The 55,950-nt window shown below is 63.4% G+C and carries 56 protein-coding genes and 2 pseudogenes (1 of these 58 only partly in view); 33 read left to right on the top strand and 25 right to left on the bottom strand.

Annotated features, from left to right (window positions below):
* Together AB7F49_RS04065 and AB7F49_RS04060 are read right to left on the bottom strand one after the other, a co-directional pair.
* Nucleotides 1-805, bottom strand: a pseudogene (locus tag AB7F49_RS04065) (phage portal protein) (it extends 366 nt beyond the left edge of the window).
* 282 nt (nucleotides 806-1,087) lie between these two features.
* Complete coding sequence (locus tag AB7F49_RS04060) at nucleotides 1,088-1,699, bottom strand: cupin domain-containing protein (RefSeq protein ID WP_428520551.1); 612 nt, start codon at nucleotides 1,697-1,699, stop codon at nucleotides 1,088-1,090.
* Nucleotides 1,700-1,819: 120 nt separating this feature from the next.
* On the opposite strand from AB7F49_RS04060, the gene AB7F49_RS04055 reads away from it, so the two are divergent.
* Nucleotides 1,820-2,101, top strand: a complete 282-nt coding sequence (locus AB7F49_RS04055) for a GIY-YIG nuclease family protein (protein WP_428520550.1) — start codon at nucleotides 1,820-1,822, stop codon at nucleotides 2,099-2,101.
* Between the two features lie 209 nt (nucleotides 2,102-2,310).
* Here the strand turns inward: AB7F49_RS04055 and AB7F49_RS04050 are convergent, their stop codons facing one another.
* Nucleotides 2,311-3,576, bottom strand: a complete 1,266-nt coding sequence (locus tag AB7F49_RS04050) for a DNA-packaging protein (RefSeq protein WP_428520549.1) — start codon at nucleotides 3,574-3,576, stop codon at nucleotides 2,311-2,313.
* Nucleotides 3,548-4,126 carry a hypothetical protein gene (locus tag AB7F49_RS04045; protein WP_428520548.1) on the bottom strand — a complete coding sequence of 193 codons (579 nt, stop codon included), beginning with the start codon at nucleotides 4,124-4,126 and terminating at the stop codon, nucleotides 3,548-3,550. The genes AB7F49_RS04050 and AB7F49_RS04045 overlap by 29 nt, the downstream gene beginning before the upstream one ends.
* A gap of 288 nt (nucleotides 4,127-4,414) precedes the next feature.
* Here AB7F49_RS04045 and AB7F49_RS04040 point away from each other — a divergent pair, with 288 nt between their 5' ends.
* Together AB7F49_RS04040 and AB7F49_RS04035 are read left to right on the top strand one after the other, a co-directional pair.
* Nucleotides 4,415-4,756, top strand: coding sequence for a hypothetical protein (locus AB7F49_RS04040; RefSeq protein WP_428520547.1), 342 nt, complete (start codon nucleotides 4,415-4,417; stop codon nucleotides 4,754-4,756).
* A 346-nt stretch (nucleotides 4,757-5,102) separates the two neighbouring features.
* Nucleotides 5,103-5,354: a hypothetical protein gene (locus AB7F49_RS04035; RefSeq protein ID WP_428520546.1), complete on the top strand. Its 252-nt coding sequence runs from the start codon at nucleotides 5,103-5,105 to the stop codon at nucleotides 5,352-5,354.
* A gap of 5 nt (nucleotides 5,355-5,359) precedes the next feature.
* Here AB7F49_RS04035 and AB7F49_RS04030 read toward each other — a convergent pair whose 3' ends face one another.
* The 6 genes and pseudogenes from AB7F49_RS04030 to AB7F49_RS04005 all read right to left on the bottom strand — a co-directional run.
* Complete coding sequence (locus AB7F49_RS04030; protein WP_428520545.1) at nucleotides 5,360-6,943, bottom strand: MDR family MFS transporter; 1,584 nt, start codon at nucleotides 6,941-6,943, stop codon at nucleotides 5,360-5,362.
* Between the two features lie 70 nt (nucleotides 6,944-7,013).
* The gene (locus AB7F49_RS04025; protein ID WP_428520544.1) at nucleotides 7,014-7,583 is read right to left on the bottom strand and encodes a hypothetical protein; all 570 of its coding nucleotides are present in this window, start codon (nucleotides 7,581-7,583) and stop codon (nucleotides 7,014-7,016) included.
* 173 nt (nucleotides 7,584-7,756) lie between these two features.
* Nucleotides 7,757-10,078 carry an EcoAI/FtnUII family type I restriction enzme subunit R gene (gene hsdR, locus AB7F49_RS04020; RefSeq protein WP_428520543.1) on the bottom strand — a complete coding sequence of 774 codons (2,322 nt, stop codon included), beginning with the start codon at nucleotides 10,076-10,078 and terminating at the stop codon, nucleotides 7,757-7,759.
* Nucleotides 10,075-11,334, bottom strand: a complete 1,260-nt coding sequence (locus AB7F49_RS04015; RefSeq protein ID WP_428520542.1) for a restriction endonuclease subunit S — start codon at nucleotides 11,332-11,334, stop codon at nucleotides 10,075-10,077. Before AB7F49_RS04015 ends, hsdR begins: the two co-directional genes overlap by 4 nt.
* Nucleotides 11,331-12,782 carry an N-6 DNA methylase gene (locus tag AB7F49_RS04010; RefSeq protein WP_428520541.1) on the bottom strand — a complete coding sequence of 484 codons (1,452 nt, stop codon included), beginning with the start codon at nucleotides 12,780-12,782 and terminating at the stop codon, nucleotides 11,331-11,333. The genes AB7F49_RS04015 and AB7F49_RS04010 overlap by 4 nt, the downstream gene beginning before the upstream one ends.
* 177 nt (nucleotides 12,783-12,959) lie before the next feature.
* Nucleotides 12,960-13,424: pseudogene (locus AB7F49_RS04005) on the bottom strand (YcgN family cysteine cluster protein); the annotation flags it as partial.
* Nucleotides 13,425-13,671: 247 nt separating this feature from the next.
* Here AB7F49_RS04005 and AB7F49_RS04000 point away from each other — a divergent pair.
* The 3 genes from AB7F49_RS04000 to AB7F49_RS03990 are packed head-to-tail and all read left to right on the top strand — an operon-like array spanning nucleotide 13,672 to nucleotide 17,123.
* Nucleotides 13,672-15,927 carry a transglycosylase domain-containing protein gene (locus AB7F49_RS04000; protein ID WP_428520540.1) on the top strand — a complete coding sequence of 752 codons (2,256 nt, stop codon included), beginning with the start codon at nucleotides 13,672-13,674 and terminating at the stop codon, nucleotides 15,925-15,927.
* A 58-nt stretch (nucleotides 15,928-15,985) separates the two neighbouring features.
* On the top strand, nucleotides 15,986-16,564 hold the full coding sequence (locus tag AB7F49_RS03995; RefSeq protein ID WP_428520539.1) for a DUF1214 domain-containing protein: 579 nt from the start codon (nucleotides 15,986-15,988) through the stop codon (nucleotides 16,562-16,564).
* A gap of 10 nt (nucleotides 16,565-16,574) precedes the next feature.
* Nucleotides 16,575-17,123: a DUF1254 domain-containing protein gene (locus AB7F49_RS03990; protein ID WP_428520538.1), complete on the top strand. Its 549-nt coding sequence runs from the start codon at nucleotides 16,575-16,577 to the stop codon at nucleotides 17,121-17,123.
* Between the two features lie 9 nt (nucleotides 17,124-17,132).
* Here the strand turns inward: AB7F49_RS03990 and AB7F49_RS03985 are convergent, their stop codons facing one another.
* Nucleotides 17,133-17,882: a hypothetical protein gene (locus tag AB7F49_RS03985; protein WP_428520537.1), complete on the bottom strand. Its 750-nt coding sequence runs from the start codon at nucleotides 17,880-17,882 to the stop codon at nucleotides 17,133-17,135.
* Nucleotides 17,879-18,067: a hypothetical protein gene (locus AB7F49_RS03980; protein WP_428520536.1), complete on the bottom strand. Its 189-nt coding sequence runs from the start codon at nucleotides 18,065-18,067 to the stop codon at nucleotides 17,879-17,881. Before AB7F49_RS03980 ends, AB7F49_RS03985 begins: the two co-directional genes overlap by 4 nt.
* A gap of 131 nt (nucleotides 18,068-18,198) precedes the next feature.
* On the opposite strand from AB7F49_RS03980, the gene AB7F49_RS03975 reads away from it, so the two are divergent.
* A complete protein-coding gene (locus AB7F49_RS03975) occupies nucleotides 18,199-19,209 on the top strand; it encodes a hypothetical protein (protein WP_428520535.1) in 1,011 nt (336 codons plus the stop codon).
* Between the two features lie 3 nt (nucleotides 19,210-19,212).
* Here AB7F49_RS03975 and AB7F49_RS03970 read toward each other — a convergent pair whose 3' ends face one another.
* The 3 genes from AB7F49_RS03970 to AB7F49_RS03960 all read right to left on the bottom strand — a co-directional run bounded on the left by AB7F49_RS03970 (nucleotide 19,213) and on the right by AB7F49_RS03960 (nucleotide 22,241).
* Nucleotides 19,213-19,560, bottom strand: coding sequence for a DUF1491 family protein (locus AB7F49_RS03970; RefSeq protein WP_428520534.1), 348 nt, complete (start codon nucleotides 19,558-19,560; stop codon nucleotides 19,213-19,215).
* 64 nt (nucleotides 19,561-19,624) lie between these two features.
* A complete protein-coding gene (locus tag AB7F49_RS03965) occupies nucleotides 19,625-20,443 on the bottom strand; it encodes a peptidoglycan-binding domain-containing protein (protein ID WP_428520533.1) in 819 nt (272 codons plus the stop codon).
* Nucleotides 20,436-22,241, bottom strand: a complete 1,806-nt coding sequence (locus AB7F49_RS03960; protein WP_428520532.1) for a PAS domain-containing sensor histidine kinase — start codon at nucleotides 22,239-22,241, stop codon at nucleotides 20,436-20,438. The genes AB7F49_RS03965 and AB7F49_RS03960 overlap by 8 nt, the downstream gene beginning before the upstream one ends.
* Nucleotides 22,242-22,625: 384 nt before the next feature.
* Between AB7F49_RS03960 and AB7F49_RS03955 the strand changes: the two genes are divergently transcribed.
* Entirely contained in the window at nucleotides 22,626-23,018 is a 393-nt protein-coding gene (locus AB7F49_RS03955; RefSeq protein WP_428520531.1) for a DUF5330 domain-containing protein, read from the top strand.
* Nucleotides 23,019-23,090: 72 nt separating this feature from the next.
* A complete protein-coding gene (locus AB7F49_RS03950; protein WP_428520530.1) occupies nucleotides 23,091-23,513 on the top strand; it encodes a SufE family protein in 423 nt (140 codons plus the stop codon).
* Here AB7F49_RS03950 and AB7F49_RS03945 read toward each other — a convergent pair.
* From AB7F49_RS03945 to AB7F49_RS03935, 3 genes are all read right to left on the bottom strand, one after another.
* Nucleotides 23,503-24,132, bottom strand: a complete 630-nt coding sequence (locus tag AB7F49_RS03945; RefSeq protein ID WP_428520529.1) for a DUF6456 domain-containing protein — start codon at nucleotides 24,130-24,132, stop codon at nucleotides 23,503-23,505. The genes AB7F49_RS03950 and AB7F49_RS03945 overlap by 11 nt on opposite strands.
* Nucleotides 24,129-24,425, bottom strand: coding sequence for a helix-turn-helix domain-containing protein (locus tag AB7F49_RS03940; protein ID WP_428520528.1), 297 nt, complete (start codon nucleotides 24,423-24,425; stop codon nucleotides 24,129-24,131). The genes AB7F49_RS03945 and AB7F49_RS03940 overlap by 4 nt, the downstream gene beginning before the upstream one ends.
* 228 nt (nucleotides 24,426-24,653) lie before the next feature.
* Nucleotides 24,654-25,409, bottom strand: a complete 756-nt coding sequence (locus AB7F49_RS03935) for a hypothetical protein (RefSeq protein ID WP_428520527.1) — start codon at nucleotides 25,407-25,409, stop codon at nucleotides 24,654-24,656.
* 311 nt (nucleotides 25,410-25,720) lie between these two features.
* Here AB7F49_RS03935 and AB7F49_RS03930 point away from each other — a divergent pair, with 311 nt between their 5' ends.
* A complete protein-coding gene (locus AB7F49_RS03930) occupies nucleotides 25,721-26,323 on the top strand; it encodes a superoxide dismutase (protein WP_428520526.1) in 603 nt (200 codons plus the stop codon).
* 120 nt (nucleotides 26,324-26,443) lie between these two features.
* Nucleotides 26,444-28,048 carry a glycosyltransferase family 39 protein gene (locus AB7F49_RS03925; RefSeq protein WP_428520614.1) on the top strand — a complete coding sequence of 535 codons (1,605 nt, stop codon included), beginning with the start codon at nucleotides 26,444-26,446 and terminating at the stop codon, nucleotides 28,046-28,048.
* A gap of 3 nt (nucleotides 28,049-28,051) precedes the next feature.
* On the opposite strand, the gene AB7F49_RS03920 is transcribed toward AB7F49_RS03925, so the two are convergent.
* From AB7F49_RS03920 to AB7F49_RS03910, 3 genes are all read right to left on the bottom strand, one after another.
* The gene (locus AB7F49_RS03920; protein ID WP_428520525.1) at nucleotides 28,052-28,234 is read right to left on the bottom strand and encodes a hypothetical protein; all 183 of its coding nucleotides are present in this window, start codon (nucleotides 28,232-28,234) and stop codon (nucleotides 28,052-28,054) included.
* 195 nt (nucleotides 28,235-28,429) lie between these two features.
* Complete coding sequence (locus tag AB7F49_RS03915) at nucleotides 28,430-28,702, bottom strand: hypothetical protein (protein ID WP_428520524.1); 273 nt, start codon at nucleotides 28,700-28,702, stop codon at nucleotides 28,430-28,432.
* Nucleotides 28,703-28,773: 71 nt separating this feature from the next.
* Complete coding sequence (locus AB7F49_RS03910; protein WP_428520523.1) at nucleotides 28,774-30,006, bottom strand: MFS transporter; 1,233 nt, start codon at nucleotides 30,004-30,006, stop codon at nucleotides 28,774-28,776.
* A 695-nt stretch (nucleotides 30,007-30,701) separates the two neighbouring features.
* Between AB7F49_RS03910 and AB7F49_RS03905 the strand changes: the two genes are divergently transcribed.
* The 7 genes from AB7F49_RS03905 to AB7F49_RS03875 all read left to right on the top strand — a co-directional run bounded on the left by AB7F49_RS03905 (nucleotide 30,702) and on the right by AB7F49_RS03875 (nucleotide 36,456).
* Nucleotides 30,702-31,385, top strand: coding sequence for a TetR/AcrR family transcriptional regulator (locus tag AB7F49_RS03905; protein WP_428520522.1), 684 nt, complete (start codon nucleotides 30,702-30,704; stop codon nucleotides 31,383-31,385).
* 87 nt (nucleotides 31,386-31,472) lie between these two features.
* A complete protein-coding gene (locus AB7F49_RS03900; RefSeq protein WP_428520521.1) occupies nucleotides 31,473-32,348 on the top strand; it encodes an amidohydrolase family protein in 876 nt (291 codons plus the stop codon).
* Between the two features lie 20 nt (nucleotides 32,349-32,368).
* Nucleotides 32,369-33,007, top strand: coding sequence for a glutathione S-transferase family protein (locus AB7F49_RS03895; RefSeq protein ID WP_428520520.1), 639 nt, complete (start codon nucleotides 32,369-32,371; stop codon nucleotides 33,005-33,007).
* Nucleotides 33,008-33,052: 45 nt separating this feature from the next.
* Complete coding sequence (locus AB7F49_RS03890) at nucleotides 33,053-34,057, top strand: Bug family tripartite tricarboxylate transporter substrate binding protein (RefSeq protein WP_428520519.1); 1,005 nt, start codon at nucleotides 33,053-33,055, stop codon at nucleotides 34,055-34,057.
* 210 nt (nucleotides 34,058-34,267) lie between these two features.
* Nucleotides 34,268-34,498, top strand: coding sequence for a hypothetical protein (locus AB7F49_RS03885; RefSeq protein WP_428520518.1), 231 nt, complete (start codon nucleotides 34,268-34,270; stop codon nucleotides 34,496-34,498).
* Between the two features lie 48 nt (nucleotides 34,499-34,546).
* Nucleotides 34,547-34,807: a CopG family antitoxin gene (locus tag AB7F49_RS03880; RefSeq protein ID WP_428520517.1), complete on the top strand. Its 261-nt coding sequence runs from the start codon at nucleotides 34,547-34,549 to the stop codon at nucleotides 34,805-34,807.
* Between the two features lie 98 nt (nucleotides 34,808-34,905).
* A complete protein-coding gene (locus tag AB7F49_RS03875) occupies nucleotides 34,906-36,456 on the top strand; it encodes a caspase family protein (protein ID WP_428520516.1) in 1,551 nt (516 codons plus the stop codon).
* 31 nt (nucleotides 36,457-36,487) lie between these two features.
* On the opposite strand, the gene AB7F49_RS03870 is transcribed toward AB7F49_RS03875, so the two are convergent.
* A complete protein-coding gene (locus tag AB7F49_RS03870; RefSeq protein ID WP_428520514.1) occupies nucleotides 36,488-36,634 on the bottom strand; it encodes a hypothetical protein in 147 nt (48 codons plus the stop codon).
* Here AB7F49_RS03870 and AB7F49_RS03865 point away from each other — a divergent pair.
* Nucleotides 36,633-37,805, top strand: a complete 1,173-nt coding sequence (locus AB7F49_RS03865) for a sensor histidine kinase (protein WP_428520512.1) — start codon at nucleotides 36,633-36,635, stop codon at nucleotides 37,803-37,805. The genes AB7F49_RS03870 and AB7F49_RS03865 overlap by 2 nt on opposite strands.
* Nucleotides 37,806-37,867: 62 nt before the next feature.
* Here AB7F49_RS03865 and AB7F49_RS03860 read toward each other — a convergent pair whose 3' ends face one another.
* Nucleotides 37,868-38,926 (bottom strand): hypothetical protein, encoded by a 1,059-nt coding sequence (locus AB7F49_RS03860; protein WP_428520510.1) that lies wholly within the window; start codon nucleotides 38,924-38,926, stop codon nucleotides 37,868-37,870.
* Between the two features lie 377 nt (nucleotides 38,927-39,303).
* On the opposite strand from AB7F49_RS03860, the gene AB7F49_RS03855 reads away from it, so the two are divergent.
* The gene (locus AB7F49_RS03855) at nucleotides 39,304-40,884 is read left to right on the top strand and encodes a porin (RefSeq protein WP_428520508.1); all 1,581 of its coding nucleotides are present in this window, start codon (nucleotides 39,304-39,306) and stop codon (nucleotides 40,882-40,884) included.
* Nucleotides 40,885-41,200: 316 nt separating this feature from the next.
* Entirely contained in the window at nucleotides 41,201-42,064 is an 864-nt protein-coding gene (locus AB7F49_RS03850; RefSeq protein ID WP_428520506.1) for a caspase family protein, read from the top strand.
* Between the two features lie 36 nt (nucleotides 42,065-42,100).
* Here AB7F49_RS03850 and AB7F49_RS03845 read toward each other — a convergent pair whose 3' ends face one another.
* Nucleotides 42,101-43,495, bottom strand: coding sequence for a M20/M25/M40 family metallo-hydrolase (locus tag AB7F49_RS03845; RefSeq protein ID WP_428520504.1), 1,395 nt, complete (start codon nucleotides 43,493-43,495; stop codon nucleotides 42,101-42,103).
* Nucleotides 43,496-43,641: 146 nt separating this feature from the next.
* Nucleotides 43,642-45,402, bottom strand: a complete 1,761-nt coding sequence (locus tag AB7F49_RS03840; protein WP_428520502.1) for a helicase HerA-like domain-containing protein — start codon at nucleotides 45,400-45,402, stop codon at nucleotides 43,642-43,644.
* Between the two features lie 223 nt (nucleotides 45,403-45,625).
* Here AB7F49_RS03840 and AB7F49_RS03835 point away from each other — a divergent pair, with 223 nt between their 5' ends.
* The 12 genes from AB7F49_RS03835 (at nucleotide 45,626) to AB7F49_RS03780 (ending at nucleotide 55,835) form a co-directional block, all read left to right on the top strand.
* On the top strand, nucleotides 45,626-45,982 hold the full coding sequence (locus AB7F49_RS03835; RefSeq protein ID WP_428520500.1) for a DUF2267 domain-containing protein: 357 nt from the start codon (nucleotides 45,626-45,628) through the stop codon (nucleotides 45,980-45,982).
* Nucleotides 45,983-46,018: 36 nt separating this feature from the next.
* Complete coding sequence (locus tag AB7F49_RS03830) at nucleotides 46,019-46,429, top strand: DUF4332 domain-containing protein (RefSeq protein ID WP_428520498.1); 411 nt, start codon at nucleotides 46,019-46,021, stop codon at nucleotides 46,427-46,429.
* A 185-nt stretch (nucleotides 46,430-46,614) separates the two neighbouring features.
* Complete coding sequence (gene folP, locus AB7F49_RS03825) at nucleotides 46,615-47,382, top strand: dihydropteroate synthase (protein WP_428520613.1); 768 nt, start codon at nucleotides 46,615-46,617, stop codon at nucleotides 47,380-47,382.
* Entirely contained in the window at nucleotides 47,379-47,789 is a 411-nt protein-coding gene (folB, locus tag AB7F49_RS03820) for a dihydroneopterin aldolase (RefSeq protein ID WP_428520496.1), read from the top strand. The genes folP and folB overlap by 4 nt, the downstream gene beginning before the upstream one ends.
* Nucleotides 47,790-47,809: 20 nt before the next feature.
* On the top strand, nucleotides 47,810-48,301 hold the full coding sequence (gene folK / locus AB7F49_RS03815; RefSeq protein ID WP_428520494.1) for a 2-amino-4-hydroxy-6-hydroxymethyldihydropteridine diphosphokinase: 492 nt from the start codon (nucleotides 47,810-47,812) through the stop codon (nucleotides 48,299-48,301).
* Between the two features lie 125 nt (nucleotides 48,302-48,426).
* Nucleotides 48,427-48,930: a peptidoglycan-binding domain-containing protein gene (locus AB7F49_RS03810; protein WP_428520492.1), complete on the top strand. Its 504-nt coding sequence runs from the start codon at nucleotides 48,427-48,429 to the stop codon at nucleotides 48,928-48,930.
* A gap of 160 nt (nucleotides 48,931-49,090) precedes the next feature.
* Nucleotides 49,091-50,953: a methylmalonyl-CoA mutase family protein gene (locus AB7F49_RS03805; RefSeq protein ID WP_428520490.1), complete on the top strand. Its 1,863-nt coding sequence runs from the start codon at nucleotides 49,091-49,093 to the stop codon at nucleotides 50,951-50,953.
* A 51-nt stretch (nucleotides 50,954-51,004) separates the two neighbouring features.
* Nucleotides 51,005-53,164, top strand: a complete 2,160-nt coding sequence (gene scpA / locus AB7F49_RS03800; protein WP_428520488.1) for a methylmalonyl-CoA mutase — start codon at nucleotides 51,005-51,007, stop codon at nucleotides 53,162-53,164.
* A gap of 32 nt (nucleotides 53,165-53,196) precedes the next feature.
* Nucleotides 53,197-53,508, top strand: coding sequence for a nucleotidyltransferase family protein (locus AB7F49_RS03795; RefSeq protein ID WP_428520486.1), 312 nt, complete (start codon nucleotides 53,197-53,199; stop codon nucleotides 53,506-53,508).
* Nucleotides 53,508-53,858 carry a HepT-like ribonuclease domain-containing protein gene (locus AB7F49_RS03790; protein ID WP_428520484.1) on the top strand — a complete coding sequence of 117 codons (351 nt, stop codon included), beginning with the start codon at nucleotides 53,508-53,510 and terminating at the stop codon, nucleotides 53,856-53,858. The genes AB7F49_RS03795 and AB7F49_RS03790 overlap by 1 nt, the downstream gene beginning before the upstream one ends.
* A gap of 31 nt (nucleotides 53,859-53,889) precedes the next feature.
* The gene (locus AB7F49_RS03785; RefSeq protein ID WP_428520482.1) at nucleotides 53,890-55,512 is read left to right on the top strand and encodes a rhomboid family intramembrane serine protease; all 1,623 of its coding nucleotides are present in this window, start codon (nucleotides 53,890-53,892) and stop codon (nucleotides 55,510-55,512) included.
* Nucleotides 55,513-55,577: 65 nt separating this feature from the next.
* The gene (locus tag AB7F49_RS03780; protein WP_428520480.1) at nucleotides 55,578-55,835 is read left to right on the top strand and encodes a type II toxin-antitoxin system Phd/YefM family antitoxin; all 258 of its coding nucleotides are present in this window, start codon (nucleotides 55,578-55,580) and stop codon (nucleotides 55,833-55,835) included.
* Nucleotides 55,836-55,950: the final 115 nt, after the last annotated feature.

Raw genomic sequence — 55,950 nt, 5'->3', positions numbered from 1 at the left:
GTCCTTGGGCGACAGCGACATCGCCTTCCAGTCGAGCCCGCCTTCCAGCAGCAGCGGCCGGCCGGCATTTTTCGCGCCCTGATATTCGTCCGACAATTCGCGCTTCAGCCAACTGATATTGATCGTCCGACAGCACCGTCTGCTCCGGCCCGGAATAAACCAGCGCACCCGAGGGCCGCGCCGCGTTGTCGAGCAGCGCCTTGTTCCAGGATGCGGCCGCGTTATGCGTGTCGACGGCGACGCTTGCGGCCTCGAGCGGCGCCAGACCGTAATGGTCGTCGAGCGGATGAAAATGCGTCAGATGCAGAATGGGGGGTGGCACTTGCCCCTGCGCGAACCGCAGGCTGCGTCCCGCGACGTGATATTCGTAGGCCTCCGGCCATCCGTCGGTGCCGGGCACGACCCGCATGCGATCCGGGCGCAGCGCATAGAGTTCGCGCGGCCGGCCCTCGAGCGACACCGCCTCGATATAGGCATTGCCGGCGAGCTGCAGATGCGCGACCACGCTCTCCAGGAATACAGGCCCGTCCTGCCGCGGATTGGGCCGCGCGATCAGATCGAGCAGCGGATGCGCGTCATGCTCGGCGTCGTCTTCATAGGCGAGCCAGGTCACCGAGGCGACCGCCTCCGCCACCAGCCGCACAGCGCGATGCACGATCGCGTTCTTCATGTAGCCCTCGCGCATCAGCGCCGCGGTGTCACGCGGCGTCCAGCGCGCGCCCCCCTGCGACTGAAACGCGATCAGCTGCGCGATGCGCGAGGATTTTTCTTCCGGAGCACGGAACCATTTCGCGAAATCGAGCATGACAACCCCTGCAATAAAGCAGCGCTGGCGCTGCACGCAGTGAAAAACAAAAAGGCCCGCGCGATGCGGGCCTTTCGTTTTCTGACGTCGAGGAAACTGCGCGCGCTAGAATACGCCGAGCAGCGCAAGAACGATAATCAGACTGAGCGGAACGCCCAGCAACCAGAGAATGATCGGCACGGTTCGCCCTCCTGTGTGGTCGGTTTGATGCGGCAACAACGCCGAAGGGCGAATGAGGTTCCAGGGTTTTTCTCTGCCGGTTTCCCGAGCCGGATGCAGCGCTTATCCCTTCGCCGGCAACGGCCAGGTGCGAATCTGTTCCGACACCGATGGAAATCTTCTTGCGAGCTCGTCGGCATTGCCGAGTTCGACATCCTGCGGATCCACACCCGGCCATTCGGTCGATCCGCCGAGAAACCATTGACGCGTTCCGATCACCCGCGCCGTGTGGAAGGTGTTGCCAGGAATGAACAGCTGAACTCTGTGGCCCTCGCGCAGATCGGGTCCGACGATGTGCTGCTGTGTCGAGCCGTCGGTCAGCATCATCAGCACCTCGATCGGATCGCCGAGATAATAGTGATAGAACTGGTCGTTGCGGATGCGATGCAGCTTCACCGGCTGCTGCGGCGTCAGCATGAAATACAGCGCCGAACCCATCGGCCGCCCGCTCTCGAACGGCGCCGGCAATCCGCCGGGCGCAATCCGCTCCTCGCTCAGATAAGTGACGCGCACATAGCCGCAGGTGGCGTTGGGTTTGAGATCGAGCAGCCGCTCGACGTCCTGGTAGGTCATGCCCTGATGCATCGTACTCCCCTGCGCATTGGCCTGTCCCGGTGAGAGGGCCGCCGCGCCCGCAAGCGCCGCGCCTGTGAGGATCTCGCGCCGGTCCGGCATCGTGCTTGCTCCGTTTGAAGTCATTTCATCGAGACATGCTATCATTCTCGTGTCCCGGGCGCGATGCAGCACGAAGTGCTGCTTCGCAGAACCGGGACCCATGGTAATGCACGCATAAATATGACCTCTTACGTTTACATCCTTGCGAACGGCAAGAACGGAACGATGTATGTCGGCGTGACGAGCAATCCGGCACGGCGGATGACCGAACACAAATCCGGCGCCGTACCCGGCTTCACAAGGGCTTATGGCATCAACCGGCTCGTGTATCTTGAAGAATATCCAACTATCCTCGAAGCACGCGCACGCGAACATTCACTCAAGCGCTGGCGTCGTGCATGGAAAATCAAGCTGATCGAGTCGATCAATCCGAATTGGGATGACCTGAGTGACAAGCTCTAATCTCGCGCTCTAGCAGCACAATCTGATCTCGTGCCGCGGACGCGATGCAACATGAGCGAAGCGAAATGTTTGCGTCGCAGAGCCGGGGCCCATTCCTCCGCTACACAAGCTGTGACATGGCTCCCGGTTCTGCAGCGCGTCACTCCGTGCCGCACTGCGCCCGGGACACGAGAGTTGCGCATCGGGTGCAAAATCCTGCGAGACCGTCGTCACAACATCCTCACCCTCGGCCCCGCCGGCGCGGCGAAGGTGAGGTGCGCCACCGCCCACACCATCGCATCGAGCCGGTCGGGCGAGCGGCCGGACGACAATCCATCCAGCCCGAAATCGCACATCTCGTCTTCGAGTGCCGGAAACACCCCGGCATGCTTCACCCTGCCCTGCTCGTACAAGGCCGCGACCGGCTCGGCGCGCAGCCATTTGGCCCGCGTCGCCCGCACCGCGATCACCGGCACGCTCGCATCGGCCTCGCGGATCACGGCGCGCACCATGTCGCCGCCCTGGTTGACCTCGACCACCAGCGCATCGGCCTGCAGCCGGCGCCACAGCGCGATCGCCTTGGCGGCCCAGCCCGCTGGCGACAGCCCCGACACCGTCTCGTCGGCGATCACATAGCAGACGCCGTTTTCCGCGCAGCCCGCAGCGACCAGCCCGCAGGCATCCGCGCCCTTCGATGCGGAGGCCGGCGGATCGACCGCGACCACGATGCGCCGCAGGTTCGGCGCAGCCGCCACGCGGCAGCCTTCGATCATCGCACGCGACCACAAGGCATCCGGCCGGTCATCGACGATCTCGCCGTCCAGCTCCTGGCGCCCAAGCCGGGTGCCGTCATAGCGCTTCACCACATTGTCGATGAAGGCGGGCGACAGGTGATAGGCATTCGCCCGCGTCGGCGCATGCGTCACCGCGCTCGCAGGGTCGGCGATCAGCCGTTTCAGAAGAGCGATCGGCCGCGGCGTGGTGGTGATCACCTGCCGCGGCCGCGCGCCAAGGCGCAGTCCGAACTGCAGCATATCGAAGGTTGCTTCGGCATGACGCCACTTGGCGAGTTCGTCTCCCCATGCGTGAGAGAATTGCGGACCGCGCAAGGATTCCGGATCTTCCGCCGAGAAGCCCTGCGCGATCGCACCATTCGAAAATTCAACACGCCGCCGCGACGGCACCCAGACCGGACGCACGTCGCGCGGATGCACCGAGAGCAGCCCCGACACGCCCTCGATCATCACCTCGCGGGTTTCGTGTTCGGTCTCGCCGATCAAGGCGATGCGCCGGTCGCCCTCGCCGTCCTGTTTCGGCGCATTGGCGATGCGCTTGACCCATTCGGCGCCGGCGCGGGTCTTGCCCGCACCACGCCCGCCGATCAAAAGCCATGTGCTCCAGGGCTCGCCATTATTGGCGAGCGCGGGCGGAAGCTGGTGGTCGTGACAATGCAGCCGGAAGCGGCGGTTAAGCTTGTCCCTCTGTCGGGTCGTCATCCTCGCCAGGAATTCGCTGCGGACCTCCGGCGGCCATTGCCTCCATTTTTCTCGAAAGTTCTCGATAGATTCCGTCGATGTCGGCGGGGAGATAATCTTCGTCATCGTCGTCGACCGCGTCCTGCTTCTTGCGCCTCCCCGCTTTTGGCTCATGCAGCGCGTCGATCGCGGTCAGCGACTGCAGCGTCTTCGCCAGCACCGCGAGCGTGCGCGCGTCGCGCTCTGGATCGCCCGGCGCCTGCTTGCAGCCCGCCAGCCGCGCCTCGATCTCGTCGACCTGCCGCTCGGCGGTCCTCATCATGCGATTGACCAGCGCGATCCTGTTCTCCTTCAGGATCTTCCGCCGCACCACCATCCGCCGCTTCGGCACTTCCGGCAGCAGCCGCTCGCCATTCTTCTGCTTCGGGCCACCGGCGAGCCAGTGATACAGCCCCCAGTGGCTCAGCCTTGTTTGCGCGAGTATGTCGCGGGTGGTCGCGCCCTCGGCATACATCTGCCGCGCGCGTGCTGCGTTTTCAGAAATGGCGGCGCTGTCAGGAATGTCGGTCATGGTGTGCCGATCGAATGCATATCTCTCCGCTCGTCCCCGCGAAGGCGGGGACCCAGGGCGGCAAGGAAAAGCTGAAAGTTTTTCGCTGGTTTCCCGCTTGCGCGGGAATGAGCGGAGAAAATGCGATGAAGCCGCTTGCGGCCGCATGTATGGAGAATGACAAAACCCTACCCGACCAGCGTCACGCTGTCAAGGACTATTTTCCTGTTTCTTCTGCGCGCTGTTTCAGCCGCCGGCAGGCCGCCGCGCTGCCACGACGAGCCATCCCTTCCGCCTTGAGGCGCCGGTTTGAATCCCGGCCTGCTCTTTGGCAGTGTGATGCGCGCAGGCCGCGATCGGCGGCGTGATGCGATTGCCGGGATCACGATGCCGTTGCGCCCCATCAATGCCGTGCTCGCGATCGGTGTCGCCGCCCTGCCCTGGCCGGCTCTGGCCGCGCTCGATCATTTCAATCGCGGCTGCGGCGACGGCCTGTGCTCGTTTTCATCCGGGCTCCTGATACTGGGAGCGCTTGCCGCGGCGACGCTCGTTTTCCTGCGCCGAAGCGACCGGCGCGGCGAAGCGCCCGCCTGGTTGCGCTGGGTGCCCGCGGTGTTGTGGATCGCGCTGCTGATCCCGCTGGTCTATTGATGCGCGCGCGCGGGTGATAGGTTGCGGGTTGAACCGCGCTTCGTGAGCGGCGCTCTCGACGCGATCTGCAGCCGCATGTCTGGAGAATGACCAAACCTTACCCGACCAGCGTCACGCTGTCAATGACTATTTTCCTATTTTTCACGTGCGCCCATTCTCCGTTTTCCCCCGCGTCCATCCCTCGCCGAGCGTGCCGCCATTGCTGCATTGCGGCCATGCCGCCCTTTCCGTCCCGATAACCTTTGCGGCGTAGGCTCGTGCATGGAACCGGAACTGCGCCGGCGGGTTGTTCCGCCACGCAAAGGCCGCGACGCGGCCGCTTCCTCAACCGACGGAGCAACCGTCAATGGCGTTCCCCACCTTTCCCGACCGCCCCGAAGCGGGCCATGCGGATATCCCGACACCCCCCCTCATCGACACCGCACCGCCGCTGGCGCCCGTCGTACCCGAGCAGTCGCCATGGTGGAGCGCGCCGGCCGGCAAGCCGTTCGGCATCCCCGATTTCTCCCATGAAATGCGCGCGCTGATGGCCTGGCTGGCGGGGCTGTTGCTCGCGCCGAAACCGGTCCCCGTGCGCGTGAAGGCGCGGCGCCGCTAGAGCGGCTATTTGCGATCGAGTGGATCCTGCACCGGCGTGGCCGGCGCGTCGGTCGGCGGTGCGTCCTTGGCCGGACCCCGCAGCGGCTTTTCTTCCATGCCGATCAGGAAGGCGAGCCCGAAGCACAGGATCAGCATCGCCGCCAGGAACACGAAGCGGAACGCGTAGGCGAGCGCGGGTTCCGACGCGGTGCGCGCCAGCGATTCCACCGAGACGCCGCCGGTCCCGCCGATGCCGCCGAGCACGATCGCGCCCAAGAGCGCCACCGTCAGCGCCGAGGCCAGCGAGCGGAAGAAATTCAGCGAGCCGGTGGCAATCCCCATATGGCGGCCCGACACCGCGTTCTGCATCGCCACCGTGGTCACCGGAAACACCGCGCCGGTTCCGAACCCGATCACCGCGAGAATGGCGAGGATGCCCGCGATCGGCAGCCCGACCGGCCAGATCGCTAAAGCGCCGAGCCCCGCGATCGCAAGCACGAATCCCGCGAATGCCATGCGCTTGTAATGCTCGACCTGCGCCATCATCCGGCCGGTGATGGTAGCCGAAATCACCGAGGCGCCCATCAGCGGAATCAGCGCGAGGCCCGACTGGCTGGCGGACAGATGGATCACGGTCTCGAAATACAGCGGCACGAAGATCGTCAGTCCCACCAGCACGCCCATGCAGCAGGCGCCGGCCAGCGTCGCGGTGCGCACGATCGGATTGGCCAAGACCGACAGCGGCAGGAACGGCTCCTTCGCCGAAACCAGCCGCCAGGCGAAGGCCGCCCATAACAGCGCGGAACCGGCGAACAATCCGAGCACCGGCAGGCTCAGCCAGGGGAAGCGCACGCCGCCCCAGGTCAGCGCCAGCATCAGCGCGATCGCGGCCGACACCATCAGCACCGCGCCCGGCAGATCGAGCGCATGCTTGCGCTGATTGAGCGGCAGCCGCCGCAGCACGTTCGAGGTCAGCGCCAGCGCGATCAGGCCGAGCGGTAGGTTGATCCAGAAGATCAGCGACCAGTGCAGGTGCTCGGTGAGCACGCCGCCCAGCACCGGGCCGCCGATCGAGGACGAGGCGAATACCGCGCCGATGTAACCCTGGTAGCGGCCGCGCTCCTTCGGAGTGACGATATCGGCCACGATGGTTTGCGTCATCGACATCAGCCCGCCGCCGCCCAAGCCCTGCAGGGCGCGGCCGAGTATGAGCGCGGTCATCGACGGCGCCAGCGCGCAAGCCACGGAACCGGCGATGAAAATCACGATGCCGGTGAGCATGACGGTGCGCCGGCCATAGATGTCGGAGAGCTTGCCGTAGAGCGGCGTCGATGCCGTTGCGGTGAGGAGATAGGCGGTCACCACCCAGGAAAGGTTCTCGATGTCGTTGAAGGCGCGGCCCATGGTCGGGAGCGCGGTCGCCACGATCGTCTGATCCAGCGCCCCCAGAAACATCGTCAGCATCAGGCCGATGACGACGGTGCGTGCCTCGGCATGGCTCAGCGCGCGGGTTTGCGCCGGCGCGGGCAGCCTGTCGTCGCGTCGCTGTCTGGTCTTGCTCCCCTGGCCTTTCGGCGCTTTCGGCGGCTTGCCCGGCTTGTCGTCCATGGCGTGTCTTGGCGCGAAGCTCAAAACCGCGCAAGGCCCAAAACACGCAAGGCTCAATGCCGCGAAAGGCTTATCCATCCTTGTCCATCGCCGCGGGCGCGCCGGCCGCCATCGCCTCCATCTTGTGGCAGAGTTCGCGATAGATCGCATCGACATCGGCCGGCAGCCTGTCCTCATCCTCGTCTTCGTCATCGACGAAAGCGGGGGCGCGCGGCGCCGCATCCTGCTTGCGCAGCGCCTGCAGGTCGCGCAGCGCCCGCACCAGGCTTCCCAGCATGCGCACGTCGCGCTCGCGTTCCACCGGAGGAACTTCGCGCGCGGCAAGCCGTGTTTCGATATCGCGCACCTGGCGCTCGGCGGTGCGCAGCAACCGGTTGACCAGCGACACGTCGCAGGCCTTGAGCGCGCGCCGCCGCTTGCCGGTGACGTCGCGCCTGCGCGCGAGGGGTTCCATGCGCTCGCCGTCCTGCCCGAACGGCACGCCATCGAGACAGGCATAGAGCGTGCCGAGCGCCATCTGGCAATGCGCGAGGATGCGCGACACGGTGAAGCCCTCCGCATACATCTCGCGCGCCCGGATGACGCGGGCGCGGTCGAGCGGCGGATTGGGTCCGGGGCGGATGTCCGATGACAGCGGCATGGGCAAAAGCTTTCACCCTCCCCCTTGTGGGGAGGGTCGGCGCGCGCATCGCAGGCAAGTTCACGCAGCCTGCGGAATAAAGTGCGCGCCGGGGTGGGGGTCAGCGCGTCAGTGCGCGCCGCCGGATGCAATTGCGGAGAATGCGCAAACCCTACCCTCGCAGCGTCACGCTGTCAAGGATTATTTTCCTGATAAAGATATTGCTGAAACCCGACAAAGGCCTCTGCGATGACGCCAGCCTCACCGAGCGTCTCGATCGCATCGTTGACAGACCCGTATTTGAGGTCGAGCAGCGCGCCGAGCTTCTCGCGATCCAGTTCTTCCGTCCCCTGGCTAACATATTGCGCCAGCACGAATTCCAGGAAGACCCGCAGCCTGTCCTCGTAGCGCCCCAGGATCACACCCTTGCGCGTTTCCGCCCGCTCAGCCCGCGAGATCAGCGGCTTGGCGTACGCGACATAGGCGAGCACGTCGAACACGTCGCTCTTCTCGGCGTTGATGAGTTTCGCCACCTCACCCAGCCATTCGTGTCCGAAGCCGGCCTCGGACAAAGCCTGCAGGAGCGCCTTGCGCGTTTCCGGCTGGCTCCACAGCCGCCGCAACTCGTCCTCGTCCTTGAAGAAGCGCGGCAACTCGCCGAACAGCTTTTCGATCATCTGGTTGGCCGAGATCGGCTTGCCATCCGGGCTCCAGTAAGTCGTCGCCATCATGCTCTGGATCAGCCGATCCTTGCCGTCCGCCAGCCGGATCTTGATCTGCTTCGGGCGCCCCTTCGGCTCGGCCTCGGAAGGCTCGCCCTCGCCTTCCTCGCAGCCCTCGGGCTTCGGCACCTTCGGCGGCGGCGTCACCGGCTCCAACGGTTCGCCATCCCAATCCTTGTCCTCGAAATGCTCGTAAGCCTTCACGAAATCATAAATCGTGAAATAGTCCTTGCCGTCGAACAGCCGCGTGCCGCGGCCGATGATTTGCTTGAACTCGATCATCGAGTTGACCGGGCGCATCAGCACAATGTTGCGGACGTTGCGGGCATCGACGCCAGTCGAAAGTTTCTGCGACGTAGTGAGGATGGTCGGAATGGTCTTCTCATTGTCCTGGAACGTGCGCAGCCATTGATCGCCAATCGCGCCGTCCTCCGCTGTCACCCGCACGCAGTAGTTCGGGTCGCTTGACCTCTTCATCTGGTTGATCAGGTCGCGCACCAGCGCCGCATGCGCCTGTGTCGCGCAGAACACCAGGGTCTTCTCGCGCTGGTTGATCTGATCCATGAACAGCTTGACGCGATAGCGCTCCCGCTCCTCGATCTCGATGGTGCGGTTGAACTGCGGCTCCTTGTAGCGCTTGCCTTCCTCGATCTCGCCTTCGACGATCTTGTCGTCCGGCACCCAGACATAATCGTCGAGCGTGGTGGCGATCTGCTTCACCTTGAACGGCGTCAGGAAGCCGTCATTGATGCCGTCCTTCAGCGAATAGATGTAAACCGGCTCGCCGAAATAGGCATAGGTGTCGACGTTGTCGCGCCGCTTCGGCGTCGCCGTCAGGCCGAGCTGCACCGCGGGCGCGAAGTATTCGAGGATGCCGCGCCAGTTGCTTTCGTCATTGGCGCCGCCGCGATGGCATTCGTCGATGATGATGAAGTCGAAGAAGTCCGGCGGATAGTCGCCGAAATAAGGCGCCGGCTTGCCGTCCGCGTCCGTGCCGCTCATGAAGGTTTGGAAGATGGTGAAGAACACCGAGGCGTTCTTCGGCACCGCGCCCTTTTTGCGGATTTCCTCCGGCTTCACGCGCGCCAGCGCGCCGTCTTCGCCGAAGGCCGCGAAGGAATTGTAGGCCTGGTCGGCCAGAATATTGCGATCGGCAAGAAACAGGATGCGCGGCCGCCGCTCCGGCTTGCGCGACAGATTCCAGCGGCTTTGAAACAGCGCCCAGGCGATCTGGAAGGCGATGGCCGTCTTGCCAGTGCCGGTGGCCAGCGTCAACAGGATGCGCTGCTGGCCGGTGGCGATGGCCTCCAGCGCATTCTCGATGGCGTTGTGCTGGTAGTAGCGCGCCTCCCACCGGCCGGCGCCCTCGAAAGGCACATCGGCAAAGCGCTCGCGCCACTCGTTGGCTTCCTGGAAGGTCTCGGCCCAGAGTTCGTCCGGCGTTGGATAGCGCTCGACGTCAGACTCCACGCCTGTCTTCATGTCGATGCGATAGATCTTGCGACCGTTGGTCGAGAAGGCAAAGCGCGCCTGCAGCTTCTCGGCATAGGCCTTGGCCTGCGCCACGCCCTCGGTCGGGCCTTTGCCTTCTGCTTTTGCTTCGATCACCGCCAGCTTGTGATTGCGGAAGGTCAGGACGTAGTCGGCGATTTCTCGTCTGCCACGCCGCCCGGCACCTTCGATGCGGCCTGGACAAATCATCTCCATCCGCATGCGGCTGTCGGCAACGACACCCCACCCCGCCACCCGCAATGCGGGGTCGATCAGCTCGGCGCGGGTCTCGGCCTCGTTCACTCCGCCGCCTCTTTGATCGCTTGCGAGGGTGGCGAGGTCAGTTCGCCGGAGAAGGCTTTTTTTAGAATGGATTGCTTTAGTTCGTTTAGGTTCGAAATCTTGTCTTCATAGCGCAATTCTAGCTGCCCCGTTTGATCGGCCAGGTCCGCCAATGCACCGATAATTTTTTGCTGTTCCTTGATACTATCAGGCACCGGAATGACAAACTGGACCAGCGTCTTGATTGGCAATTGCGGCTGGGCAGCACCGGAAACATGCTTGACGATTTGTTTCTTCATGACTCCAGATCGAAATATTTCGAACAAATATTTCGGTGAAATTTTCTGCGTGTCAGGACGAAAGATCAACATTCCGGAATTGATACGAATATCCTCGAACGGAACATCATCATCGTAGACAGCGACATTTCCAATTGTCCCCCGAGTCGTGAGCACAACATCGCCACGTTTCAATTTTCCCTTTCGTAGCTCTCTATCTTTTTTTTCCGAGATGAACATAGTTTCCGCGAAATCAAACCCGTCTGGACGGACGTTCTTGGTGTTCAGGAACAGGCAATGTCCGGAAGCCGAAAAATCAGACCGTTTGGGGTAGTTGGCGCCCCGGTCCCCGTCGATAATTTGCAGGAGAGAGTCATCACCCAAGTATCGCGCGCGCCAATTTCCGTCAGCGTTTTGAAACGCCGCATCGACATAGCTCTCAAACAACTCCCGCGCATTCTTGAGATTTTTCTCGGCATTGGCGGCGGCCTTCGCCAGCCCGGCAAGAGCCTCGTCCAGAATGGCGACGATGCGTTGCTGTTCGGAAAGCGGGGGGAGCGAAACCCCAATACCCTTCAGTTGCGACAGCGACAGCGTGGGGTATGCCGTATCTACTCCCAGTGAACGAGCCTCGACTGTCAGCAAATAATAAAAGAGGTAATTTGCGTCGATGACTTCTGGCTTTGCCCGCACAGTCGCCAAATGGCTGGATACATAGCCGTCCACGCCCATAATAACGCGGTGGTCCAAAAACGTGGACGCACCGCTCTTGGGAATAAGAATCGTTCCGGCTGGATGCGACGTAAGCCGCTTTATGCCCTTATCGTTTAACCTGTCTTCAGACTCAGTCAACGTGCCGATATGAATACGGCCCACATCCGAAGTTCGGAAGAATGGATACTTTCCTTCGACAAATAGCGCCTTGTCTTGTGGAGCTGAGTTGCCAGCACTAACCACGGCGATGTCGCCCAGCGATTTCGTGTCCCACCCCGCCTTCACAGCATCGCCTCAATGTTCCTGAGGATCGCCGCGCTCTCCGCATCCAGCGCTACCATCTCCGCGATGATGTCCTTCGGGTCGCGCAATTCGGTCTCGTCGGCCTTGTTCGGGTTCTTCACCGACAGGTCAAAGGTCGTTTGGTCGATGCTCTTCGCATCGACCGTCCACGAATTCTCGCTGTCCCTGGCCTTCGCCTGCAACGCGACGAAGTCTTTCAGGTCGTCGTCGTTGAGCGGATTAGTCTTGCCGAGGTTGCGGCCGGGGTCGAGCTTGTAAAACCAGACTTTCCGCGTCGGCGCCCCCTTCTCGAAGAACAGCACCACGGTCTTGACGCCGGCACCCTGGAACGTGCCGCCCGGCATGTCCAGCACGGTGTGCAGGTTGCAGTCTTCCAGCAGCTGCTTGCGCAGCGCCACCGCAGCGTTGTCGGTGTTCGACAGGAACGTGTTCTTGATGACGATGCCGGCGCGGCCGCCGGCCTTCAGCGACTTGATGAAATGCTGCAGGAACAGGAACGCGGTCTCGCCCGTCCGGATCGGGAAGTTCTGCTGGATCTCCGGCCGTTCCTTGCCGCCGAACGGCGGATTGGCCAGCACCACGTCGAAGCGGTCCTTGTCCTGAATGTCGGCGATGTTCTCGCCGAGCGTATTGGTGTGGACAATGTTCGGCGCCTCGATGCCGTGCAAAATCATGTTCATGATGCCGATGACGTAGGCGAGGCTCTTTTTTTCCTTGCCGAAGAATGTCTTCTCCTGCAGCGTCTTCCGCGCCTTGGTGGAAGTCGCCTGCGGCAGCATGTAGTCGAAGGCCTCGCACAGGAAGCCGGCCGAGCCGCAGGCGCCGTCATAGATGCGCTCGCCGATCTGCGGATCGACCACCTTGATCATGGCGCGGATGAGCGGGCGCGGCGTGTAGTATTCGCCGCCATTGCGGCCGGCGTTGCCCATGTTGCGGAGCTTGCCTTCGTAGAGTTCGGACAGCTCGTGCTTTTCCGCCTGCGTGTTGAAGCGAAGCTGGTCGATCAGCTCCAGCGCGTCGCGCAGCGAATAGCCACTCTGAAACCGGTTTTTGATTTCGCCGAAAATCTCGCCGATCTTGTATTCGATCGTGTCCGGCCCTTCGGCGCGGGTGCGGAAACCCTGCAGGTAGGGAAATAGGTCTTTGTTGACGTAGTCGATCAGGTCGTCGCCGGTTTTCGCCTTGTCGTGATCGAACGAGCCGTCCTTCTTCTTCGGCGCGGCCCAGACCGACCAGCGGTGGCCCTTGTCGATGATGGCCTGATAGGGCTTGCCCTCCAGCAAGGCGCGCTGCTCGTTGGCCCTTTCCAGGTCGTCCAGATACTTGAGGAATAGCATCCAGGAGGTCTGCTCGGTGTAGTCGAGTTCGGTGGCGCAGCCGGCCTCTTTCCAGAGCACGTCATCGATATTTTTGAAGGTCTGTTCGAACACGGCGCAGCACACTCCCCAGTTACCAGCGGGATTAAACAAGGCTTCTGATTGCAGGAAAAGAGCGCCCCGGCGTTAACGCTTCTGGATCGCCTTCGCCGATTTGCGCTTTTTGGGCGTCTTGAATTCCGCAGCCGCCCGCCCCGCCCGCTTCTTCGCATCGGCCGCGGCGGGCTTCGCCGCCGCTTTTGGCACCCTTCCCGGCCAGCTGACGATCCAGTTCTCCAGCTGCTCGTCCGGCACCTGGCTTTCGCAGGCACCGACCCGGCCGCGCACCGAAATCCCGGCGATGTGCACACTGTCCGGGTCGCCCGAGACCAGCGGATGCCACCAGTAGAGGTCCTTGCCCTTGGCCAGGAGGTCGTAGGCGCAGGTCGGCGGCAGCCAGTCGAGAACGCGCACCTCTTCGGGGGTCAGGCCGACGCAGTCCGGCACCTTCTTCAGCCGGCCGCGGTAATCCTTGCAGCGGCAGGTGTCGTGGTCGAGCAATTTACAGGCGACATCGGTGAAGAAAATCTTCGCCGTGCCCTCCTCCTCGAGCTTGTTCAGGCAGCAGCGGCCGCAGCCGTCGCACAGGCTTTCCCATTCCCGGGCGGTCATCTGCTCGAGGCTCTTGCGCTTCCAGAACGGGGTATCGTCGCTCACAACCGGTTTCCCGTGCCTGTTTGCCGGATGGCGGGGCGGCCCTGGCCCGCCGGGGCGCCGCCCGGACCGGGCCAAACCATCGTACAGCTTGAAGAATCGGCCCGCAGGGTCATTTTACCCTTATCCGCAATTTCGACATGCTGTGTGGCTCTGTTGGCATGGAACGGTCACCGCTTATCCGCTAAACAGGGCGGCGAACCGAGAAATTTCCCAAGAACCGCCAGCGCCTTAGCACAAGGAAGCCCGCGTGGCTGAACGAAAGAAACCAGGCCTCGCCGAGTTCGGGCGGCGCTTCTTCCTCGATCTCGATGCCCGTATCGATTCCGGGCTGTTCGAGGCCGGGCGCTGGTCGCGCGAATTGTATGAGCGGTTCGTCACCTTCATGGACCGGTTCCATGTCGCCGGCTGGAAGCGCTGGGTGCTGGTCGAGCCGGCCTCGGAGGCCGCCACGCTCGGCAGCGTCGGGCTGGTGCTGGCGCTGGCGCTGGCGCTGCCGGCCTTCTACGAGACCTCCGACGAGGACTGGCTGAAGAAGTCCGAGCTCGCGGTGCAGTTCCTGGATCGCTACGGCAACGAGGTCGGCGCGCGCGGGATCAAGCACAACGATTCGATCCCGATCGAGGAATTTCCGGACCACCTGATCAAGGCGACGCTCGCCACCGAGGACCGGCGCTTCTACGAGCATTTCGGCATCGACGTGCCGGGCACCTTGCGCGCGCTGGTCATCAATGCGCGGGCCGGCGGCGTGGTGCAGGGCGGCTCCTCCATCACGCAGCAGCTTGCCAAGAATCTATTCCTAAATAATGAGCGAACCATCGAACGCAAGGTCAAGGAAGCCTTTCTCGCGATCTGGCTCGAGACCCGCATCAGCAAGAATCAAATTCTGAAGCTTTATCTCGACCGCGCCTATCTCGGCGGCGGCGCATTCGGCGTGGACGCGGCGGCGCAATACTACTTCAACAAGTCGGCACGCGACGTAAACCTCGCCGAATCCGCGATGCTCGCCGGCCTGTTCAAGGCGCCGACGCGCTATGCGCCGCACATCAACCTGCCCGCCGCGCGCGCCCGCGCCAATACCGTGCTCGACAATCTGATCGAAGCCGGAATGATGACCGAAGGCCAGGTGTTCGGCGCCCGTCGCAACCCCGCGGTCGCCGTTGATCGTCGCGACGAGAGGCAGCCCAATTACTATCTGGATTATGCGTTCGAGGAGATGAAAAAGCTCGTCGACAAGCTGCCCAAGACGGTGACCGAACGGGTCTTCATCGTACGCACCGGGCTCGACATCAACCTGCAGCGACAATCCGAAAACGCCGTCGAGGAAACGCTGCGAGACTACGGCCGGCAATATGGCGCACGGCAGGCCGCGACGGCGGTGTTCGAGAATGACGGTACGCTGCGCGCACTTGTCGGCGGTCGCGACTACAGCGAAAGCCAGTTCAACCGTGCCACAGACGCGTTGCGCCAGCCCGGGTCTTCCTTCAAGCCATACGTATATTCGGCCGCTTTCATCCATGGCCTGAAGCCCACCTCGGTGGTCGTCGACGGCCCGATCTGTATTGGCAACTGGTGCCCGCACAATTATTCAGGCGGCTATTCGGGCTCACAGACCTTGACCATGGCGCTTGTGCGCTCGATCAACACCATCCCGGTCAGGCTCTCGATCACAATCGGAAACGGCAACCCCCGCGCCGGTCGGAACAAGATCGTCGATCTCGCCAAGAAAATGGGGCTGCGCACGCCCCTGCCCGACACGCCGTCGCTGCCGATTGGCGCCTCCGAGGTCACGGTATTCGATCATGCGGCAGCCTTCGCGACCTTCCCGAATGGCGGCATGGCGGTAACGCCTCACGCCATTCTGGAAGTCAGGAGCGCGACTGGCGAATTGATCTGGCGGTTCGATCGCGATGGCCCCAAGCCGAGGCGGGTCATGCCCCGTCAGGTCGCTGCCGATATCAACATGATCCTCAATCAGGCCGTCGAAGCCGGTACCGGACGGCGCGCCATTCTCGAGGGCGTCAAGGCCGCGGGCAAGACCGGCACCACCAATGCCTATCGCGACGGCTGGTTCGCCGGCTATACCGGCAACATGGTCGCCGCCGTCTGGTTTGGTAACGACGATTATGCGCCCACCAATCGGATGACGGGCGGCTCGCTGCCGGCCATGACCTGGAAGAAGATCATGGCCTACGCCCATCAGGGCATCGAACTCAAAACCATGCCGGGCGTTCCGGAATCGCCTGGTCCGGTTGGACCCCCGGTTGCCGCTACGCCTGGCGCAAGGCCTGGCGACGAGATTCCGCGGCCGATCCTGCTCACCAAGAAGGGCGCCGATGTTCTGGTTCGTATCGAGCGCGCGCTCGAAGAGGCCAGCCGCGCCCTCGCGGTTCCGGCTTCCGATCGGACCGTCGATGCAACGCCCGCCGCGCCACCCACGGACGGGCGCAGCGACGGCGTGGTCGCGGCCACGGAAGGCCGCGGACGCGTCGTGCGCGGGAATTGACAAGCCATACGGCGATTTCCTATCGCTGCAATTTTCTCGCCACTAGTCTGGATTTCCCGTGCGGTTGCTCATCGGATTGCTGCTTGCATTCGCGGTCGCTGCGTCCGTCGGCTTGGGGACCACCCTGTATGCGCTGCATGAGGGAACCCCTTTCGGATCGTTCACGGTCGGCGCCTGGACGTCGTGGCCGCGCACCGGTACCCCCGACATCGACCCGTACGCGCGCGCCCTGATCGCGCGCAGTGGCGAATTGCCGATGGGCGCCGGCGACGGAATTGCCTTCGTTGCCACCAAGGATGACAACGGCGCCACGCTGGACGGGCGCTGCGACGTTGTCGTGTCCGGCGTTACGCCGCAGGCCCGCTACTGGACAATGACGCTCTACGACCCGGAAGGCCGGCTCGTCGGCAATTCGCTGAAGCGCCATGGGTTTTCGAGTGCTGAGGTGGTTCGCAAGTCCGACGGCGCAATCGAAATTTTCATTGCGCCCCGCGCGCGTGACGGCAATTGGCTGCCCAGCGGCGGAGTCGAACGCTACATGCTGGTGATGCGCTTCTATGACTCGCCGATCGGCGTGGCGACCCGGACCGGCCGTGAAACGCCCATGCCTGCGGTCAAGGTGCTTGCATGTTCGTGAGGCGGGCGAGATGACGCGCTGGCTGCTGTGGATCGCGAGCGGACTCCTGCTCGGCGGAATCGTTCATTTCGCGACCATCCTGTATCTGCCGAGTACTGCAACCCAGAACGCGTATGCGCGAATTTCCGCGATATCACCTGTCAACAGCGCGGTGCCCCTTCCCGCACCCACTGCCGAAAAATCCGTGCTTCCGCTCATGGATCCGGCCTTCACGGCCGCCGTCTGCCGATACGATCTGAAAGAGGCCCCGCTGAAACTGGTCGTACCGGTCAGTCCCGCCTACACCTCGGTGACCTTCTACACCAACAAGGATGTCGCCTATTATGCGATCAACGATCGCGCCGCGGGACGCCGCTCCATCGAGCTTGATCTGATGACCGCAGCGCAGCGCGCCCAATTGCCCGACGACGAGGAAGTCGCTGCGGCCGACCGGCTGATCGTTGAATCGCCGAGCCAGACCGGCTTGATCGTGATCCGGGCCCTCGCCCCGGAAGCTGGAATCATGCCGGCTGCGATCGCGGCAGTTGCCGCGGCGAAATGCCAGCCACAGCCCCTGTGACGCTTCGGCCTATTTTGTGACGAGCGGTCCGGCCGCCTTCGTGACCCACGGCCCGATCGAACCGCGCGGCACGAGCCCAGCCTCGACGATGTTCATCCGCATGCGGTTGAGCTGCCGCTCTACCTCCGCGGCCTGCGGCGACGGTGCAACAATGACCAGCTTCTCGAGCGCGTAGTTGTAGGCATAGGTACGCTCCATCAGTGACTGATGCACCCAGCGCGCGATGAGCGAGTTTTCCGCCATGCGCGCGACCGCGTTGCCATGCTCGCGCGGATTCAGATTGGACACGTATCGCAGACTCTTGTCGCGCTTGACATCCATGTCGGACACCTGCCGTGCGACCATCGCGAACGGGCCGATGCGGACGTTGTCGTTTCGGATGTCTTCCAGCAACCGTGCATAATAGGTCTCGGTCGAGCGGGCTGCATCGGCGAACATCATCGCGGCATAGGCCGTCTGGTCGTAGGTCCACCAGGCCTGGAGGAAATAGCCGGACAGGCCGTATTCATTGAGCACGCTGTACCAGCGTTGCCGTTCATACGGAGGCTCGATCAGCGGATAGCCGAGATCGCGCAGCGTACGCTCCGGGTCGGTCAGCGGAAAAGCCGATTCGGCCTCACCATATCGCTCCGTGACCGCCGGTCCCATCCATCGATGAATATCATCGGACCGCAATGTCGGGCGCACGCGGCCAAAATCGGTATTCAGGCAACCGATCAGGGGAAGGCACAATGCGATGCGGGTCTTGTGCAGTCTCACGATCGCGACACCCGCCCGCGCCGCTTGCCGCCGGTGGCGCCGGTTCTTGCCGGACGAAGCTCCGGTTCCTCTTCGTAGCGGTCGATGCGTATGACCGGAAGGATCACGACTTCACAAGTGCCGTCCGACGATCGAGCGCTGCGCACCCGCGCGCTCTCCGCCGGAAAAACGATCACGATGCCCATCAGCTAGCCCCACCCCGCCGGCATCACCATGCCGGTTTCCTGCCGATTTAGAAGCGCTCAAGGTTAACGGTCTGCTAACGAGGGGCCGGCTATGGTCGGCGCTGTGTTGGAATCCGTTCGGGTGGCATCTGGTGCAACGTCTCACTCTCGACAATCTCGATGGCATCACCGGTCTTGCGGGATTGGCGGACCGCTCCGGGGTCGACATCCAGCCGACGCTGCTTCGCGTCCTGACCGACCTCTACATCCAGAAGCCCGCGCATTCGCCGGCCGAGGATCAACTCTTCACAGAACTGGCGCTTCGGCTGATCGAAGTGGTCGACAGAGCGACCTGCGCCGCTGTCGCTGAGCGACTGAGGAACCATCCAGGCGCGCCCAACGCGGTACTGGAGCGCCTTTCACAGGTTGTGCCGCCATCCGTCGGCTCAAGCGTGTCGGGCAGCATCGAACTGTTCGTTACCGAGACCTCGCTCGACGACGATCTCGGCATTTTTGAGCCCGCTTTGCCGATCGCGCCGGAACCGCTTCCTGCCACCGATCTGCCTGCAGCTTCCGCGACGCCGCCGGTCGACTATGTCCTGCAAAGGGAAGCATTTTTTTCCGCCACTTCAAGCGAACGCAGGCTGATTCTGGTCAATCTGGTGCACGTGGCCGATCAGGACATGACTCCGGCGCAGGAAACCAGCATCACCCGCTATCTTGAGCAAGCGGCGCTTGCCGGGCGAGCCCAGGAATTCACGACATTACTGCAGCAGGCCTTAGGTCTGTCGCGCGCTGCTTCGCGGCGAATCGTCACCGACCCGCTGGGCGAACCCTTTGTCGTTGCGGCGCGGGCGCTCGCGATGCCAACCGAGGTGTTTCAACGCATCCTCATGTCCCTCAATCCGGCAATCGGCCAGTCGGTCGATCGCGTCTTCGATCTCTCCGATCTCTTCCGCGACTTGCCGCCGCCGTCCGCCTTGCATCTCGTCGCGATCTTTCGAGCTGCCGATCGGATGGATGCCAGAACCATCGTGCATCGCCGCGTGCATTGGGATGATGCATCGCCCGCGGGACACCGGCCAACAGCCAGCGAGCCGCGCCGGATTTCGGATGGCGTACAACCTGCCGAGCCGCATCGTCGCGAAACGTCGCGCGGGTAGCCATCAGCCGACGATCCGGTCGAGAAAGTTGCGGCCCTGCCGATCCTCGACCTCGACCAGCCAGATGTCGGGGTCAAACGTGATCTGGCGAGCGATGTATTTTTCCACCTCTTCATTCGGCCGCGGCTGCGCCGTGAGGCTTGCAATGAAAGCGCGATCTCCCGGCCGGCTCTCGTCGAATTCACTTTGTGGCGCCGGACCGAACAAGTCGGCAGTTCCATCGAGCCGGTCGATCTTCACGAAAATCGCCCCCGCCTCCTCGGCGCCGCGCCGGCGCACCACCGCATATGCGCCCTCGATCATGCAACGCCGGATATAGGCGGAAACCCAGATCGCCGATTTCAATCGCATGTGCAAATTGCCGCGTAGCTACCGGAGCGCTCCTCGCGCGAAACCGCTTGCGCGGCAAGAGCTGCTATTCGAATTGGCGGCCGGTGACAGCGGACAGTTCACGCAGCAACCGCGGCGATATCTGGCCGGTCGGCGGCATCTTTCGCGTGCGTTCGAATTGCTCGATGGCGAGTCTGGTCTCGGGGCCGAAGATTCCGTTCGGTTTGAATTGCCCATAACCGAAATCCGTCAGGGCCCGCTGCAACGCAAAGATCCGTTTCGACGAGGGCGCGATCAGTTCGGCGATCGGATCAGTCCCCGCCGGCTGCGCCGCGGCCACACGTGATCCGGCTTTCGCCTGCGAGCGCATCACAGCGCGAAGAAAGATTTCATTCGCTTCGGACCCGGGCCGCAGTCCGGCGGCCTGCTCGAAGTCGCGCATCGCGGCATCGGTTTTCGGACCATGCACGCCGTCCGGCGCGCCGTCATAGAATCCGCGCCGGGACAGTTCGCGCTGGATATCGGCGATCACCTCCTGGCGTGGCCTTGCCGCCGCCGGTTCGGCTTTTGCCGGTTCGGCACTCATCGGCTCCGCTCGCACGGTCCCGGATTCCAGCAGCGGTCCTTTCGGCGCCGCCGTCACCGCGAGCGGTGGTCCAGTGATCTCCTGGCCCACCACGCGAACCGCCCTGGACGACGGCGCGGCGGCCGACCCCGGCTGGCCTGCGAAAATCGGCGCAGGATGCGGACCCGTCTGCATGAATGCAGCATTTGCGACCACCGCCGAAAGCGCCGCAACTGCGACGACGGCTGCGATGGCGTCCTTGCGCCAGCCGCTCGCGGACGGCGACGGACTGTCGTTCAGTGTGATCGACGCCGCTTTGCGCTGTGATGACTTACGCACTCTTGCGCACCTGTATTTCAGTCTGTCTGCGTGCCAGTTCAAATGACGTCGGCGGGGCGCTATTCGTTGCGCGGGCCGCGCCGTTTTCGCAATCGAGCGGCAGGCCGATCGATATCGTCGTTCCCCTGCCGAGTTCGCTCTTCACCTGCATGTCGCCGCCATGCAGCGCTACCAGCCCCTTTACGATCGACAGCCCCAGCCCAGTGCCATCATGCCTGCGGTCATAGGCGGAGCGTGCCTGGAAGAACGGGTTGCCGATGCGGGGCAGGTCCGCATCGCTGATGCCGACGCCATTGTCCTCGACCGACACGACCATGCGGTCGCCATCCAGACGCGAGGCGATGATCACGCGTCCCCCCCGATCGGTGAACTTGATTGCGTTGGACAGAAGATTGAGCATGATCTGCTTGAATGCGCGCTTGTCGGCGACGATATCGGGAAGATTTTCGGCATTGCGCAAAACGAGATCGAGGCCGGCTTCGCGTGCGCGCAGCGCAAGGATATCGCAGCAATTGCTGATCACCCGCGATGGCGCGAAGGGCTCCGGAGTGATCTCGAAATCTCCAGTTTCCATCTTCGACATGTCGAGGATGCCATTCACCACGGCGAGCAGATGGTTGCCGGAATCGTTGATCAGCCGCGCATATTCCTGCCGCCGCGCGGCGTCGAGGCGCATCTGCTCCTCGTTCACCAGCATCTCCGAGAAGCCGATGATTGCGTTCAGAGGGGTACGCAGCTCGTGGCTCATAGTCGCGAGAAACCGCGTCTTGGCGGCATTGGCGCGCTCGGATTCGGCCCGCGCAACCTCCAGCGCCTGTTCCTGGCTCTTGCGGTCCGAGACATCGCGCATCACCGCCACCACTTCGCGGGCGCCCGGCCCGCCCGGCGTTCTGTCGAGCAGCCGGCAGCGCATCTCCACCCATACGAACTCGATCGCCGATTCCGATTTTCCCTGCGGGCGCTTCACCCGGAACTCGACCGATTGCTGCTCGCCCTGCGCGGCATCCGCCAGCGCCGACAGATAGGCCGGGCGGTCGGAAACGTGGACGCGGTCGAACAATCCGTGGCCCATCAGGTCCTTGATCCGGGCGCCGAACAGCGTTTCCCCCGCCGGCGAGACAAACAGCACCGCGCCGTTGCGCCCATGCCGGGTGATGACATCGGTCATGTTGCGCGCCAGCAGGCGATAGCGATCCTCCTCCGCGTAGAGCAGCCAGAAACTTGTGCGCGCCAACGCTTCGGCTCCGAGTGCGAGCCCGGTTGCATAGAGCGATGCGGAAATGATTCCGAGCGCGGCAAGACCGGCCTGATCGCCGATCGCCGAGGGGGGCAGGACGTCCAGCGTCTGCGCCACCAGCAGAATGCCTGCGGCGGCGAGCGCGAAGGTGGACGCGATGGCAACCACCTTACGCGACGCCGACAGCGCCGCCTCGAGCGGCACCACCACGAGCCATATGGCGGCAAAAGATGAAATGCCTCCTGTCTTGCATGCCACGACGAAGACGAGACCGGTGAGCGAAAACGACGACAGGATATGCGCGCCCTCGTAGCGGCCGGTCCGCGACAGATAATAGGCGATCAGGATCGGGATCACGAGCCAGGCAAATACCGAGATTTCGAGCGCGCTCGGCACCCCGCGCATCGCCAGATAGACAGGAAACGCGGCAAGCGCGATCAGCGACCCGAGAAGCCGTGGCGCAATGAAGGCGCGATGCCGCGTCGCGGTCAGCGGGTCCTGCTGCACCGATGGGTGGACGAGGCTGTCAATATAGACGCGAAGCGGCTCGGCTAGACTCAAGGCTACTCATTGCGCCAGCCAGAACTCGGCCGACGCACTCCCCGTTTGCGCGCGATCGTGTCAGACGGCGCTTAAGCGAACGCTAAGGGAACGAACTTTGGCGGCGTCGAGCGGTCGGTCGTGCACCAATCCGGGAGTGGCACGCGCACGATCATCGCCGGATGGTGAATGTTCGGTTTCCGCTCAAGGTATCCGAATCCTTGCCGACACGCTCATGGCCGAAGAATCGCCGAAACCGGGTTCCCCGACGTGAATCGATTCAAATTGTATTCAAACTCGATGCGCATTCGCATCGAATAAGCCCGAAAAGTCCAATCGGGTTTTCAATCGCGGCTGTTAGACCTTGCGCATACGCGGCCAGCCGAGCCGTGGGGAGCGCAGGTCATGTTCTTTCTGTTGCGGGTGGCATTCTGGCTTAGCATCGTCTTGGTGCTTCTGCCGAGCGGCGACTACCAGCCGAAAGGCGAGGCGCCGCGTATCGGGGCAGCGGACGCCGTGAATGCAGCGACCGCCGCGGTGTCGGACCTTTCCGGCTTCTGCAATCGTCAGCCAGACGCCTGTGACGTCGGCGGACAGGCCGCAATCGCGTTCGGGCAGCGCGCGCAGGCCGGGGCGCGCTATCTGTTCGACTTCCTGCATGATCGCCTGGCGCCGACCGAAACCGGCTCGATCTCGCGATCGGGCGGCGGACAATCGCAGCATACGCTGACGCCCGCCGATCTGAAGCCGGAATGGCAGGCCCCTCTCCCGCCAAGGGATCCGCGGCGTCCGGCATGACCGGGTTCCCCGGCGCTTTCGCCGGTCCCCTCGCTTGCCTATATCCTGTATGGGACAGCGAGGCCGGGGCCGATGGCGATCGACGAGATTATCGACAATTTCGAACTGCTTGATGAGTGGGATGACCGCTACCGCTACATCATCGAACTCGGCCGTTCGCTACCCGAATTGCCCGAGGACGCGCGAACCGAGGCGAACAAGGTGCGCGGCTGTGCGAGTCAGGTCTGGATGAAAACCGATACCCGGCGGAATGGCCCGGACGGTCCCGTTCTTGTTTTCCACGGCGACAGCGATGCCCATATCGTGCGAGGCCTGATTGCGATCCTGTTCGCGCTCTATTCCGGAAAGCCGGCCCGCTCGATCATGGCGACCGACGCGCAGGCTCTGTTCGAGAAACTCGGGCTTCGCGAGCATCTGACTCCGCAACGATCGAACGGCTTTCGCGCCATGATCGATCGTATTCAGTCGGATGCGCGCGCGGCTCTCAATCCCTAGCCGGGGCATCGCGTGCGAGCGAGCCTGCGGATCGATCATCCGTCCAGGCGCGGATCGTCGACGCGGCCCGGCCGGTGATCGCCGCGCGATAGCCATAGTGGCGCGCAAGACGATCGAGCGCTAACTGAAGCACAATCTTGGCTGAGCGCGCGGGCCATCGCCGCTCCCGCTCGACCGTATCGAGCTTCTTGAGAAAGCAGCAGATATCGATGAGCAGGCCGGAAAATTCAGGCCCCACGGCATCGAGAGCGTGCCGCAGGCGCTGGCGGGCGGCCACCACGCATTCGCTGACATGGCCGGATCCCACTCCATCGCGTCGACGGCCCGCCACCGCGGCATGCCAGTTTGCGGTGGTCCGCGGCATCATCTGCGCCTGAGTAAAGTCAGCCCGCAGCCGTTCTCCGGCCTGCAATTGCTGCGGCTCGATCAGCGCGCGCCCGTCGGTGCCTTTTCGCCGCGCAAGCCAGAGCAGCGGACTCTCCGATTCATCGAATTTGGCCCCGATCCCGATATCGGCGCCCTGTCCGTCGGTGAGCGACAGATGCTGCGCACGATAACGGTCGACACACGCGCCATCTGGGGCATGGAGACCCGTCCTGCTCGATCGAGGAGGAGTCATCGCCACCGCCTCCCTTCGGGAACATCGGTCCGAAGCGCGAATGCCTCGATCGCAGACAGGAGCGCGTCGAAGCCGGGATCGTCGCGCCGATCCTCTACAAGGCGGCAGGCGTGAGAGGCGGTCGTGCGATCGCGGCCAAACAGGTGGCCAGCATCCGTGAGCTTCATTCCGAACGCGACGCGCGCGAGATACATTCCGGTCTGGCGCGCGAGTGCGACCACGCCGCGCCCGCGCGTCGCCGCGCCGAGTTCATTGCGGTCGACGTCGAAGGCGGCTTCGATCGCCTCATACAAGCGAGTCTCAGCGCTGGTTCGTGGCCGTCCCGCACTGCGCGAACACCGCCGCGATGAGGCTGCCGGTTCTCTGATTTCCACGACATTCCGATCCATTGCCCACCTCTATAGGATTTATTACCTATAGATTGCAACGGCCGCAGCATCGGGGGGATAACTTTTTTGCCCGTGCGATCACAAATCGCCCGGACCAATTGAGATAAGGACAGAGATGCGATTGCCGGCGCGTCAGGCGCTCTTTTCAAGGTGATTGCGCAGCTCTTCGATCGAGCCGAAACGCACCACCCCCTGGGCAAGCTCGGCTTCGATTGAGCCATCCGTGTAGAGCGTGTAGGCCATGCCATCCACAACCCCGGACTTGAGTACCGTGACCGCTTCAGCCCGCCCGCCCGCAGGCGCCGGCTCGCCGGGCGGCTCGATCGACGGTTCACGGCGCTGGGGTGCGGCCGATTTGTCCGGCCATCCCGGATCGAAGGGATTCTCCGACGCGGCTGCCGGTCGGCGCGGTTCCGGCGCAGCGGGGGGCTTCGCCGGCCGGTCGGCGGATGGGCGCGGCGGCCGCCAGCCCGGACGGGGTGCGACCGGCGGAGCGGCTGCCGGCTCTTCGGCCGCGGGCGCCGCGGCGCGTGGTGGCGGACGGACCGCCTCCACCATCTCGGGCATCTCGAACTCATCAGACTGGGCCCGCGATTGCTGGGCGCGCGGCGAAGAGGCCGGCGCCACGGGCGGAGCCATCGGCGCGGATGTCATGGTCGGCGCGCCGGACGCCGCCTGCGGCCGGCTCGAAAGCAGGTCGGCGATTCGCGTCAGCTGGCTGACAGCACGGCTGATCGCGAGCACGATCAACCCACCCATTGCCGTCACTGTTCCGGCCAAAATCAGTGTGTTGCCGAGACTGAACTCATTGATCGGAATACCAAATCCGATCAGGATTGCGCCCAATGCGGTCGCCAGAATCCCGACCACCATCAAGACAAAAGACATTCCGCAGTCCTCGCGCCCCGCCGCCACAATTCTAAACGAATTGTGACGGCCTTCCCTCACTCAGGCAAGCCACCGCCTCGAAAAGCTAAGGCAAACTTCGCTTTTGCTTAACCGGTCAGCCACGGGCCCACCTCAACCACACCCAACGCCAAAGGAAAAGCTCCGTTCCGCGAATCAAAGCAGGAATTGCCGCCCTTTGTGCCGTGCTGCAATATTGCTTCCGCTTTGCCCAGGGCCTAACTGAATGCAGGCTGGCCGGGTTTACCGTCGCCCGGACACCGTCAACGTCACCCGAAAAGTGAGCACGCTCCATGTCATTCACGTTGCCCGATCTGCCCTATTCGTACGACGCCCTCGCCCCCTACATGTCGCGCGAGACGCTCGAATATCATCACGACAAGCATCATCTGGCTTACGTCAATAACGGCAATAATCTGCTCAAGGGGACCGAGTGGGAGGGCAAATCCCTCGAGGACATTGTGAAGGGATCCTTCGGCAAGAATCCCGGCCTCTTCAACAATGCCGGCCAGCACTACAATCACATCCATTTCTGGAAATGGATGAAGCCAAGCGGCGGCGGCGACAAGATTCCGGGAAATCTCGAGAAGAAGATCGTGTCCGACCTCGGATCGGTCGCCAAGATGAAGGAGGACTTCGCCCAGGCCGGCGTGACCCAGTTCGGGTCCGGCTGGTGCTGGCTCGCCGTGAAGGACGGCAAGATCGTCATCATGAAGTCGGCCAACGGGGAGAGCCCGCTGGTGCACGGCGCGTCTCCGATCCTTGGATGCGACGTGTGGGAACACTCCTACTACATCGATTATCGCAATCGCCGTCCGGATTATCTGAAGGCGTTCGTCGATCATCTGGTGAACTGGGACTATGTCGCCGAAATGTACGAGAAGGCGGCCAAATAGGCTTCGCCCTATTCCTTGCGCGATCCCCAACAATATCCCTCGCGGCCGCCCGACCGGGCGGCCGCGTCGCTATCGGAACGCTCGCAATCTGCAGTACGGCAGGCCTTTGCACAGCGTCCGCTGGAGCTGTCCTGCGACATCGCGGCATGGGCATTGGTTGCGGCGCTTGCCCTGATCGCCTGTCTGACATTCTCCGATTACGGCCTCGGATGGGACGACTATACCCATTCGCAATATGGTCAGTTGCTGCTCGACTATTACGCTTCCGGGCTATCCGATCGGCGCGCACTTTCCTTCGTCAATCTGTACATGTATGGCGGCGGCTTCGACATGCTGGCGGCTCTGGCCGCCAAGGCGCTTCCCTTCGACCTGTTCGAGACACGGCGCCTGACGGGAGCCGCGATCGGACTGATCGGCCTGGTGATCACCTGGCGAGTCGCCCGCAGGCTTGGCGGCCCGCTGTCAGGCCTGATCGCGCTGGCGCTGCTGGCGACGACGCCGCTGTTTTATGGCCACATGTTCATCAACGCGAAGGATGCCCCGTTCGCGGTCGCGATGGTGCTGCTGCTGTTGGGGCTCGTCCGGGCACTCGAGGGTTATCCGCGACCGGGCGTGGCCACGATCATCATCGTCGGCCTCGGCCTCGGGTTTGCGCTCGGGACCCGCATCATGGGCGGCGTGACGGCGCTCTACATGATCGCTCCCCTGGCGCTGGTCATCGGCCACGACATTCGCGAAAGGGGCGTCACCCCGGCCGCAACTTCGTTCGGCGCTTTTCTGCTGCGGCTCTTGCCGGGCGCTCTGATCGGCTATGCGGTGATGGCTATCGTGTGGCCCTGGTCGATCGCAGAACCGTTCAATCCGATCCGCGCGATCGGGTACTTCTCGCATTTTTTCGAAAAGCCATGGATGGAGATGTTCGACGGCCGGCCCGTTTCCGTGCCCGACATGCCGCGCAGTTATCTGCCGACCTATCTTCGGCTGAAGCTTCCCGAAATCCTGATCCTGCTCGGCGGTGCGGGATTCGTTGGTGCGATGGTCGCGCAGTTTCGAGGCGATATTCCCGCGCAGCGCCGCGCCGCCATCCTGCTTGTCGGGATGGCAGTCGCAATCCCGATTGCGATCGCGGTCGCGACGCGACCTGCCATGTATAACGGCATCCGGCATTTCATCTTCATCCTGCCGCCGCTTTGCGTGCTGGGCGGATTGGCCGGCGGCTTTCTCCTGCGCAGGCTTGCCGAACGCTCGCGCCTGGCCGCCTCGGCGGCTGGCGTTGCGGTCCTCGCAGGACTGTCGGTGCCCGCATATGCGATGGTAGCGCTTCATCCATATCAATACGCGCATTTCAATGTAATCAGCGGCGGCACGCGTGCCGCCGACAAGGCCTATATGCTCGATTACTGGGGTCTCTCGTTCAAGCAGGCCGCGGATGAATTGCTGGGCGTACTCGACGAGCAAGGCAACCAGATTCCCGAGGGCCGCCGCTGGATCATCGCAATTTGCGGCCCGCACCCTCCCGCCGAGGTCGAACTCGGCGACGATTTCCTGACTACATGGAACACCAGGGGCGCCGACTTCGCATTGATGCTGGGCGAATTCTATTGTGCCGAATTGAAGGCGCCTGAACTCGTGCGGATCGAGCGTGATGGCGTGGTTTTTGCGCGGGTCTATGATTTGCGCGGACGGAATATCCGGGAGCTGTTCACAACTCCGCCGGTGCAGTGACAGCTATTCGGCCGCCTGCGCCATTGGTTCAAGAAATGCGTCGCTGGCCTTGATCTGGTGTGACGTCCAGCAATGCGGACACCAGACCGACAGCTTCATGTTACGCATTTCGAGCAGCGTCACGGTGTCAGTTTCAATACTGGTCGTGACGACCCGCCCACTTCGTGAGCACTTGTACTTCAACATTACGGACGCAACCTCCACGTCAGAACGATCCTAGGATGACGTCGGAGGTAATTGCGACCGGGCGGTAGTTATCCACCGCTTATCCACAATTTCTTCACGTTCTCGTCACCATATCGTCGCAAGCACACAAATCTTGCTGCAACGCGAAAAAGCCCGGCAGTGCCGAGCTTTGCAGACCAAGACCGAGTCGGTGACCTAGTAGAACCGGCAGTGGCGCATGCCAGCCCGGTCGTACCAGCATTCCTGGTGCCGGCCGGACCGCAGCCATGGTGGCAAACGCGGACCGCCGACCGCGACACCGACGATCGTGCCGACCACGGCTCCGGGCGGACCACCGATCACGGCGCCGACGCCGGCACCGATCGCCGCGCCGGTCACCACACTGCGCCCCTCGAAATAGGCATCCGCCGAATGCGGCGCCGCGACGAGCGCAAGCCCCACCGTTGCTGCAAGCACGATGCCCCGCATCGCAGTCTCCATGCGTGGGAGAAACCCACCAAAGACACTCCATCGCATTATGGTTAAGATTCCGTCACCGCTCAGGCGTTCGTCACGCCCCGCCGCCCGCGCGCCACACTGAACAGCACCACCGGGATCGCAGCGAGCGAGCAGATCGCGGTGCCGACGATCACGCTTGCCGGCGTTCCGACATCCATCATGTATCCGAACGCCGGCGGCGCCAGCACGCCACCGATGTTGAAGCCGGTGGTGACAAAGCCGAATACCCGTCCGAAGGCGCCGGGCGGCGTCACCGCCCGCACGATCATGTCGCGCGAAGGCTGCAGCACGCCGTTGAAGAAGCCGGACAAAGCCATCAGCGCGATGAGGAAGGTGGCGTTGAAATCCACGAACGCGATCGGCAGCAGCGTGATGCCGCTGACGAACAGCCCGATCAGCGCGATCGTCTCGTGCCGGTCGGTGCGCGCGGTAAGCCATCCTCCCACCAGCACCGCGAAGGCGCTCAGCATCAGATGCACGGTGATCGCCGTGGTGCTGAGCGACAGCGGTGTCGCCCACAGCGCTTCGAGCGCGACGATGCCGTAATTCTGCACGCCGACGGCAAAGGCCGCGATCAGCATGAAGAAGATGAGATTGAGAATGACCGGCATGGTCATCAGCACCCGCCAGTCGCCCGCGGATGGCGCCGCCGCGTCCGCGGCCCTGGCGCGCGCCGCCTCGCGTCCGGCAAGCGGCTCGCCGAGTATCAGGATCGCCGCGGCGACGACAAGCCCGAGCAGCGCCGCCGCGACAAAGGCGCCGCGCCAGCCGATCGCAGATGCGAGAATGACCATCGCGGCCGGCGTCACCGCGGTACCGAGAAAGCCCGCGAAGATATGGATGGAAAAGGCCTGCCCGACGCGACCATGCGAGACGCGGTTCGACAGCAGCGCGTAATCCGCCGGGTGATAGACGGTATTGGCAAGGCCGAGGCAGGCGAAGGCGAGACCGAGCAGCAGGAAGCTCGGCGCCGCCGCCGCGGCCGCGAGCGAAGCCGCGCCCAGGACCAGCCCTCCGACCAGCACCATGCGCGCGGAGCTGCGGTCGACCAGAAAGCCCGCGGGCGTCTGCAGCAGCGCCGAAATGACGTTGAAGACCGCGACCACCAGCCCGAGTTCGGTATAGCTCACGCTGAATTCCGCACGCACCAGCGGGAACACCGGCGGCAGCACCAGGATGAAGACATGGCTCACGAAATGCGCGGCGCCGACCAGGCCGATCACCCGCAGATCGGCCAAGTGTGGAGGACTGGCGACGATGGTGGTCGGCGTCATGCGAAGGAATCCCGGCTGGCATTGTCGCATAGCATGAAGCGGGTCGCCCGGGCATGCGCTCTGCGAAGGTGGGGCATCCCGCCGCTCGCGCGTGCCGCCATCGGTTCCGTTTCGGGGCTGCCATAGGCCCGTCCCGCAGCGCAACCGGCGCGCAGGACGAACCCATCGCATTCGCCCCCAAAGGCCTTCGCCTCAAGGCCGGGGCGCGCGGAACGCCGGGCTCTCAGCCTGCCCGCGGCCTCGTGTGGGAAGTGAGTTTGACCACACGAGAATTTAAGTCACCACGGATAAGCCGATCGCTCGGCGTTCCGCGCGCGGTGTTTATAGGCTTGCTCTGCGACAACCCCGGAGGACATACACCGGTGACCGGCATCGCCGGGCGGCTTGTCTTGCTATCCTCCGCTGGTGACCCACGGCCGGTGAGCCGGATCATCGCAGCTTGGGCCTCCGCTCCGCCCGATGCGTCGGCATCGGCCGAAACGGCCACCGCACCCTGCCCCCCGTCTCGTGACGAGCGCTCCGTCCCCGGTACCCGGGGCAAGGTCATAGGAATATAATCCATATCCCCGGATTTGTCAAGCCTGTCGTTGCTAGGCCCGGAAGAGGACCTTCGCGGGCTATGGAAAGAATTCTCATTTGGCTTGCGCGACGCTCATGTCATTGACACGCCATTCAAACATGCGCATGATTAAAACATGCGTTTGATTGAACACCAGATCACCGGAACCCCGCTCCGCATCATGGAAAGCGCGATGCGGCTTTTCGCTCAGTCAGGCCTCGATGCCGTTTCCGTGCGCGAAATTGCGCTCGACGCCAACGTCAACGGCGCCGCGATCAACTATCATTTCGGAACCAAGGAGCAGCTGATCCGCGAAATATTCCGGCGGCTGTTCGGACGCGTGAACGAGCTTCGAACCAAGGCGCTCGACGATTACGAGACCGGCGCCGTCGTCGACCCGCCGGAAGCCGAACCGATCATCCGGGCCTTCATCGAGCCGCTGGTGCAGGTTTCGTTCGACGAGGAGAGCGGCGGAATCTACCTCGTCCCCCTGCTGTTCCACGCTTTCGGCGTGCGCCGCGACTTCATCGACAAATCAATCTACGACCAGGTCGACGATATCTTCGTTCGCTTCGCCGAAGCGCTGCAACGGGCGTTTCCGCGTTGCGGTCGTGAGGAGGTTTTCTGGCGACTCGATTTCGCGATCGGCGCCTGCCAGCACATCCTGCTCGATCGCCAGCGATCGCATCGCCTCAAGCGGCTCTCGGGCGGCCTTTGCAACACCGCCGATCCGCAGATGATCATCGAACAGCTCGTCGCCTCGGTGATCGGCTGCATGTCCGCACCCGCAAAGTCCAGGCCCGCCGAAGCAATTCGATGAATGCGGCAGGCGCCGGAATGCGCCGGCCGCCGGTTCTTCGCGCCCGATCCGGGACTGCAAAGACGAAGCCTCGCAACAGGAGCCGCCGTGACCGTCAAGGAAGCTGAAATCTGCGCGATGCCGGTGATGAACACCAGCACGCCATCGTTCAAGGTGCCCGAAGGCGCCGTCGACGCGCATTGCCACATCTACGGACCGACCTCGAAATACCCATATGGCAAGGCGCTGGAATATGTCCCGCCGGCCGTCGACCTCGCCGATTACGTGAGAATGCTCGATGCGATCGGCTGCCGCCACGCCGTGCTCGTTCACGCCGGGGTCTATGGCGGCGATCATTCGATCGTGCTCGACGCCATGGCCGCCTATCCCGGCCGCTTTCGCACCATCGCCGTTCTGAACGAAGACGTGACCGACGAAACGCTGGAACAGCTCAACGCGGCCGGCGTCTGCGGGTTTCGTTCCAATCTGGTTTCCGGCAAAGGCATCAAGCTGGAGGGTTCGCGCCGACTCGCGGCGCGGGTCAAGCGCTTCGGCTGGCACGTCCAGGTCATGTTCGACGCCGAGACCTTTCCCGACATCGAAACGGCTTTCGCCGATTTCCCGACCGACGTGGTCATCGATCATATGGGCCGGCCCGACCCGGCAAAGGGCGTCGACGCGCCCGCCTTTCAGAGCATCATTCGTCTGCTCGGGACCGGACGGGTCTGGACCAAGTTCTCCGCGCCCTATCGCACGTCGCGCGATCCGAAGAGATATCGCGACCTGGCGCCCTTCGCCCGCGCGCTGATCGCCGCGCGGCCCGACCGCATCGTATGGGGCACCGACTGGCCCCATCCGAAAGTCCCGGCCGATGAAATGCCGGACGACGGCGAACTGATCAACAACGTCGCGATCTGGGCGCCCGACGCGGCGGTGCAACGCAGGATTCTCGTCGACAACCCAAAGACGCTCTACGGCTTCTAACCCAACGCTGGATCTTTCAAATGCTGACTCTGTACTACAGTCCCGGCGCCTGCTCGCTGGCATCGCATATCGCACTCGAGGAAATCGGCGAGCCCTATGAACCGCGGCAAACGTTGCTTGCCGAAGGCGCGCACAAGACCCCGGAATATCTCAGGATCAATCCGCGCGGAAAAGTGCCGGCGCTGGACGTCGACGGCGAGGTCATCACCGAGAATACCGCGATCCTCACCTATCTCGGCAAGCGGTTCCCGCAGGCCAGGATGTGGCCGACCGATCCGATCGCAGAGGCGCGCTGCATCTCCCAGATGGCCTGGTTTTCCAACACGCCGCACATTTCCCAGCGCGGCATGGTCCGGCCCTATCGCTTCGTCACCGACGAGAGCATGCACGCCAATGTCGTGGCAAACGCCAAGAAGACCTATTGGGACAATGTCAACGAGATCGAAGGGCTGTTCAACGGCAAGCCCTGGCTGATGGGCGACCAATACACCGTCTGCGATCCGTACGGGCTCGTCTTCTACAGCTGGGGCGTCCGGGCCGAGCTGCCGATGGAAGAATTGCGCAGCTTCACCGGCTTCAAGAACCGGATGCTGGAACGTCCGGCCGTTCGCCGCGCTCTCGAGCGCGAAAAGAACCCGTTCATTCGGCCCTCCGGCTGAGATCGGAACTGACATTCAACAAAACAAGCACAAAGGGAGGAATCCATGCTGACGTCGAAACGGGCCATTCTGAAACTTGCGCCATTCCTGGCCGCGGCTGTCATGCTTGGCAGCGCCGGGCCGGCATCGGCGCAGAACCCGGCGGCCGACTATCCCTCGCGACCGATCCAGATCATCGTTCCTTTCTCGGCTGGGGGCGTCTCCGATGTTCTGGTTCGCGCGGTCGCCAAGAAGCTGTCCGAGGACATGGGTCAGCCGATTGTCATCAACAACATGCCGGGCGCGAACACCCAGATCGCCGCGATGGCCGGCGCCAAGGCCGATCCGGACGGCTACACCTTGCTGATGGCTTCGGATCCGGCGATGTCGATCAATCCGTGGCTTTACAAACAGCTCCGCTACAATCCGCAGGACGATTTCGTTCCGATCACGCCGCTGGTGACCTTCTCGCAAATTCTGGTCACAACGCCGTCGGTTCCGGCGAAGACGCTGAAGGAATTCGTCGCCTATGCCAAAGGCAATCCCGGCAAGATGAACTACGGCTCGTTTGGCGTCGGCAGCCAGCCGCATTTGTTGACCGAGGAATTCAACCGGCTCGCGGGCGTCAAGGCCGTCCACATTCCCTACAAGGGCGTCGCGCCGGCGGTCGTCGACATGTTGCAAGGCCAGATCCAGTACATGCTGGCCAGCGTCGCCACGCCGCTTGGACATATCCGGTCCGGCAAGCTGGTTGCGATCGCAATCGCCGGGCCGCATCGTTCGGATTTGCTTCCTGAAGTCCCAACCTTTGCTGAAGCCGGCTTCGGCGAATTCCAGTCGGTCGGGTGGTTCGGCATGTTCGCGCCGAAGGGAACGCCCAAACCCATTGTGGACAAGCTCGCGGCCAAGATCACCGCTATCGTGCGCTCGCCTGAATTCAAGAAAGAGCATCTGCAGGCAAACGGCCTTGATGCCGCGGGTGGCACACCGGAAGAGTTCGCCGCATTTCTCCGGGACGACCGCGCCAAGTGGAAAGCGATCGTCGAGAATTCCGGCGTGAAACTCGAATAGCGAACCGGCATCCCGGTTTCGGTGGCGCAACTCGTTTGAAATCCGTAGCGTTCAGATAGCCGACTGACCGTCCGTGCTTCGGGTTGTCGACCAGTTAATGGAGGCATCGGCATCCAGGTAATGCGCGGGCCCGTTGGCGCAGCCACCCGCGCGACCGCTTCGCTCGGAGAGGGAAAAGGACAGAAAAGACCTCGCTAGTTAGACTTCGTTATGCTTCCGAAGGTCGCTGGCTTCGACCGGGACGCAGGCAACGAGGAAAAGTGCCGCGACCACGGCGTGTCCGTTCGCGACATCGAGGCGCTGTTCGGCGGACAGATCGCCGTGTTTCCCTCACCCGGCCGATCTCGTTCGGAAGAACGCTACAAGGCGATCGGCGCAACGCAGATGGACGGCACATTTTTCTCGTCCTTGCATTGCGGGAACTCGCCGGCGAGATGTTGATCCGGCCGATCAGCGCGCGCTTCATGCACGCCAAGGAGGTCAGGCATTATGAAGAAGAAACTGCCAAAGCTCAGAAGCGATAAGGCTGCCGAGAACTTTGTCGCGACGGCCGACCTGACGGCCTTCGATCTGTCCGGCTTCAAGCCGGTTCAGTTCGAGTTTGCGCCGAAGGCCGCCCGCGTCAACATGCGGCTGTCGACGGACCTGCTCAAGGCGATCAAGAGCAAGGCGGCCAAGCAGGGCGTGCCGTATCAGCGCTTCATCCGGCAGGCGCTCGAAAAGGCGGTTGCAGCGAAGAGGGCATCGTAGCCGCCCCCTCACCGGAAGTTCCCGCCCGCCTGCTTCAAAACGCCCCGCGACCTTGCAGGGCGGCGGAGCCGGGATATGCTCACCCGAGGGAGTGCACGATGCGTCCGATCATCACGCTGCTGGCGGCTTTCGTCTCCTGGTTCGCGGTCGCCATGCCGGGGGCGGTTGCGCAGGACCGGGTGGCGCTGGTCATCGGCAATGACCGCTATCCGAACCTTCCCGCCGAGCAGCAGCTTGTCAAAGCCGTCAACGATGCGCGCGCGGTGGCGAGCACCCTCGAAAGCATTGGCTTCAAGGTGATGCGCGGCGAGAATCTGGACCGCACCCGCATGGTCGAGCACATCTTCCGGTTCGTGCAGGCGATCAAGCCGGGCGACACTGCGCTGCTGTTCTTCGCCGGCCACGGCGTTTCGATTGCGGGCGGCAACTACCTGATGCCCACCGATGTCCCCGAGATGCGGCCCGGCGAGGAAGGCCGGGCGCGCAACCTCGCGCTCGGCGAGACCGACATCGTCGGCGATATCCAGGCCGCCAAGCCGCGCGTGATGGTGATGATCCTGGACGCCTGCCGCGACAATCCGTTCAGGCAGGCGGGACTGACGCGATCCCTCGGCACCAGGACCGGGCTGGCGCGCGGCGCGGAAGCCGAAGGCGTGTTCACGATCTACAGCGCAGGCTTCGGACAGGCGGCGCTCGACCGGCTCGACGACAACGACCGGTCGCCGAATTCGGTGTTCACCCGGGCGCTGCTGCCGGCGCTGGCACGCACCGACACGCATCTGGCCGACATCGTCATCGACATGCGCGAGCAGGTCGCCAAACTCGCCGCGACCATCGGGCACCAGCAATATCCGGCCTATTACGACCAGACCCGCGGCGGGCGGGTCTATCTCGCCGCGCGGCCGCCAGCGGGCGGCGCAGAATCCGGCGCGCGCATTCCGGGTCCGGTCCAGCCGCAGCCGGCGGCGCCGGTTGCGCGCCGCACCGCCTTGCTGATCGGCAACAGCGAGTATCCGAACCATGTCGACCTGGTGACCCCCAGCAACGATGTCGAAGCCGTGGCGCGCATGCTGCGGGACGCGGGATTCGACCGCGTCGTAAGCCGCAACAATCTCACGCGCGCAGGCATGCGCGTGGCGCTTCGCGACTTTGCAGGAAGTGCGGCGAGCGCGGAGGTCGCCATGGTGTTCTATTCCGGCCACGCCACCCGCGTGGCGGCCGACCGGCTGCTGCTCGGCAGCGATTTCCGGTCGAAGGCGCTGACCGTGGCGTCCATCCTGCAGCAGGGCGTCAATCTGTCGGAACTGATCGACGCCACCAAGGGTGCCGCGCGCAGGATCGTGGTGATCGATTCCGACCAGAAGGAAGCGTTCAAGGAATCCGCGCCGGCGAAGCCCGGTGCCGATGCGCTCGACCCGCGCGGCGCCGTCGTCATCTATTCATCGGGCGCGACCGAAAGCGCCAGCGACGGCAGCGGTATTCAAAGTCCGTTCACCGAGGCTTTCGTGCGGCATTTCAAGGTGCCCGGCGCCAGCCTTCGCGAGGCCTTCGCCAAAGTGCAGCGCGACGTTTCGGCGGCGACCAAACGCCAGCAGAACCCGGCGATCTACGGCGCTGCGCAGGCGCAGTTTTCCCTGGTATCGCCATAGCGAGCCGTGTGTCTTAATGGACGGCGGACCTTCAGGTGAAATTTGCGTCTTTTGACGTATTGATGCCGACATTTTTTCGAGCCACATGCATCGCACGGACATCAGGTCCTTGTATCCGTTCAATCCATGGCCAAGTTCCCGCACGTGTGCGAATGTGATCGCGCTTGGGCAGGTTCATGGAACAGATCGACACCATTCCCGCCGCGATCGCGGAGGTCTTCATCACCGACCGGCTCGGCAGCCGCCCGGAGGCCCGCACCGATCATCTGCGCGAGAAACTCGCCATCCAGGATCTTGCCAACGAGATGGCGGAGCATCCCGGCGAGGTGCTGCCTCGCCTGGTAAAGCTTGCGATGGAATTGTGCGAGGCGGATTCCGCAGGCGTCAGCGTTCTGGATGCGGACGCGAAGCTGTTTCGCTGGTTGGGGCTGCAGGGTGCGCTGTCTGCGTTCGAGGGTGCCACCACGCCGCGCGATCATTCGCCCTGCGGCGTGTGCCTCGACCAGGAAGGCGCCATCCTCATGGAGCGACCGGAGCGCGTCTATGACTGGATCAGCGACGCCAATATCAGCGTGCCGGAAGTGCTGCTCGTTCCGCTTTTCATCAAGGGCGGCACGCCGCTTGGAACGCTATGGGTGGTGGCCCGGGTCGGGCAGCCGTTCGACAGCGGCCATGCCCGCATCCTGACCGAACTCGCGACCTTTACCGGGATTGCGCTTCGCATGATTCAGAGCGAAGAGAAGCTGAGAAAGTCACTGGACGAGCAGGCCACCCTGACCAAGGAAATGAGTCACCGGGTCAAGAATGTGTTCGCCATCGCCAATGGCCTGATCCGCGTCAGCGCCCGCAACGCGGCAAGCAAGGAGCAGCTTGCGGACAGTCTCACCGGCCGTTTGCAGGCGCTGGCGGAAGCGCACGCGCTCGTGAGGCGCTCGTTCAGCGAGACCGGCAAGGGGCAGCATATCCCGCTCGGCGAGATCATCACCCGCATCCTGCGCCCCTATCATGGCGATTCCGATATCGGCGGGCCGGACGTGCGGCTCGGAGAACATGCGACCAACAACATCGCGCTGGTGTTCCACGAGCTTGCGACCAATGCGGCCAAGCACGGCGCGCTGAGCCGCGAGGGTGGCACGGTGCGCGTGCGCTGGACGCAGGATGATCATGTCGTCATCGTGGACTGGCAGGAGATCGGCGGCCCGGCGGTCAGTATTCCGGACAAGCGCGGCTTCGGCTCGACTCTCGTGACGTCGACCCTCACAAGCCTTGGCGCCGGAATCACCCATCACTGGGACGGCGCAGGCCTTCGGGTGGTCATCTCCGCACCGTTGGCCAAGCTGCAGCACTGACAGCGCCGCGACCCGCGTCGTCAACCTGAGCCTGCGCGCAAACAGAGCCGAAAGATGCCGCGCTATTTCCGGGCCAGACCCAGCGCGCTCAACTTTCGCATGTCCACGAAATCCGACTGCATGTCGATCATGAACGCAAACCTGCACCCCTCGACCCGCATCGTCACCCATGGCGCGTTGACCGAGTGGCGCGGCGTGGTCATGCGGCCCGCACGATAGTCGAGCGAGCGGACGCGGCTGCGTGGAAAGCGATGCCAGCGAAACAGCAGCGAGGCCGTGCAAACCGCGATCTCGCCATCGCGCTCCTTCATGCCGATCACATATTTCCGCACATAGACATGCATCGCCACACTCACCCCGACGCCGATCACCGCGAGTATCGGCCAGGCCGGATCGATTGTGGTGTAGAGATGCTGCCAGAGCGTGCCGCCGGCAAACAGCAAGGTGGCACCGACGAAGCCCCAGTACAGCAGCCTCACCTTCAGCGCCTGCCAGCGGTTGACCACGATGGTATCCGGCGGATAGGCGGCGGCCCCGGTCTCGTCGCCGATGCCCTCGATCGCCGGAAGCCCGAGCTGCTTGGCCTTGCGCACGACCGTGCGGCGGCCGATCTTGCCGGGTTCGCCGATCGCAAGCGGGACCGATCGCGCCGGGTCCGGATGCTTCAGCACGACACTGAGCAGCGGAATTTTCGTTTCGCCGACCAGGCGCGTGCCCATGTTGATCTGCGCCACCCCCTCGAAGCCGGAAAGCGGATGCGACCACGCCGTCTTGCGGATCAGGTCGCGCTCCTTAACGTCCACGCGCTCGTCGGAAATGTCGACGGTAACGGTGCGAAAGCCCGCATTGAATTCCGGCCACAAGTACCAGACGACCGCGGCGACATAGCAGGCCACCGCGATCGCCGTGGCCGGAAGCCCGTAGGCTTGCAGCCCCATACTCGCGAGCGCGAGCAGCGAAGCCGCCACCGTAACGACGGAACCGAAGGCCAGCCAGAACAGCCCGAGAAAGCCCACGATGTAACGGTCGGCCGGATCGCCTCGCAGCACCACGCTGACCGGACGCTTCGACACGTCCGCCTCGAACGGAAACGGTTCGGGCACATCGTCGAACACGCTCACCAGCCGGCCTCCCCTGCGCTGACGACAGATTAGGACGAAACCGGCGGCCGCGGCTTGCGGCGAGACCGCGCACGGAAACGAAGCGGAGCGCGGTGTCGCCGGCCGAGGCAAGCGGGACATTTCGACACACTTCCCAACACGCGAGCACAAGTCAGCACCCGCATTCGTCGCTGGGTTGCAACGCTACGCCCTTCATGCCCGCGTCGATGCGACTATCAACACGCCTTCACCCCGACAAGAATGTCGCCACAGATGCTATCCGCAGCACATCGTGGCGCTTCGCAGCACGACAGGGATGCGACAGGAACTCCGGCGGACATCGACGTCTCTCTCTCAGCACCTATGCGTGTGTCATTCGCACGTGATTCGGCACCGACATGCAGAACACGGCAGAACGCAATGCCAAGTGCAGCATGATCTGGAAAGAACGGTGGCTCACGATGAAATGGATCAAGGCAATATTCGTCACCTCCACGGCGAGCGTGTTTGTGGCAACGGCGGCGCAATCGGCCGATCTTCCGATGAAGGCCAAGGCCATCGAATATGTCTGCACCGCCTATGGCGCGGGCTATTACTATATCCCCGGAACCGATACCTGCGTGAAAATTGGCGGCTATGTCCGTTTCGAAGCCTATTACAACGCTCCGCAGGGCGCTTATCCGGTCAACAACGCCACCGGCGTGTTCAATCGTCATGTCAACGCGTTTGCGATGCAGAGCCGTTTCCGGCTCACAATGGATGCACGCACGCAGACCGAATACGGAACCCTGCGGTCGTATCTGAATTTCGGCGTCAATGCCAGAAACGGCATCAATCAAAGCCTGGCGCCGAGCATATCGGTCGCTCTGGAGCGAGCCTTCATCCAGTTTGCCGGTTTCACCATCGGCCGCTCGCAGACCTTCTTCACGCTGTATAACAGCTCGTCCTGGGGACTCATCACGGCCACCCTTGACGGCGGCACTGCATCGACCGGCATGAATCTCGCCGCCTATACGTGGCAGTTGGGCGGTGGCCTGTCGTCCACGCTTTCGTTCGAAGACGCGCAGGCCCACAGCAAGGGCGTTGTCGATCTTGGAAACGCAGCGGCCGCGGGCAATACCGCAGGTGTCCTCGGTGCCGCTCCGTTCACCTCGACAAATACCAGCGACAGTCAGGGAGCCCGGGCTCCCGACATTGTCGGAAATCTGCGCGTCGATCAGGCGTGGGGGTCGGCCCAGATCATGGGCGCGCTACACCAGGTCAGTGCGCGCTACAATTTCAACACCAGTACGGCGACCTGCAATGGTGCGGGCAACAACACGACAGCATGCGGTCACCCGGGCGAAAAATGGGGCTGGGCAATCGGCGCCGGCATGACGCTGAAGATGCCCTGGGACTCCAAGGACACCTTGTCCGGACAGATCGCATATTCGAAGGGCGCGTCGAGCTACGTCGCGTTTGCGAACTCGAACAACGCTCTGCACCAGAGCGGTGGCATCGCGCTCGGCGCCTTCAACGACGCGGTGTTCGGCGGCGTCGGACTCAATGGCGGCGGCATCAGCGAGATCGAACTGACCGAGGCCTGGGGCGGCTCGATCGCTTTCCAGCATTACTGGACACCCAGCCTGCGAACCTCATGGGTATTCGGCTATATGAGCGTTCAGTACGGCGAGGCGGCGAAGGTGTTGATCGCCAATCTCGGCAACCGTTGCATCGGCTCCGGAATCGTCATCAGCGATACCGCAAGCTGCGATCCCGACTGGTCGACGTGGCGTGTATCATCACGCACGATGTGGAATCCGGTGCGCAATCTCGATGTCGGCGTTGAAGTTGCCTATACGCAGGTCGACACGGCGTTTGGTGGTGCGACGGGAACTCTGACCACGCCCAATAACGGGCTTTCCATCGGCTCGTATGCGCTCGACGACCTGGGGGTCTGGTCGGCCGCGCTCCGCGTGCATCGTAGTTTCTGGCCGTAACTGCTCCTCAATCGGCCGACCCCGCGGCCGAGGTCTTTGCAACCTCCATGTGAAGAACCCGCATGATCGAGCCAGACAGCTGGTTTCCGCATCGCTCCGCGGAAACCAGCTTGCTTGGAAAGCATCCCGGGCGCAGGGCGCGCAGCGGCATTTCGCCGATGCCCTCACGGTGGAAAGGCTTGCGGCGAGACCGCCCACGGAAGCGAAACGCAGCAGCGATGGTACACGTCACAATCGCGCTATCGCGCATCTTCCTGCTTTCGCGGGAGCGGACACACGGATAACTTGCGTGGTCGGCGATCCAGAGGGAAACACGATGCGTCCGACCAACTTCTTCAGTTCTTTCATCGCGGTTGCGTGCCTGGTGGCGAATGCGTTTCCCGCGCTTGCCGACCGGGAGGTTGCTCGCACGGCGATCATGGATAGCGCGGCCGTCATGCGCCCCGTTCAGGGGCCGCTCCAGCGATGGGCGGCAATCCGGGTCCCGGACTCGGTCGCTGGCAAGGGCAGCGTGGCGCTGGTCGTCGGCATCAACAATTATCAGAATCTGCCGAAGCTGAAGAATGCCGTCAACGACGCCACCGCGGTCGCGGACATGCTTCGCGCCGCCGGATTCGACCAGGTGATCGTGGCGCACGATCCGGATGATCGGGCGCTTCGCGCCACGCTGGGCGAGTTCAATGCAGCCGCCGAGGGCAAGGACATTGCCCTGATCTATTTTGCCGGACAGGGCGTGCGCCTGAAAAGCAAGCGGCTTCTGTTCGCCACCGATGTTACCCTCGATCAGGCCAAGGCCGGAATCGCATTAACGCTCGACGACCTGCAGGCGGCAGTCCCGCGCACGGCACGGGTCAAGCTGATTGCGATCGATGCCTGCCAGGACGAGCTCGATGCCGACCCGAAGGCGCGAACCGAGCCGATGCTGCCGGTGACCGAGAACGCTCCGATCTTCTATTCATCCACGCCCTACGAACTGGCGCAGGATGGAGAGGGGACGCTCAGCCCGTTCGCCACCGCGTTCGTCAGGCATTTCGCCGCGCCCGGGCAGGGCATTCGCGATGCCGCGAACCGGGTGCGCGACGACGTCGTGGACGCGACCAAAGGCGCGCAGACGCCGGTCCTCTACGGCTATGTCGAGCGCGACCTGCAACTGCTTCCGTCCGGCCAAGCGGTCCGCTGATCGCAAAGGATTGTCGACGCAACCGTCGGATGCGCCTCAGGCTGCGAGTGCCGCCAGAATCCGCGCCCACGAGCGCGTACCCTTGTGGAACGAGGCGAGGTCGTATTTCTCGTTCGGCGAATGCACGCGGTCGTCGTCCAGCGCGAATCCGACCATGATCGTATCCATGCCGAGCACGCGCTTGAAATCGCCGACAATGGGGATCGAGCCGCCGGCGCCGACAGTCACCGCTTTCGCGCCCCATTCGTCCTGCAGCGCCTGCCGCGTCTTCAGGATCGCCGGGCTGTCGAACGGAAGCTGCAGGGCGGGCGCGAGACCGTGGTTCTCGAACTCGACCTTGCAGTCGGCGGGGATGCGCGCGCGGATGAAATCGCGGAACGCGTCGCGCACCTTCACCGGATCCTGATTGCCGACCAGCCGGAACGAAACCTTGGCGCTCGCCTGTGAGGCGATCACGGTCTTGGCGCCCTCCCCGGTATAGCCGCCGATAATGCCATTCACGTCGCAGGTCGGTCGGGTCGAGATCATCTCGATCAGCATGCGGTCCTGTTCACCCGCGGGGATTTTCAGGCCGACCTGGCCGAGAAACTCCGCGGGCGTAAGGTCCAGCGCTTTCAAATCCGCCTTGATGTCGGGCGGCAATTCGGGGACGCCGTCATAGAAGTCCGGAATCGTGATGCGGCCGTTCTCGTCATGGATCGCGGCCAGCGCCTTGGTGAGCACGCGGATCGGGTTCTGTGCGGCACCGCCGAACAGTCCCGAATGCAGGTCGCGGTCGGCCGCGGTCACGATGACGTCCTCATAGACGAGGCCGCGCAGCGAGGTGGTGATCGAAGGCGTGGTCGGCGACCACATGCCGGTGTCGCAGACCAGCGCCAGATCGAGCTTGAACTCGTCGGCATTCTTCTCGACGAACGGAAACAGCGACTTCGAGCCGCATTCCTCCTCGCCCTCGATCATCACCGTGACGTCGAGCGGCAATGTGCCGGTCACCGCCTTCCAGGCGCGGCACGCCTCGACGAAGGTCATGAGCTGGCCTTTGTCGTCGCAGGCGCCGCGTGCCACGATGATCTTGCGGCCATTGCCCAGATCCTCGATGCGCGGATCGAAGGGCGGCGTCTTCCACAGTTCAAGCGGATCGACCGGCTGCACATCGTAGTGACCGTAGAACAGGACGCGCGGCCCGCCGTTTTGCTTCTCGGGCTTGGCGATCACCAACGGATGGCCGCCGGTCGGGCGGATTTCGGACGTCAAGCCAAGCGTTGCGAGGTCTTTGGCGACGAAATCGGCAGCGCGCTTGCACTGATCGGCATAGGCCGGATCGGTCGAGATCGACTGGACCTTGAGGAAGTCGAACAGCCGCGCGAGCGAGGCGTCGAGATCGGCATCGATGTGGTCGAGGACTTTCGGCAGGGCTTCGGTAGGGGTCATGCTTGCTCCGCGCTCGTGTCCCGGGCGCGTTGCGGCATGCAATGCCGCTACGCAGAACCGGGACCTGTTTCAACTGGGTCCCGGCTCTGCGATGCATCACTGCGCTTTCGCTGCGTGCTGCATCGCGTCCGGGACGCGAGACCTTGTTACCGCCGCAATATCCCCCCAAGCGTCCCGCGCACAATGGCGCGACCGACCGACGCACCGTGCCGGCCGCCGATCTGCTTGCCGATCGAGGCGGCAACGCCGCCGATCACCGTCGTCGTCACCGTACGGGCCACGCTTCGTGCAACCTCCTGGCTAGGCGAAAGCCGTTCGCCGCGCTTGCGATTGGTGCCGAAGATCGATCCGATCCAGCCGCCAATGCCGCCACCGTCGTCTTCCGCCTGATCGGCTGGTGCCGCCTCTTTCGCGACCCGTTGGCTGAGCTTCTCATAAGCCGACTCGGAGTCGATCGTGGTGTCGTATTTTCCCTTGAGCGGACTCTTCGCCATGATGGCCGCGCGCTCGCCCGGCGTGATCGGACCCATGCGTCCGCAAGGCGGACGGATCATGCAGCGTTCGACCATGGTCGGCGCACCTTTTGGGTCGAGGAACGACACCAGCGCTTCGCCCTTGCCGAGCTCCATGATGACCTGGGCCGTGTCCAGTTTCGGATTGGGGCGGAACGTGGTGGCCGCAGTCTGCACCGCCTTCTGGTCTCGCGGCGTGAAGGCGCGCAGCGCGTGCTGCACGCGGTTGCCGAGCTGCGCCAGCACCTTGTCGGGGACGTCGAGCGGGTTCTGGGTGACGAAGTAGACGCCGACTCCCTTCGAGCGCACGAGACGTACCACCTGCTCGATTTTCTCAAGAAGCGCCTTCGGCGCCTCGTCGAACAGCAGATGCGCTTCGTCGAAGAAGAACACCAGCTTCGGCTTTTCCGGGTCGCCGACTTCCGGCAATTCCTCGAACAGCTCGGAGAGCAGCCACAACAGGAAGGTCGCGTAAAGCCGCGGATTGCCCATCAGCTTGTCGGCGGCGAGAATGTTGACATAGCCGCGGCCGTCACGGTCGGTCTTCATGAAATCCATGAGTTCGAGCGCAGGCTCGCCAAAGAATTTCTCGCCGCCCTGGTTCTCGAGAACCAGCAGCGCACGCTGGATGGTACCGACGGTCTGTTTCGTGACGTTGCCATAGCTGGCAACCGCCCGCTTGATGGCATCGAGCTGCGGATTGCCGGTGCCCTCCTCCGCCTCCTTCTTGCCCGAAAACGGCGCGACCGCATCGAGAATGGTCCGCAAATCCTTGAAGTCGAGGAGCGCCAGCCCCTCGTCATCGGCGATCTTGAAGGCGACGTTGAGCACGCCTTCCTGCACGTCATTGAGGTCGAGCAGCCGTGCCAGCAGAAGCGGGCCCATCTCGGATACGGTGGCGCGGATCGGATGGCCCTGTTCGCCGAACAAATCCCAGAAAATCGTGGGTGAGTAATCCGGCTGGTATTCCAGGCCCATGCTTTGCGCGCGTTCGACCAGGAACGGCTTCGCCTCTCCCATGACCGAAATGCCGGACAGGTCGCCCTTGATGTCGGCGGCGAAGACCGGCACGCCATTGCGCGAAAAGCCTTCGGCCAGAACCTGGAGCGTCACCGTCTTGCCGGTGCCGGTAGCGCCCGTTGCCAGTCCGTGGCGATTGGCCATCCCAAGCAGGATGCGTTCCGGCTTGACGCTTTGCCCGATGAAAATCGTTCCTGCGGGTTCGACCGGCTCTGCGGTTGCAGGCGCGATGGGAGCAGCCGCCGGCGCCTTCGCGGCCTTCGTGCCATTCCTGCGCGCCGGCTTGCCCTGCCCGCCCGCTTCAGGCTCGGCGGAAGCCTTGACGGATTTTTTCTTCGCCGACTTGCTGGCAGACTTGCTGGCAGACTTGGCCATCGCCCCGCATCCTTCCTGAAATCAATCGCATTTTTGAGGTGTCGGGAAAGCCAGGTCAACGCCGACTGTCCTTCGATCGCAGTGCAATGTCATCAACACGCTTTGCTCATAGTGGCGAGCGTGTCACACCGTTGCATATTTGTCAGGCGGTCTATTTCCTTTATGCCCGTTTCGACTATCAATGATCGCTTACCCGTCTTTCGTGCGGGAGGGGCAGGCAAGCATGGACGAACTCGTCGGGCGACTTGTCGCCGAACTCGGCATTGACCGTCAGGTCGCCGAGCAGGCGGTCGGTATCATATTGGCGTTTCTGATCAAGGAGGCGCCTGCGGACAAGGTGAAGCCGCTTCTTGATGCCGTGCCCGGTGCTGAAGCCGCGGCCGCGGCGGCCCCTTCGGGCGGCGCGTTCGGCATGGGCGGTATCATGGGTGTCGGCACGCAGTTGATGGGGCTTGGCCTCGGAATGGGCGAGGTTCAGGCAATCGCACGGACGATCCTTGGCTTCGCGCGCGAAAAAATGGGCGATGACGCAGTCGACGAAATGATCGGCGCGATTCCGGGCCTGTCGCAATTTGCCTGACCGGATCGCGTGCCGGACTGTTCGGGGACTGAAGTCGTGTCGAAATCGTTGAAAAAGCTGGATGGTCTGGACCCGGACGTGATCGAATGTCTGCGTTCGGCCGGCATCCGGACTTCCGGCAAGCTGCTGGAAGCTGCGAAGAGCGCGAAAGTCCGCAAGACGCTCTCACTCAAGACCGGAATTGAGCCGCGGCAGCTCCTGCGGTTCGCCAACCTTGCCGACAAGCTGCGCGTGAAGGGACTGGGCACCGGCTATGCCGAGCTGCTTTGCCGCGTCGGCGTCGATACCGTGCGCGAATTGAAATATCGGAACCCGGCCAAGCTCGCGGCCGCCATCCGCAAGGAAAACGACAAGCGCAAGCTGGTGCGACTGGTCCCCACCGAAAAGGCGGTCGGACGTTGGGTCGAGGCGGCGAAGAAGCTGCCGCCGAAGATCAGCTATCGCTAGTCCGCTCGAATTGACCTATCTGAGGTGCGCCTGCTCCGGCGAGAGCGGGAATGCGGCGTGCCCGGCCCCGGGTCCCGCTGGCACGGCGGCAAGCGGAAAGTTCAACGCGAGCGATCATGGCGAACGCAATCGAAGCCCGCGGCCTTTGCCTCGACACCCTGCTTTCCCCGTCGCGCACCGCGGTGATGGGCATTCTGAATCTGACCCCGGATTCCTTTTCCGATGGTGGCCGCTTTGTTGATCCCGCGGTCGCGATTGCGCATGCCACCGAGATGGTGGCGCAGGGCGCCGATGTCATTGACGTGGGAGCGGAATCGACGCGGCCCTATGGCGGCATGCAGCCGGTCACCGCCGAAATCGAGCGCGGGCGGCTGGAACCGGTGTTGCCGGCCGTGGTCGGGCTTGGCAAGCCGGTCTCGATCGATACCATGAAAGCAAGCGTCGCGGACTGGGCGATCCGCCAGGGCGCTGCCATCGCCAACGATGTCTGGGGGCTTCAGCGCGACCCCGAGATGGCGCGCGTGGTTGCCGATCATGGCGTGCCGGTGATCGTCATGCACAATCGTGCCGAGGCTGATCCGGCGATCGATATCGTCGATGACATGCTCCGCTATTTCGAGCGCTCGCTTGCCATCGCCGACAGCGCCGGCATGCGCCGCAATCAGATCGTGATCGATCCCGGCATCGGGTTCGGCAAGACGCCGGAACAGAGCGTCATCGCCGTTGCACAGCTTGCCAGACTGAATGGCTTCGGCCTGCCGATCCTGATCGGGCTGTCGCGCAAACGATTCATCTCCTCGATCGTGCCGTCGGAGCCTGCCGCGCGGCTTGGCGGGTCGATCGCGGGGCATCTTCTTGCCGTGCAGCAGGGAGCGGTCATCGTGCGGACACATGATGTATTCGAGACCATGCAGGCGCTGCGGGTCGCCGAAGCGATCGGGAGAGCCAGGTGAAGGACATCGTGAAGGACATCGTAAAGGGCATCGTGAACGAGACCGACACGATCTTCATTTCGGGTCTCGCACTCCATGCCTATCACGGCGTGATGCCGCATGAAGGCAAGGTCGGGCAAAGCTTCAAGCTCGACATCACGCTCGATATCGATCTCGGCGAAGCGGCTCGCTCCGACCGGCTGCGACACACCGTTTCCTACGATCAAGTCGCCGCGGTGGCGGCCGAGGCGTTCTGCAAGAAGCCCTACAAGCTGATCGAGGCTGCGGCGGGCGCCGTGATCGACGCGCTTTTGCAGGAATTTCCGCGTGTGACCCGCGTAAGCATCACCGTTCACAAACCGCATGCGCCGATTGCCGCAACCTTCGATGATGTCGGCGTCATCATCACGCGCGGCCGGGGGAAGTAACGTGTGGAGCGCGTTCTGACATGCCGCGCGCCTTCGTCGCCTTCGGCGGCAATGTCGGGGATGTCGGTGCCACCATCACGCGCGCCATCGCCGATTTCTGCGACGGCGAGCACGTTGCGCTCCTGAGGCGCTCATCGGATTATCGCACGCCGCCCTGGGGCGTGACCGATCAGTCGCCCTTCGTGAATGCCTGTATCGCGGTCGATACCCGGCTGTCGCCACGCGGCCTGCTCGACCGCGCACATGAGGTCGAGCGCGCCTTCGGCCGCGACCGGCAACGCGAAACGCGTTGGGGGCCACGCAGCCTCGACATCGATATTCTCGCCTATGACGAGGTGACGCTGGACGAACCGATGCTCACCCTGCCGCATCCGCGCGCGCTGGAGCGCGCGTTCGTCCTTGTTCCGCTCATCGAGATCGCGCCGGACCTCGTGCTCTCGGGAACGCGCATTCGCGACGCACTCGCGGCAGCCGATCAAACCGGCATCGAGAAGCTGTCGTCTCACCACTAGCACGCTGGCTTGACAGAACCGCGCGGAGTTCCTTCCGACAGCCGGCAGGGAATCGTGAACCCTCGCGCGACCCATACGTTAGCCATGCAGGGGTGGCACTCACGAGCAGACAGGAGAAGAATCTCATGAAATCGCTCATGCTCGCCACAGTCGCCACGTTCGCTCTGGCCATGCCGGCGGTGGCCGCCGATCGGGGTCAGTCGGGAACAATGGACCCGACGCGCACTCAATCGCAGCAGCAATCGTCGCAGCAATGGAGCCAGCAGCAGAAAGCGCAGTCCGTTTCGCCGTCGGAACTGGATCAGTCCCAGATCCGGCAGATTCAGCAGGCGCTGAACAAGCACGGCTTCGACGCCGGTAATGTCGATGGCGTGTGGGGACCGGAAACGCGGGACGCTGTCCAGAACTTCCAGGAGAAGCGCAACCTGTCCACGGACGAGGCGCTGAATGAGGAAACGCTGTCGGCCCTCGGCGTTGACTTCGCTTCCAGCATGAACGGCGGTGGCGCAAGCACCACGGGTTCGGGCTCAAGCGAAACCACCGGCTCGGGCTTCAATGAACCCGCCGATTCGAATCTTGAGGCAAGCGACATGGACGGCAACCCGCAGACAAGTCCGTCCGCTCAGTGACGCCTCTCGACCCCAATGGGAGAAATGAACCCGGCAGGGCCGCGGTGCGTGTTGGCGCCGCGGCCCATACCCTTTGCCATTCTCAACGGCCTCGCCCGTTTTTGGCGACGAACTTGCATGTGTCTTGTGAAGCGAAGGTGCAACATGGCATTTTGCGATCATGGCCCAGGACCTCCCCCTCGCATCCGAATTTCCGCCCGCGACCCGCGAGCAATGGCTCAAGCTGGTCGACGGCGTCCTGAAGGGGGCGCCGTTCGACAGGAAGCTCGTCGGCACAACCTATGACGGCCTGCGCATCGACCCGCTTTACGGGCGCCGTGCCGACGCCAATGTCCTGACCGGGCGCGCGCCGGGCATGCCATGGCAGATCATGGCGCGGGTCGATCACCCCGATCCGAAAGAGGCCAACCGGCAGGCGCTGGAAGACCTAGAGAATGGCGCCAACGGGCTTGTCCTGGTCTGTCCGGGTGCGATCGGATCGCAAGGCTTCGGGACCGACGTATCGGCTGACGGGATCGCGACGCTGCTCGACGGCGTCTTTCTCGATGCCGGCGCACCGATCGAGTTCATGCTCACGCGCGAGGCGAAAGACGTGCCCGCGCATGTCGCCGCTATCATCACGGCGCGCAAGCTCGCCCCCGCCGCATGCGACCTGCGCATCGGCTTCGACCCGATCGGCCTGATGGCGGCGGGTTCATCCGCGCCGGTGCCGTGGAGCGAGATCGCGCCACTGTTTGCGCGCATGACCCGCACGCTCGCCGACGAAGGCTTTCGCGGTCCGTTCGCGGTGGCCGATGCGCGCGTGATCCATAGTGCCGGCGGATCGGAAGCGCAGGAGCTGGCTTATGCTCTCAGCGTTGCCGTCGCATATTGGCGCGCGCTGGAAGCGGGTGGCGTCGCACTAGATAAAGCGCGACGGATGATCTTCTTCCGGCTGAGCGCCGACGCAGACCAGTTCATGACCATGGCGAAATTCCGCGCATTGCGGAAGCTCTGGGCGCGCGTCGAGGAAGCGAGCGGCCTGACACCCGCGCCCGCCTTCATCGCGGCAGAGACGGCGTGGCGCATGATGACGCAGCGCGACCCGTATGTGAACATGCTGCGGGTAACGATCGCGGCCTTTGCCGCAGGGCTCGGCGGTGCCAACGCCATAACGGTGCTGCCGTTTACCGCGGCGCTCGGCCTGCCCGATGGCTTCGCGCGGCGGGTGGCGCGCAACACGCAGCTTGTCCTGCTGGAGGAGTCCAGCCTCGCGAAGGTGGCGGACCCGGCGGCAGGCTCCGGCGGGATCGAAGCTCTTACCGACGGCCTCTGCCGTACCGCATGGGCGCTGTTTCAGGGGATCGAGAAGGCGGGTGGTATTGCAGCCGCGCTCGAATGCGGGCTGATTCAGAAACAGGTCGCCGAGACCCGCACCACGCGCGAAAGCGCGGTGGCGATGCGCAAGGACCCAATCACCGGCACCAGCGAGTTTCCGTTTCTGGCGGAGATGGCGGTGAATATCTTGATGCCTGCGCCCCTCCTAGACTCTCCCCCGCAAGCTGGGAAGGAGCAGACCGGGCTTGCAGCGCTGCCAGCCATCCGTCTCGCCGAACCTTTCGAAAAACTCCGCGACGCATCCGACGCGAAGCTGAAGAAAACCGGCGCGCGGCCGAAGGTCTTTCTCGCCACCCTCGGCAAGCCCGCCGACAGCATCGCGCGCGCCACTTTCGCGAAGAATTTCTTCGAGGCCGGCGGCATCGAGGCGATGGAGATTGCGGGTGGCGATCTCGCCGCGGCGTTCAGGCAGTCGGGCGCCGCGCTCGCCTGCCTTTGCTCGTCGAATGAGGTCTATGAGAACGAAGCCGCGGCGGCGGCGAAGGCTTTGGTCGCGGCCGGTGCAAAGCAAGTCTATCTCGCCGGACGGCCGGGCGACCTTGCCGACGCGCTGAAACAGGCCGGGGTACAAGCTTTCATTTACGCCGGCTGTGATGCACTGGCGACGCTGGAAACCGCGCATGAGGTTCTGCGGAAAGCCCCGTGATGCGCTGCACAAAATGTGCTATTGTATCGGCGGTTGAGGCGTTGAGGATTCATGACCCGGCTGCCTGATTTCGCATCCATCGACTGGCAGGCCCCGCAGGTCGCGGCGGCCGAAAGTGCGGCTGCGCCCGACTGGATGACCCCGGAAGGCATCCCGGTGAAGCCGGTCTATCGCGAAGGCGATCTCGCCGGGCTCGACTTCCTCGACACCTATCCCGGCATCGCGCCCTATCTGCGTGGCCCCTACCCGACCATGTATGTCAACCAGCCCTGGACCATCCGGCAATATGCCGGCTTCTCCACGGCGGAAGATTCCAACGCCTTCTACCGGCGCAACCTCGCGGCCGGGCAGAAGGGCCTGTCGGTCGCCTTCGATCTCGCGACCCATCGCGGCTATGACTCCGACCATCCGCGCGTGTCCGGCGATGTCGGCATGGCAGGCGTCGCCATCGACTCGATTTACGACATGCGCACGCTGTTCTCCGGCATCCCGCTGGACCAGATGACCGTGTCGATGACCATGAACGGCGCGGTGCTGCCGGTGCTCGCGCTTTATATCGTCGCCGCGGAAGAACAGGGCGTGCCGCCGGCAAAGCTTGCGGGCACGATCCAGAACGACATTCTCAAGGAATTCATGGTGCGGAACACCTATATCTATCCGCCCGCACCGTCGCTCCGCATCATCTCGGACATCTTCGCGTTCACCTCGCAGAACATGCCGAAATTCAACTCGATCTCGATCTCCGGCTATCACATGCAGGAGGCCGGTGCGACGCAGGATCTCGAACTCGCCTATACGCTCGCCGACGGCATCGAATATGCACGCGCCGGCATCGCGGCCGGCATTCCGATCGACAAATTCGCGCCGCGGCTGTCGTTCTTCTGGGCGATCGGCATGAATTTTTTCATGGAAGTCGCCAAGATGCGCGCCGCGCGGCTGCTCTGGGCCAAACTCATGAAGGAGTTTTCGCCGCAGGACGCGCGCTCGCTGTCGCTGCGCACGCATTGTCAGACCTCGGGCTGGTCGCTCGCGGCGCAGGACGTGTTCAACAACGTCCCGCGAACCATGATCGAGGCGATGGCTGCGACGCAGGGGCATACGCAGTCGCTGCACACCAATGCGCTGGACGAGGCCCTCGCCTTGCCGACCGACTTCTCGGCGCGCATCGCCCGCAATACGCAGATCGTGTTGCAGCAGGAATCAGGCACCACGCGCATCATCGATCCGTGGGGCGGCTCGTTCTATGTCGAGAAACTGACCTACGAGCTTGCGAAAAAGGCCTGGGGCCACATCCAGGAAGTGGAAGAACTCGGCGGCATGGCGAAGGCGATCGAGGCGTCGATCCCGAAACTGCGGATCGAGGAAGCGGCCGCCAAGACCCAGGCCCGGATCGATGCCGGGGTGCAATCGGTCATCGGCGTGAACAAATACAAGCCGAAGAGCGAAGCGCAGATCGACGTGCTGAAGGTCGATAATTCCACCGTGCGCACGCTGCAGCTCGACAAGCTCGGGCGTTTGCGGAAAGAACGCGACCCGAAAGCGGTCGAAAGCGCCCTCACCGCGCTGACCAACGGCGCGACGCAGGGCGGCAACCTCCTGGCGCTGGCGGTCGACGCGGCGCGGGCCAAGGCCACCGTCGGCGAGATTTCATCGGCGCTCGAAAGCGTGTTCGGGCGTCATCGCGCGGAGATCAAGGCGATTTCCGGCGTCTACAAACGGGAGGTCGGCGGAATGTCCGACGCCGTCGAGCGGGTTCAGAAGCTCGTTGCGCAATTCGAGACCGACGAAGGCCGCAGGCCGCGCATCCTGGTCGCCAAGGTCGGACAGGACGGCCACGACCGCGGCCAGAAGGTGATCGCATCGGCTTTCGCCGATCTCGGCTTCGACGTCGATATCGGCCCGCTGTTTGCGACTTCGGCCGAAGCCGCGCGCCAGGCCGTCGAGAACGACGTGCATGTCGTCGGCGTCTCTTCGCTCGCCGCCGCGCATCTGACCGCCGTTCCCGAACTGAAGGCCGAACTGGAGAAGCAGGGCCGCGGCGACATCATGATCGTGGTCGGCGGCGTGGTGCCCCCGCAGGACTGGGACGCGGTGAAAGCCGCCGGCGCCGAGGCGATCTTCCCGCCCGGCACGGTGATCGCGGAAGCCGCCGAGGATCTGATCGGCAAGCTCAACACGCGGCTCGGCTACGGGCAGAAGGCGGCGGAGTAGGCCGGGCGTCGTGAATCGGGTAGACTGAGAATATGCGTGTCGCCGATCAAAGTCGTCATCAGGTCTTGGCGGGGCTTCGCGGTCTTGAATCCGCCCTCCGCGCTGAAGGCGTAACTCACCTTGCCATATTCGGTTCGCGCGCACGCGGCGATCATCGCGCCGATAGCGACCTCGACATCCTGATCGAGGTCGAGGCGGGTCGAAAATTCTCCTTGCTTGATCTTGTCGGGGTTTCCCACACCATTGAAGACTCGCTTGGGATTCCCGCAAACATCTTCATGAAGCGGAGCCTGGAGCCTCAAATTGCCGAGACAATCGAGAGCGATATTGTCGAGGTCTTCTAATGACCGATCGAACTTACTGGCGCCTAACGGACATCAAAGCGGCAATTATCGAAATAAACAAATTGCTGGAGGGTAAGTCCTCCGACATTTTGTCGACCGACCGCGCCGTTCGCGCAGCCTTTGAACGCTTTCTTGAGATCGCAAGCGAGGCATCTCGCCACATTCCGCAAGAATGGAAAGATGAGTTTTCGGAAATCCCCTGGCGCAGAGTAGCCGACCTCGGAAATCACATACGTCACGTTTATCACAAGATTGACCTGGACTTGCTTTGGCTCATTTATACGGAGGAGCTTCCGAGGCTTGAAGCCGTGATTGAGCAGCTGATAAACCGCGCCAAACCGCCGCGGTGACGTGGGTGAGTGAATTCGCGCGATGTCCGACATGCATAACGTAATCCCGCATTCGATCCTGCCCGACGCCCCCGACAGCTTCTGCTCCTATCTCGCCAGGCAGTTCGTCGCCAAGCAAGGTTATTCCATCGGCCTCGTCGCCGAGGCCGCGCCGCTTGCCGAGAATTGCGATATCTCGCTCATGCATCACGACGGCTACAGCCTCAATCTGGTCTGCCTGATCGACCGCGAGGCCAATCCCGGCAAGACCTTCGGCCTCACCGCGGAAGCGGTCAGCGACATCGGCAAGGCCTGCCTGCAACATACCGGGCGCATCCATCGCGCGAAGATGCCGGTGAAAATCCAGATCATGGAAGTCGGACCTGAAGACGCAACCGCGCGCGAGCGCTTGAAACCCATGCGTCCGTCCAGCATTTTTTCGAAGGTGCAGCCATCCGGATGGATCGTCGATCCATCCAATCACACGATCTGGAACAATTCCCTGTTCGGATCATGGACGCCGCCCGCCGGCTTTATCCGCAAGCTGATGACGCGGCCGCGCGAGACCGGGCTGGTTGCACCGGTGGCGCCGGCCGTCGCCCATGTCGCTCCGGGATTTCCCTACCTGACGACGGGCATCATCGCGGTGCTGTGCGCGATTTTCGCAGCCGAAATCGGATTCGGCGTCGACCCATGGGCCGGGTTCCTGCAGCCCTCGATCGAAACGCTGCTGGCCTTCGGCGGCATCTACCGCCCGCTGGTGATGCAGGGCGAGTGGCTGCGGCTGTTTTCAGGCCCGCTTCTGCATGCCGACGTCCTGCATCTTCTGCTGAATTGTGCAGCGCTCTATATCTCGGGACGCATCCTCGAAGGCGTGGTCGGCCGCGCATGGCTTGCGGCAACATTCGTGATCGGCGCGATTTCCGGCGCGCTGTTCTCGCTTGCGTTCAATCCGGAGAATCTGGTGTCGGTCGGTGCGTCCGGCGCGGTGATGGCGTTGTTTGCGACGCTGCTGGTCCTCGCCTTCCATTTCCCGAAGGGAGCCGATCGCACCGCGCTGCTGATGAACTCGATCTATGTGCTGGTCGCATCGATGGTCCCGGTGACATCATCGGGCGGCAAGGTCGACATCGCCGCGCATGCCGGCGGCGCGCTGGGCGGCGTTGTGATGGGCGGGTTGCTGCTGGCGATCTGGCGCCAGGACGAGGCGCATCCACGCTTTGCGCGCTTCGGAGGTGCGATCGGCATCGCGGGGCTGGCGGCGTTCATCTTCGCGTTCACCGCGTTGCCGCAGAATTACCGCGAGGGAGTGATGAGAGCGTCGATCGTTCCCGAAAGCGAAACCCCGAAGAACGCAGCGGAATGGCGATCGCGTGCGATCGACCTGATGAAGAAGTATCCGCGCGACCCGCGGCCCCGCTATTTCCGTGCCGTTGATCTGATCGAAGCCAAGGACATGCCCGCGGCCGAACGCGAATTGCGCGCGGGCCTCGCCGAGTTCGATCTGTGGCGCAAGGTGATCAACCCGGAATTCGCCATGCATATGCAGGTCGCGCTGGCCGTCGTGCTGGCGCCGGACCGGCTGCCGGAAGCGCAGGCCGTGGCAAAGCCGACCTGCGCCTGGGCCAAGGGCGCCACCCGGGAATTGCTGGACGACAACAAGCTTTGCGAATAGCATTGTAATATCAATGCGTTATGCGCTGACTGGACCAGTCTAGCTAATCTAGCTAGATTTCCACCATGAAGACAGTCGGAATTTTCGAAGCCAAGACCACCCTGTCCCGGCTACTGCAAGAGGTGGAAAAAGGCCGCGACGTCATGATCACGCGGCACGGAAAACCAGTGGCCAAGCTGGTGCGACCCGAAAGGCAGTTTTCGTCCGAAGAATCCCGGCAGCGGCGGGAGGCCATCGCCAGCTTGCGGGAGCTCGGTCGCACACTGAACCTCGGTTTGACTCACGAAGAAATCAAGACGGCGATTGAAGAGGGCCGCCGTTGATCGTAGTCGACGCGTCGGTGGTGGTAGCGTGGCTCCTCGGCGAAAGGAGCGAGTCGAGCGCCGGTTTCCTCTTCGATGCAATCCCGGACGGTGAGGCCGTCGCACCGGCGCACTG

It is taken from the genome of Pseudorhodoplanes sp., from assembly GCF_050250235.1.
In the GTDB taxonomy this organism is placed as follows: Bacteria; Pseudomonadota; Alphaproteobacteria; order Rhizobiales; family Xanthobacteraceae; genus Pseudorhodoplanes.
This window is presented reverse-complemented; position numbering and strand designations above follow the sequence as displayed.

Bases quoted from the DNA above. Each gene is read 5' to 3' on its own strand.
- AB7F49_RS04060 (WP_428520551.1), bottom strand. From the start codon at position 1,699: ATGCCGGACCGGCGCGAGATCCTCACAGGCGCGGCGCTTGCGGGCGCG.
- AB7F49_RS04055 (WP_428520550.1), top strand. From the start codon at position 1,820: ATGACCTCTTACGTTTACATCCTTGCGAACGGCAAGAACGGAACGATG.
- AB7F49_RS04050 (WP_428520549.1), bottom strand. From the start codon at position 3,576: ATGACGACCCGACAGAGGGACAAGCTTAACCGCCGCTTCCGGCTGCAT.
- AB7F49_RS04045 (WP_428520548.1), bottom strand. From the start codon at position 4,126: ATGACCGACATTCCTGACAGCGCCGCCATTTCTGAAAACGCAGCACGC.
- AB7F49_RS04035 (WP_428520546.1), top strand. From the start codon at position 5,103: ATGGCGTTCCCCACCTTTCCCGACCGCCCCGAAGCGGGCCATGCGGAT.
- AB7F49_RS04030 (WP_428520545.1), bottom strand. From the start codon at position 6,943: ATGGACGACAAGCCGGGCAAGCCGCCGAAAGCGCCGAAAGGCCAGGGG.
- AB7F49_RS04025 (WP_428520544.1), bottom strand. From the start codon at position 7,583: ATGCCGCTGTCATCGGACATCCGCCCCGGACCCAATCCGCCGCTCGAC.
- AB7F49_RS03990 (WP_428520538.1), top strand. From the start codon at position 16,575: ATGACGCGCTGGCTGCTGTGGATCGCGAGCGGACTCCTGCTCGGCGGA.
- AB7F49_RS03980 (WP_428520536.1), bottom strand. From the start codon at position 18,067: ATGGGCATCGTGATCGTTTTTCCGGCGGAGAGCGCGCGGGTGCGCAGC.
- AB7F49_RS03970 (WP_428520534.1), bottom strand. From the start codon at position 19,560: ATGCGATTGAAATCGGCGATCTGGGTTTCCGCCTATATCCGGCGTTGC.
- AB7F49_RS03955 (WP_428520531.1), top strand. From the start codon at position 22,626: ATGTTCTTTCTGTTGCGGGTGGCATTCTGGCTTAGCATCGTCTTGGTG.
- AB7F49_RS03950 (WP_428520530.1), top strand. From the start codon at position 23,091: ATGGCGATCGACGAGATTATCGACAATTTCGAACTGCTTGATGAGTGG.
- AB7F49_RS03945 (WP_428520529.1), bottom strand. From the start codon at position 24,132: ATGACTCCTCCTCGATCGAGCAGGACGGGTCTCCATGCCCCAGATGGC.
- AB7F49_RS03935 (WP_428520527.1), bottom strand. From the start codon at position 25,409: ATGTCTTTTGTCTTGATGGTGGTCGGGATTCTGGCGACCGCATTGGGC.
- AB7F49_RS03930 (WP_428520526.1), top strand. From the start codon at position 25,721: ATGTCATTCACGTTGCCCGATCTGCCCTATTCGTACGACGCCCTCGCC.
- AB7F49_RS03920 (WP_428520525.1), bottom strand. From the start codon at position 28,234: ATGTTGAAGTACAAGTGCTCACGAAGTGGGCGGGTCGTCACGACCAGT.
- AB7F49_RS03915 (WP_428520524.1), bottom strand. From the start codon at position 28,702: ATGCGGGGCATCGTGCTTGCAGCAACGGTGGGGCTTGCGCTCGTCGCG.
- AB7F49_RS03910 (WP_428520523.1), bottom strand. From the start codon at position 30,006: ATGACGCCGACCACCATCGTCGCCAGTCCTCCACACTTGGCCGATCTG.
- AB7F49_RS03905 (WP_428520522.1), top strand. From the start codon at position 30,702: ATGCGTTTGATTGAACACCAGATCACCGGAACCCCGCTCCGCATCATG.
- AB7F49_RS03895 (WP_428520520.1), top strand. From the start codon at position 32,369: ATGCTGACTCTGTACTACAGTCCCGGCGCCTGCTCGCTGGCATCGCAT.
- AB7F49_RS03890 (WP_428520519.1), top strand. From the start codon at position 33,053: ATGCTGACGTCGAAACGGGCCATTCTGAAACTTGCGCCATTCCTGGCC.
- AB7F49_RS03885 (WP_428520518.1), top strand. From the start codon at position 34,268: ATGCTTCCGAAGGTCGCTGGCTTCGACCGGGACGCAGGCAACGAGGAA.
- AB7F49_RS03880 (WP_428520517.1), top strand. From the start codon at position 34,547: ATGAAGAAGAAACTGCCAAAGCTCAGAAGCGATAAGGCTGCCGAGAAC.
- AB7F49_RS03875 (WP_428520516.1), top strand. From the start codon at position 34,906: ATGCGTCCGATCATCACGCTGCTGGCGGCTTTCGTCTCCTGGTTCGCG.
- AB7F49_RS03865 (WP_428520512.1), top strand. From the start codon at position 36,633: ATGGAACAGATCGACACCATTCCCGCCGCGATCGCGGAGGTCTTCATC.
- AB7F49_RS03870 (WP_428520514.1), bottom strand. From the start codon at position 36,634: ATGAACCTGCCCAAGCGCGATCACATTCGCACACGTGCGGGAACTTGG.
- AB7F49_RS03855 (WP_428520508.1), top strand. From the start codon at position 39,304: ATGCAGAACACGGCAGAACGCAATGCCAAGTGCAGCATGATCTGGAAA.
- AB7F49_RS03850 (WP_428520506.1), top strand. From the start codon at position 41,201: ATGCGTCCGACCAACTTCTTCAGTTCTTTCATCGCGGTTGCGTGCCTG.
- AB7F49_RS03845 (WP_428520504.1), bottom strand. From the start codon at position 43,495: ATGACCCCTACCGAAGCCCTGCCGAAAGTCCTCGACCACATCGATGCC.
- AB7F49_RS03840 (WP_428520502.1), bottom strand. From the start codon at position 45,402: ATGGCCAAGTCTGCCAGCAAGTCTGCCAGCAAGTCGGCGAAGAAAAAA.
- AB7F49_RS03835 (WP_428520500.1), top strand. From the start codon at position 45,626: ATGGACGAACTCGTCGGGCGACTTGTCGCCGAACTCGGCATTGACCGT.
- folP (WP_428520613.1), top strand. From the start codon at position 46,615: ATGGGCATTCTGAATCTGACCCCGGATTCCTTTTCCGATGGTGGCCGC.
- folK (WP_428520494.1), top strand. From the start codon at position 47,810: ATGCCGCGCGCCTTCGTCGCCTTCGGCGGCAATGTCGGGGATGTCGGT.
- AB7F49_RS03810 (WP_428520492.1), top strand. From the start codon at position 48,427: ATGAAATCGCTCATGCTCGCCACAGTCGCCACGTTCGCTCTGGCCATG.
- AB7F49_RS03805 (WP_428520490.1), top strand. From the start codon at position 49,091: ATGGCCCAGGACCTCCCCCTCGCATCCGAATTTCCGCCCGCGACCCGC.
- scpA (WP_428520488.1), top strand. From the start codon at position 51,005: ATGACCCGGCTGCCTGATTTCGCATCCATCGACTGGCAGGCCCCGCAG.
- AB7F49_RS03795 (WP_428520486.1), top strand. From the start codon at position 53,197: ATGCGTGTCGCCGATCAAAGTCGTCATCAGGTCTTGGCGGGGCTTCGC.
- AB7F49_RS03790 (WP_428520484.1), top strand. From the start codon at position 53,508: ATGACCGATCGAACTTACTGGCGCCTAACGGACATCAAAGCGGCAATT.
- AB7F49_RS03785 (WP_428520482.1), top strand. From the start codon at position 53,890: ATGCATAACGTAATCCCGCATTCGATCCTGCCCGACGCCCCCGACAGC.
- AB7F49_RS03780 (WP_428520480.1), top strand. From the start codon at position 55,578: ATGAAGACAGTCGGAATTTTCGAAGCCAAGACCACCCTGTCCCGGCTA.